This window comes from Shimia abyssi (genome assembly GCF_003014475.1).
Taxonomy (GTDB): Bacteria; Pseudomonadota; Alphaproteobacteria; order Rhodobacterales; family Rhodobacteraceae; genus Shimia; species Shimia abyssi.
Window position 1 is genome coordinate 1 of the sequence record NZ_PYGJ01000014.1, and the last position, 55,321, is coordinate 55,321.

Sequence of the window (55,321 nt, forward strand, 5' to 3'; positions counted from 1 at the left end):
GGTGGGCAGTCTCAGCGTTTTGAGGTGATGGGCCAGGAGCAGTTCCGGAGCGCTCGTCATGCTCGACCTCCGCCCAGCAGGCTCATGTAGGATGCCCCTCGCTCATCAAAGCAAACACAGGAGATGAGCGATGATGGATTTTGTAACGAATGTCTTAAAGATTTTTGGAATCGTGTTTCTGCGGTTTCGTCCGGTGCCTCGGATCTGGAATGTTTGGTTAGTGGGGGTCAACCTGATGTGCCTGTACTTCATCGGGCATCTTGAGGCGCAGGTGGTTCTGGGCACGACGCTTTTGTCGGTCGTCGTTCAGGCGATGATATATGGCCAGTTCGGCTTCACGCGGGTCCTGGGTATCGGCCACTTGCTTTGGATTCCAATGTTCGCCTGGTTAGCGACGCGCTGGGATAGCATAGCCGCACACCCCGACTTGTTTGTTTGGATCGCTGTGCTGGCCGTTACCAACACTGTGTCGTTCGTAATCGACATCGCCGATGTGACACGCTTCGTTAATGGCGAGCGCACACCCCATTACAGCTGGGCTCGCGACTCCGCTGCCTGACCCCGCACGCTGTAGCCGCGTTCTCAGAATTCCAGCGGCCCGTTTAACTTAGGAGATGTCCATTGTCTGAATTAGTACACGCTTCCCGCTTCGGGTCATCCGGCACGCCGGTTTCGCCGATCGTCGAGTTCTGGAACAACACTCTCGCCCCCAAGTTCCTGACCTATCGCCACATCCTCGAGGGCGGCCTATCGCGCCACGGCGACCAGGTTTTTCCGCTCATTGATATCCGAAAGGGCGAACGGTTGCTCGATGTCGGCTGCGGTTTCGGTGACATGACACTAGCTCTTGCTCGGAAGGTTGGACAATGCGGACATGTGACCGGGGTCGACTGTTGCCCTGATTTCCTCAATGTTGCGCAATCGGATCTCGATGTCTCGGGCCTCGGCAATGTGACATATCACGTTGCTGATGCAGAAAGCGGGCTGCCGAAACAACGATTTGACAGCATCTTTGCTCGCTTCGGCACGATGTTTTTCGTGAATCCGGTCGCGGGTCTCCACAGCATGTGTACGGCACTCCGACCCGGAGGACGTATGACCCATATCGTCTGGCGCGATCGTTCGGAAAATCCTTGGCTTGATGCAGCAAGGTCGGTTCTTCTTGAGCATCTTCCCCAACCGGAAACAGATGCGCCCAGTTGCGGTCCGGGCCCGTTTTCAATGGCTGATCCCAAGTTGGTCTGCACGCAGATGAAAGCGGCGGGTTTCATGGATATCTCGTTCCAGAAGATTGACGCCATGGTTCTGGTCGGACGGACCATAGACGAGGCCATCGCATTTCAACTTGCACTCGGGCCTGCAGGCGAGATCTTCCGGACCGCCGGCGATGAGGCGATGCGCAAGCAGCGAGCCATCGAAGCAGACCTGCGCGATCTGTTTACTACCGCAGATCGTCACAATGACGGCATTTGGATGGAAAGTGCTTCGTGGATGATTACCGCCACGTCGCCGCAAGATCGCGATAGGGGACGTCATGACTAGCCCTTCCGAAGTATGGCCAGAAAATCTCGAGACCCATGCTGCGTTTGAAGGTGGATGTACTTGCGGCCAAGTTAGGTATCGATTGTCTTCGCGGCCTCTAATCGTGCATGGCTGCCATTGCACCCTTTGCCAAAGGCAATCAGGTGGAGCATATGCGGTCAATGCTCTCATTGAACAAGACCGCGTAGAAGTCCTTTCCGGATCGATGAGAGTTGTCCGCGTTTCCACGCCGAGTGGGGCAGGGCAGTCCATTACCCGCTGCGAGACTTGCGGTGTGGCGGTCTGGAGTAAGTATCATGCCCTGCCGAAGATCGGAAACGAGGTGCTGTTCATTCGCGTCGGGACGCTGGACGATCCCGCGACAATGCCGCCCGATGTGCATATCCACACCTCATCCAAGCAGCCTTATGTCACCCTTTCCGAACACACGCGGAGGTTTGAAGAATTCTACACCCCCCAAAGCGTCTGGTCGCAAGGAAGCATCAAGCGATATTCGGAAGTGGTCAAAACTCATGGTTTGGGATGAACACCTGTTCTGGTTGGACCGCGATGTGTTGCTTTCCAACCTCGTAGCCGATCCGGATCTTTCGATCGTTTGAAGGTCGCTGACTAGAGCTACCGGCCCTGTCCGGCAGCCGCCTAACAACAAATCTATTCCATCGCGTTTTCTTGGATTCAGCCTTTGCGGGAAGACCCACTTTCAATCACGACAAAGAAGACGCGCATTTGCAACCAAACGTCAGATGTGTCGAGTGACGTATGGGGTGTTCAACCGAAATCGATGCTCCTAGACGCTAGTTCAAAGAAGCGCAGCGCACCTCGAAACGATCAGCGACCCGATCAAGGACGGCTCTGCAATGCGCGATGTCTTCATTAGCCGTTGCCTTCATTTGATAAAGCGCCGCCATTCTTCTGGGAAACGGATACCACCTGTCCAAATCAAGGCCACACCTATCAAGGAGCATCATCGGCAGTGTCTGAACTGCAATCACTTGGTTCATATATGCCTGTGCCGCAGATGCGCCGACCCAAGCATTTCGATCTTTGCGAAACAACGCCTCTAGATCCAGTGTATAAAAACCTCTCCCCCTAAGCTCTCCCCGATATAGGAGGTGCATCAAAAAGAAACCTGCGACGCTTGTCAGAAAATGGAACGCGTCCCTCGCATTGATGGAGACAATTGTTCCATGTGGCGAAATGCAGGACATCGGTTCAGCCATTTCATCCGCCCTGAAGAAGCTACCTGTACAGTTGACGAAAATGCTACCTGGCTCGACCTCTAGTGGTTCACCATTCCGAAGTAGTATCTCGAGTCCTTCTTGCGTCCCTGCAACATCAACAAGGTAATCGCCGATAGTCTGCTGCAGTCCCGAAGCGATCCTATGATGCTCTTCTTCTGACTGCAGGCCATAGAGGAACACGCCGTTGGGACTTTGCGTATCGGTCGCGTGATGACGCCTGAAGTGATCAATGGTCTGCGTTTCATTGTCGCCGTCAAACTTTAGCGCCAAGTCGCGGAACAACCGAGAAACGGGCAGGCCAGATGTCCAACGTTTCAATCCGTTGGGAATATATTTTGTCCGATTGAGGAAATTCGTTCCACGACCGTTTATCAACGATACCTTGCGACCATCACCCTTCGCTAATACTGCCAAGACAGTGTCCATACCGGTCTTTCCACCACCAACGACATAGACTGGAGTGCTGGGATGAGACTTGAGCGTTTCAAGAAGGTCTTGTGGGATGATCGAAGCTACCGCATCAGTACTGAATGCTAGTGGTTGCGTTTCCTTGTAGTTCAATCCCGGCGCATACACTGCCTGTCGAGCTTCAATCGTCGCTTTCTGGTCGGGATGGTCGTTGCGGTGAAAGACAATTCTAGCTCGATATCCTTCCGATGTTCCGACCTCATTACTCGAGACAACCTTCGTCTCGAAACAACAGTCCAGGTTAACGAGTTTTGCAACAGATTCGAGCGAGCTGGAAAGATGGTCTCGCACCTCATCACGTCTCGCCAGATAATCCCTCGGCTTCCTCCAATCCCACCGCAAATCTCCAACAGTGAACATAGGGTGCGGCTGATGCAATCGAACGAAATCATAAGCGGTATTCCACATACCACCAGCCATCGCCTTCTCATCGAGCAAAAGAACACTAGAGCCCTTAGGTAAGTACCGGGTGGCGGCGTAAAGCGCGTTCAATCCGGCGACTCCCGCCCCAATGACCACAAGGTCGTAAACTTTGGTGACATCAACTTGGTTTTGAAAGGTATCTTTGGAAATTTGATCCAGCACTACAGCCTCCAGAACAATATGGCGCAGAATAACACAGCGTCTCGAAAACACCGAATCTGCGTCTGCCTTGTCGTTGCAATTGAATGTCTGCGTCGCGCACCCATATCCGCCAAGATCCACCACAGCGCCAACAGGTCGTTGGCAATCCCAGGTAACACTCTCTGGTGCAATCGCGGAGAAAGGCAGGTACGAGCTCTTTTTGTGCTTCGGCCCAACCTGCGGCACCGGTCAAAAGGGCCAATTCTGTTGAAAAACTCTTGCTTGATGGGGTGCCTATTCGCTGATTCAATTGCCGTATTGATTGGGGGATTTCGCGATGATGGGAACGAAGCAGGAAGCGCAAGCAGCTTTGTTTTATGAGTTCTCGTTGGAGGGTCATATCCCGCAGGATCATCTGCTGCGGTTGATCGACCGGTTCGTTGATCTGGACGACACTCGGCAGTATCTGGCCGAGTTTTACAGCCACACAGGACGTCCTTCCATCGACCCTGAACTGCTGATCCGCATGCTGTTGGTGGGCTATTGCTTCGACATCCGATCTGAGCGGCGGCTGTGTGAAGAGGTGCATTTGAACCTCGCGTATCGTTGGTTCTGCCGCCTCAAATTGTCTGACCCAGTGCCGAACCATTCGACCTTTTCCAAGAACCGACACGGGCGTTTCCGTGAGAGCGCACTGTTGCGTCATTTGTTTGAGAAGACTGTAGCGCGGTGCATTGCGGATGGCTTGGTAAGCGGGCAACGCCTTGCAGCAGACGCTAACCTGATCGAAGCAGATGCGAACAAACAGAACTCCACACCAAAGGAAGACTGGGATCACAGTGCCGTCGATCCAAACGATGCGCCGCGTGCTGTGAAGGAATATCTGGATGTTTTGGACGACGCAGCTTTTGGCGCTGCATCTGAGGTTGAACCCAAGTTCACATCACATTCTGATTCATCAAGCCAATGCCTCTCGTGACATTGCTGCGCAATGCACTGCCGGTAATAGACGGCGGCGCGCAAAGTTCCAGCATTCTTTGTGTATTCAACCAACTATTTGATCGACGCTGATCACAGCGTCATCGTGGATGTGGAAGGCACAAGATCGATCCGACAGGCAGAAGTTGTCTCTTTGCGCACCATGTTGGACCGGATCAAAGTGCAGCATGATATTGATCCTGAGAGATTGATCGCAGACAGCGCCTATGGATCAGGGCCGATGTCGGGATGGCTCGTTGATCGCGACATCAAACCCCATATTCCTGTGCTGGACAAAGCAGGGCGGACAGACGGCACATGCTCTCGCACCGACTTTGAATGGGACCCGGAGAACAATCAGTACATCTGCCCCGAAGGTGAACCGCTCAAGCAGTTCCGGCGCAACTACTCTGATCCTAACCGGGGTCCGGACGGCAAAGGTGTCGCCAAATACCGTGCATTGAAACTGACGTGCAAAGCATGTCCGTCAAAAGCTAAATGCTGCCCAAATGCCGACTTCCGCTCCATCACTCGAGAAGACTATGAAGACGCCCGCCAGATCGCTCGCGATATAGCCAAGACCAAGCAATACAAAATCTCAATGCGGCCCGAAAGAAGGTGGAAATGCTCTTCGCTCACCTCAAACGCATCCTCGGCCTGGGACGGCTCAGATTGCGTGGCCCATGTGGCGCAAATGACGAATTCCTGCTCGCCGCAACCGCCCAAAACCTCCGCAAACTCGCCAAGATCTTTCCTGCACCGCAGCAATTGCGCAAAGCCTGACAGGTAATGCGCTCACGCTCCGCCTGGATCGCTACTTTCTGCGCCAGCAACACCTTGTTTTTCACGGAATCGGCGGGCACCAGACCTTCGCTGCGCTTTGAACCAAAGTCTGCTCAGCGGACAAAGTGAGCTTTCGCTGCGGCTGTGCCAAGGTCCGCTTTGTGCCAGGCTGTTATCCATTCCCTGTTTGATGGGAATACGCATCTGCGTCAAACCATCCTCGTGAAGCCTGAACTTCCATCTCGTGGTTCAAATCCCATTCCTCCCAACCATGGATTTTGAGTGGATTGCCACTGGCTGCGTCATGCCCCGTGAAAGTCCACAGAAAGAGCGCGTGCTGCCCGGAAATGCGCACGTCATCGCAGGTGAGCGTCAGGTCTGGCACATCTCTGAAAAAACCATCTGCCATATCCTGCACCCGGTCCTGACCGGACCACGGCTCACCCCGATTGATCACGATCTCGCCGTCCTGTGCATAAAATGATGCAACGGCCTCAGCGGATTTCGAGTTCCAAGCATTTGTGTAATCCTGTGCCATTTGCGCGATTTTCATGGTGTCCATCTTAACTTCCTTTGTGACTTCTATTGTCTCAGGAATGTCGCCGAACCAATACGTTTGCGCTTGAGGAAAGCCTTGGGAAACTATTAGGATTTTCCTGTGATTGACCCAATTGTGAAAGAAGACTCGGTGCGAGCTATGCAAAAATACAAGTTTGGCGGTTTTGTTCTCGACCCAGAGCAGCACAGTCTGATGCATTCAGGAGCACCGGTTTCGATTGAACCGAAAGTGTTCGATCTTTTGTTGCTTTTGGTGAAAAACGCAGGTGAATTGATCAGCCGCGACACATTGATCGAACGCATCTGGCAAGGGCGTATCGTCTCAGACTCTGCGATCAGCGCCTGCGTTGCCGCAGCGCGACGGGCGGTCGGCGATGACGGGCAATCTCAGGCAGTTATCCGTACCGTAGCGCGGCGCGGCTTTTTATGTTGTGCCGAGGTGGAGGTTGTTGAAACCGCAGATGAAGCCCAATCCAGAGAGCTTTCGCCACGGCTCCAGTTTACGAAGAACCGCGAAGACAAATCTCTCGCCTTTACCGTGACAGGCGAAGGGCCACCGATCATCTACAAGACCTTTGGCGGAACCAGTATCGAAGCCGACTGGAATTCCCCGTTTTTCCGCCCGTTGCTCGACGCAATCCGTGCGAAAAACACGCTGGTGCGCTTCGACGAAATGGGCAGCGGCCATTCTGATCTTGAAATGAATCCCGATAGGGTCGAGGCCGTAGCCTATGATTTATTGAGTGTTGCAGATGCCATCGGGCTGGACCGGTTCAGCTTGTTCAGCCAATCGGGCTCGGCCCTTTCCGCTGTATTTCTGGCAGCGCACTATCCAGACCGGGTTCAATCCATGGTATTGAATGGTGGTTATGTTGAAGGTCGGAATGTACGGCAGAACACCACTGGCACCCCAGAAATGCTGGGCATGATATCCGAAGGGTGGGACAAGCCGGACAGTAGCTTCCTATTGGCCTATTCGTTGCTTTACTTCCCAGAAGGCCCGTTAGATTTGGCCAAGGATATCGTCGAGATTATGCACAAGTCCTGCCCGGCAGAAAACATGTTGCGCATGCGGAAATCGCATAGCGACGCGTCAGTGGCTGACTTCTTGCCCATGGTGCAATGCCCAACGTTTATCGTTCATGCCCGCAACGATTCAATCCACCCGCTTTCCCAGGCCAGAAAATTGGCCGCAGGCATCGCAGGTTCTGAACTATTGGTTCTGGATTCGGCAAATCACGTTCCCATGCCCAAAAGCCCGGATTGGAACGCATTTCTGGAGGCCACGCTGAGCTTCTTAAATGGGAATATGGATCACTTTAGATAGCCAAATACTCAGTAGCGATCAGTGCTACTTCTACCCAATCTAAGCACAGCTACTTAACAACTTCAGACATTCATCCAACGCGCGGCATCAGTTGCTTTGGGCTCATCGCAGCCATTCGCCGCGTTTGGTTTCAAGGTCTGCAATGCAGGACGAAGCACCTTTTCGCTGCAGTTGCTCCAAAGTCCGCTTCAACGTGTGAACGGCGGAGCAATACTCGTCCACGGTAGCGTCGGCGTTGTGCCGTCGCGGGCGGCGTAAAAGTCGTCCACTTTGGCCCTTTCGATATTCGGGAGGGCTTGGGGATTTTCACCGTGGAATTATATTTGAGGGTGCGCCGGGCTCATTTTCAGGATGGTCTGAGTGGTCGGCAGATTGCCCGCGATTTTGGCATCAGCCGGGATAGCGTCGCGAAGATGTTGGCCTATTCAGAGCCGCCTGGGTATCGACGGACGGCGCCGATCAAGCGGCCCAAGCTGGACCCGTAGCCCTACAGGTTAAGCCGGCGCTGCTGCATCCGATCCTAACGGATCGTCCTCAGACGCGCTGCCGGCTTAAGGCGCCCTTCGGGCGCTATCCTATGATTTGGTTTGATTAGCTGCCTGAGTGTCTGTCATTAGACAATAGGAAACAATTACCATCTCGCGATGGTGTCTGCTCGCACAATACCAGAAGTTGGTTTACCCTTAGCGTCGCACCAGGTTCCAGAATTCTGTATTAGATTTCGAAGTACTCTCGAAACATCACAAAGTCTTCGAAGTTGGGTTCATGACCAAGCGATTTTGTCACATAGTCAAAAACGCGTTTCTTGTCTTGGCGGTTGGCTGCAATCCGTTGAACATCGACCGTTCCGCTCGGCACCAGCTTTTTCCAAGCCACAGTAAGCGACTCCTCGAACGGGCACTGTTCATGTGTCTCGATATCTGCAAGCACTTCTAGTTGCTCAGGAAGGAGTTGCATCAATAGATGCCAATGAGGATTCACCCCTGATTTCTCCGGAAAGGCAATCCAGTGCATGCGTTCGTCAATCCGCTTGTGCCATTTAGGGCCGACGAGTGCATGGTTGACTCTCGCGTCCCACGCTCGAAGTTTGTCCTTCATATTGTCTTGAGACATCATTTGACTGTTGGAAGACAGCGTGACGAAGTGTGTGAAATGCATATCGACCATCCAACTGCGAGTGGCCTCTCGTTCACAGCCCTTCCAAGATACTCCGAACTGTCTGGGGGAAGTTTTCATGGGAATCATTATAGCATATGCCCGCGACGGAATTAAGTAATATCCCATTTTTTCAATTGTTTATCCTAGAACACAGGGAAGTCAGAACTAGCCATCAACAGATTTGACGAGAGCATCATCATTTTGCGTTGCTACAACAGAAACAAATTACAACGGCAGCATGTAGCCTGCGCAAAAGATTGAGATAACCGACAATTACCAATCGTAACCGGCGGGCCAAATCTACGGACATTGATACAGATGCCGCGACAGCACGGAACTGCTCACGCAAAGCGATTACTGCAATCTTGCTTGAAGTGGTGCCCGGGGGCGGAATCGAACCACCGACACGAGGATTTTCAATCCACTGCTCTACCCCTGAGCTACCCGGGCACGGGTGAACTTCTTACGTTCGGGTGCAGGCGTTCTATGTCAGGTCGGTAGGGCTGTCCAGAGGGATTCGTCAAAAATATTTAGTGTCGTAGCTGGGACTTGCTAACATCTTTTGTTAGCACATCTTCAAGGCCTTCTTGGTCATCGGAAACCACAGAATAGCCTCCTTTTAGCCATTTGCTGAGATCAACTTCGGCGCATCTCTTGGAGCAGAACGGTCGGTATTTTGGTGACACCGGCTTGGCGCAAATTGGGCAGCTCATTTCAGCAAAGTATACGTGGCTATACGTGCGTTCTTGCGTTGCAGTTCAAAATGTCCCAACGAGGTCCAGCCGACCAGGTTTGTGTCAATTGCGTCACGTCGAAACGCAGCGCGCAACGCGCTCTCAAAAACGCGACGGTCTTTCTTTGGCATGGGAGCCAAATCCAGAACGATTTGTCCCCCAAGGCCACGCACACGCAATGCGCGAGGCAGGGACTGGGCCAGAGCCATGTTGGCCTTTAACCCGGCTGCAGGGGATGTGTCACGCCCGGTGTTTACATCTACGGCAACCAGGGCGCGCGTCGGCTCGACATACATATTCGCGCCGCTACCAAGTGGTACTTCAGGCTGCAAAACGCAGTCGATTGCGTCCAAAGCACCCAATGCGTCAAGACAGCCCGGTTCGGTGTTCACTTCCGCAGCCTCTGACCAGTCGCGCCATGCCGAAACATGTGGACCGTCGCCATCAATCAGTTTTTCTGCGGCGCCTTCGGGGGCCTCCGTAACGCTGTGTGCGAGATCCAGCATTGCCTGAATATCTTCGGCAATATCCTCGGCATCCGCGTCTTCACAAGCCGAACGCAGTATCAAACCCATATTCGCCTCGCCCGCCACGTCATGGGCGATTGCCATCAATGAGTCGCGCACATCATCGTCGCGAATAGAACGGCTGATGTTGAGCCCCGGTGCACCTGGTGTGATGATGGCATATCTGCTTTTGAACAAGAGCTTTTGCGTTACCGGGATTGCTTTGCCTGGCTCTGCATAACCAGTTACTTGCACCAAAAGTGCCTGCCCTGGAGCAAGCCCTTTGACCTGTCGCAAAAAGGCAGGACCATCAGGCGTTTTTAGGAACAAGCCACCTTGCCCCTTTACCGGGCGATCTGCGATGGCGCGATAGACCGTTCCTGGGCGTGGGGCGTCAGTATCGATCAACAGGTCGTCCAATTGCCCGTCGACCATCAGCGCCGCTACTTCGCGTTCGCCGATATGGTCCAAAATGATCTGACGACCCTTCATGATCTCTCCTTAAAAAGCGGATATCCCGCCGCCTGTAACAGACCAGCAGTTTCCGAAACTGGTAGACCGACGATGCCTGTAAAGGAACCGCTGATCCATGGGATGAAGGCTCCCGCGGGGCCTTGGATGGCATAGCCGCCCGCCTTGCCTTGCCAGTCATCTGTCGCCAAATAGCTGTTAAGCTCTTCGTTCGAAAGGCGCTTCATCTTGACTGCGCTGACAACGTCACGCTCCCATACCCGATCGCCGCGCCGCACGACAACTGCGGTGATCACCTGATGGCGACGCCCTGATAATGTCATAAGGAACTCGGCCGCTTCGCCGGAATTCTTGGGTTTGCCCATGATGCGACGTCCAAGCGCCACAGTGGTGTCTGCGCATAGGACGATATCGTCTGCATCCGCCACCACAGCGCGCGCTTTTTCGCGTGCGATACGCTGGCAATAGGGGCGCGGCAGTTCGTTTTTTGTTGGGTCTTCATCGATGTCGGGTGGACGGATTTCATCCGCCACCACACCGATCTGTGCCAGCAATTCCCGGCGGCGCGGGCTACCCGAGCCAAGGATAAGTTTCATCCCGGACCTCGTTTCTGCCCGCGCAAAGTGCTTACTTGAAGCGATAGTTGATCCGACCCTTGGTCAGATCATATGGTGTCATTTCCACCTGAACTTTGTCGCCAGCCAGAACGCGGATGCGGTTCTTGCGCATCTTGCCTGCCGTGTGTGCGATGATCTCATGGCCGTTTTCCAGCTCGACCCGAAACGTCGCATTGGGCAGGAGTTCCTTCACGACACCGGGAAATTCGAGCAGTTCTTCCTTGGCCATGGTTTCTCCTTCACATAATACCCACCATATCGCGGGCTGCCCCTAAATGGGCCTATATGATCAGGTTTTCAAGGGCTATCTCAGCTCAGATGCTGATATGTGACCTGTGAATCACGAGGGGACTGATTGACCCAATCCCACCGGTTGCGAACAACCCCGTTTGCACGCACTTCGGCAATGGTTTGCGGGTCGACCTCGGCATAAACCCAGCCGGATTGGTTCAAGGTGCCTTCATTGATTACACCAGTTGGTGGAAAGCCGGTATCAGGCGGGCCAAAAATGCCACCCATACCGGTATTCATGTCTACAGCCTGGGACCAGTCCGCCGGCCCGACAAGTGATGCCATGGCGGTTACGCATTGGTTTTCCAACGCTCGCGCCATCGAACCGATTCGCACCCTCCAGTACCCGGTCAGCGTTTCGGTGCAACTTGGTGTCAGGACTATATCACAGTCTACCAGCGCATGACCTAGCAAGGGAAACTCGCAATCGTAACAGATCAGCACACCAATTTTACCCAACGCAGTGTCAAACACTTTGAGCTCGCTGCCGGGCACGACATCCCACGGGCTTGTTTCGAACCGGGTCATAATCTGTTTGTCTTGGAACCCACTATTCCCGTTTGGTGAGAATAGCCGGGCTCGGTTAACTGGACGTGTCCCGCCATCAAAAACCGGAGCAGAAGCGCCAAGAATATAGACGTCAAACTCCTTTGCGAGCTGGGAATAAAGCGAGTCTGCCTCTGGCATCCGGTCGGAAACCGCATAAAGCGACTGTTCCAGATCCCGTGCGGTTTTCTCGCCTGCCAGTGTCGCCAATTCCATCGCGCCGTATTCGGGAAACACCAATAGATCGGCACCTTGCCCGGCGGCTGTCGACACCCACTTGTGCAGCTTGTCTTCATATGCCGCCCAGCTGTCGAGGAAATCGAGCGGATAGCCCGCGGTTGCGATCTTCATCATGGGTCCCCGTTATAATTTCCGCATCCAGAATTGCAGTGGCTTTTGTGTTTCAGCTGGCTGATCAATGTCTTTCCAGCCAAATTCGGCAATAACCCCCGCCAGCGGTGCATAACCTCGTTTGCGCCAAAACGCATCAAGCGGAACATAGTTCTTTGGTCTCAGGGCATGATCTTGTGGGCGTATTACGCTGCAAAACGCCGAACGAATAAACCCCAGATCACGCCCGTGTGCTTCGCGTTTGTCAAAGAAAAGATGTCCGATCCCGCGTCCCCGATAATCTGGCAGCAGAACTGATTCTGCACAGTAAAAAACACTGTCCTGTTCGAAATCAGCCCCACCAAAGGCAGCGGCAAAATCGTCTGCATGATCAGACAGCGGCGTGCCAGTCGCCGCGCCTACCAGCGTCTTTCCGTCAAAGGCCCCCACCAAGATCGCGGCGTCACTTTCGGCATAGGTGTTCAAATAATCGAGTTCATAAGCTAGATCACCGTCATATAGATACGGAAAGGCCCGAAACACGCAGATCCTCAAACGCGCCACATCGTCAAGCGCCGCTTCCAGCGCCGCACCTGTGAGTTTGCGAACCTCCATCACGACACCTGTTTGATCCAATCCTGAAGGTTGTAATAGGTCGTCACCCGCGTGATTTTGCTGCCTTCGAGGGAAAAGAACCCGCCCGCTGGCAGCACGTATGTCTGGCCTCTGGCCTCGGGAAGCCCGGCATCCGTCTCCAGATAGGCGCCGTTCACCAAAAATTCGGCTGCCGCTCGGGTGCCGTCTTCGCTGACCATGATCACCATGTCGGTCAGTGTTTCTTTGTAGCAGCGGTTCATGTGCGTGCAGAACGCGGCAAACGCCGCCTTGCCATCACGGCGCGCACCCTCGTTGGCGTCATGCACAAAATCATCCGAAAGACAGTCTAGCATAGCGTCCAGATCACCGGCATTGAAGCCGTCATAATACGCGCGAATAGTCTCTATGCTCATGTCTTGTGTCCTGAGTTGGCCATATTGAAACATATTAGGCAACACGCCAGGCAGCAGTTGACCAGAACCGACATTTCGTTCGCGAAACCGGACGATCAGCTTGTCGAAGGTTCGCCCCAACGCGCCGTCAGCTGCCTGACAATCTCATCACGAGACCCGCGATATGCCTCCAACCGAGTATCCCGTGTTTCGCCTGACCCCGATGGATCTGTGATCGGCCAGTACTCCAGGGGCAAATGGTAATAACGGGTAAGGTCTTCGGCTTTGGCCCGGCTGGCCGGGGTCAGCGCAACAACAAGATCAAAAGACGAAAGCTGATCGCCCAATTTCTCCATTTCCTCGAAGCTGCGCGACCGATGACGCGATAGCTCAACGCCCAACTCGTCGCACACCGCAATGGCAAAGCCGTCGATTTCCAGATCGTTGCGGATGCCCGCAGATTGGACATAGACGTCTATACCGTAGAATTTCTTCATTATGCCTTCTGCCATTGGCGAACGCACAGCATTATGGTCACAGCAAAAAAGAACCGACTGAGGAAGCTCTTCAGCCACGCGTCTCAGCCTCCAAATTGCAGAACGCATATCAAGGTAAATAGCCGCCGCGCGGTATCGTTGTCCACTTCCGCCTTGCCCTCCAAGCGCTCTTGCAACACACGAGCGCCCTCATTGTGGATGCCGCGGCGCGCCATGTCGATAGTTTCGATCTGGCTTGGTGGAAGATTTTTGACCGCGTCAAAATAGCTTTCGCAGATGGCCCAGTAATCTTTGACCACTTGCCGGAACGGCGACAGGCTCAAGTGAAACTCTGCCGCCTTCTGACCGGCGTCACTGTTCAGATCAAAAACCAACCGTTTATCCCGGATCGACAGGTCCAGAGAATACGGGCCTTGAGGCACCACGCGATCATCCCGTTTGGGCAGGTCAAACGAGTTATCCTCCAACAGATCGAACATCGCAACTTTACGCTCCTGCTCGATTTCGGGCGTCGGAGGAGGCATGTTGCTGTCATCGATCGCTATGTGACTGATGTGGGACATTTCCAAAGCTCCAGCATGTGGCTAGCTATTGCCTAGCGCAGCCGCGCCTGACGGGCAATGCGTCGCGCGCGATATGCGACGCTGTGTGCTTTTCCGGTGCTTGACTTACCGGACAGTGCGTCCTCATTTTGTCTCACTCAACCAAGAGGCGCAAAAATGAATCCAAGCAATACGTTTTCCCTGACAGGCCAAAATGCGCTGATCACTGGTAGCTCGGATGGGCTGGGTTTTGCGGCGGCCCGGGCGTTGGCGCTTGCGGGTGCGCGCGTATGGATCAACGGGCGTAGTGAGGCGCGATGCCAGTCGTCGATAGATCAGATCCGCGATGAAGGTGGGAACGCAAAGCTATTGGCATTTGACGTTGCAAACGAAGACGCCGCCGATATGGCGTTTCAGACACTTGCGCAGGCGGGTGGGCTACACATTCTGGTTAACGACGTTGGTCAACGTGACCGCCGCTCATTGCCTGAGTTTTCGCGCGATGATCTTAGTGCCATGCTGGATGTCGACCTTATCGCGCCATTCAGATTGGCACAGCGCGCCAGCGAACAGATGATCGGCCATGGTTACGGGCGCATTGTAAATGTGAGCTCTATCGCCGGCCTAGTCGCACAATCCGGGGATGCGGCGTATACGACAGCAAAGTCCGGAATGCTCGGGCTGACCCGCGCATTGGCAGCCAAGCTTGGGCCTAAAGGAATTAACGTCAACGCCGTGGCACCCGGTTTTTTTAAAACTGCTCCAAACGCGGACGCCGCCAGAAGCCCAGTTATCGCAGAAAGGCTCCGCGCTGCCACGTCACTCGGGCGTTGGGGAGATCCCGACGAGCTTGCGCCAGCCATCTTATTTCTTGCCTCACCCGCAGCCAGCTATGTTACCGGACAGGTCCTTGCCGTTGATGGTGGATACACAGCCCACTACTGATCCGGCGACACGACTTGGCCCTTGGTCCTATTGCCACCGCTGGCTGGAGTGATAACCATTTCCACAATTACGTAACCAACCCATTAGGAGCACACATGTCACACATGATGAAAGCCGTTGAAATAACACAACCTGGCGGTCCCAATGTGCTGGCATTAACCGAGCGTCCAGTTCCACAACCTGGTCCGGGTGAAGTCCTGATCAAGATTGCATATGCTGGTGTAAACCGCCCAGACGCATTGCAACGTGCCGGCAAATACGCGCCTCCGTCCAACGCCTCTGATCTCCCGGGGCTAGAAGGTGCTGGTACGATTGCCGCAGTTGGGGCAGGGGTCAGTGACTGGGCCGAGGGCGATCAGGTTTGCGCTCTTTTACCAGGTGGTGGTTATGCTGAATACGCCTTGACCCCCGCTGCGCACTGCCTGCCAGTGCCGGACGGAATGGGGCTGAAAGAGGCCGCATGCCTGCCAGAAACGTTTTTCACTGTTTGGTCGAATGTTTTTCAACGGGGGGCGTTGAATGCAGGCGAATTGTTCTTGCTGCATGGCGGGTCCAGCGGGATTGGTACGACTGCAATTCAACTGGCTAAAATCTATGGCGCACGTGTGTTTGCCACCGCCGGTTCGGATGAGAAATGCCAAGCCTGCCTTGACCTTGGTGCCGAGCGCGCCATCAACTACCGTGCCGAAGACTTTGTTGATGTTGTCCGCGCCGAAGGTGGCGCCAACCTGATTCTTGACATGGTGGGAGGGGATTATATCCCGCGTAATATCAAATCCCTCGCTGATGATGGTCGTTTGGTGCAGATCGCATTCTTGCAAGGCCCTAAAGTTGAGCTGAACTTTGCCCAGATGATGACCCGGCGTCTGACGATCACAGGATCAACGTTGCGTCCGCAAAGTGATCTGGCCAAGTCGCGCATTGCCAATTCCTTGCGCGAACACGTTTGGCCCTTACTAAATGCGGGTCGCATTGGGCCTGTCATGGATAGTGAATTTCCATTTTCAGACGCTGCCGGGGCTCATGCGCGTATGGAAACCAGCGCGCATGTCGGCAAGATCGTATTGAACGTATCAGGCTAACGATTCAACTCGTGAACATAGCGCTGTTTGGCAATCTCTTCGTTCTTTTGGAACTTTTGATGGTCGGACAGCGATTGCTCCACATAGTTCAGATGGTGCTCAACTGCTGCGCGCGCAGCGACTGGATCGCGCGCTTGCAACGCGCTGTTGATCGCGCGGTGTTGCTCCAAAAGTTCAGAACGCGTTGTGCGTTGTTTGAACATTATGGTGCGGTTATAAAACACGCCTTCGCGTAGCAATTGATACATTGAGCGCATCATGTGCAGCATAACGACGTTATGGCTTGCCTCGATAATCGCCAGGTGGAAATCGGCATCCAAAAGGGCTTCGTCCGCCGGGTTTCGTTTGGGATGCGCGGCTTCCATTTTCTCAAAAACCGCTTGAATGACATGCAAATCCGTATCTGACGCCAATGTGGCGGCACGCTCCGCCGCGAGCCCCTCCATGTCGCGACGGAATGAGATATAGTCAAAGACAGCTTCGTCATGGGCGGCAAAAAGTTGCACCAAAGCTTCTGAAAAAGCGCTGCCCAAAACGTCCGCCACAAAGATCCCGGCACCCGCTTTTGATGTTAGTAACCCTTTGTCTTGCAAAGAAGAAACCGCCTCTCGCAATGACGGACGCGACACTCCCAATTGCTCGCTTAACTCCCGCTCCGCCGGCAGCCGTTCGCCCGGGCGCAAAATACCGCGCAGGATTAACAATTCGATCTGGCGTACGACGGAGGTGGAGAGTTTTTCGGGTTGGACCTTTTGGAATGGCATTTGAGAGCTCGCGTAATTGGTCAAGATATTTGACCACGTTTTCGACTTAAGAGCAAGCGGGCAGTGTGATCACGTTTCATGTCAATGGGTCAATGTTATTGACTTAGTTTGGTGGCTGGATAGTCTCCGTCCAACTGCACAGGGAGGATTCTGTTATGACACTGGAAAACTTGTTCGCCAGCCGCACTCAACACATGCGGGCCTCGGAAATTCGCGAGCTACTTAAGCTGCTTGAGCAGCCGGGTATTTTGTCTTTTGCGGGCGGCATTCCTGATCCCGCGCTCTTCCCCTCAGACGCCTTTGCCAAAGCTTATGCCAGCGCGCTGACACCCGAACGCCAAGCCGGGTCACTGCAATACTCGGTCAGCGAAGGGTATCTGCCGCTTCGCAAATGGATCGCTGACCGAATGGCGCTGTTCGGGGTAGCGTGCTCTGTCGAAAATGTCCTCATTACCTCCGGGTCTCAGCAAGCTCTGGACTACTTGGGCAAGCTCTTTCTGTCTCCCAATGACACCGCATTGGTACGCTGGCCCACGTACATGGGCGCGCTGGGCGCGTTTCGCGCGTATGAGCCGCGTTTCGACCGGTTGAGCCTTGGCGCAAATCGTCCGGTTCAAGACTTGAAAGATGCCGCACAGGCTTCGGGTGGATCGGTCAAATTTGCGTATCTTTCCTCAGATTTTTCCAACCCAACTGGCGAAACGGTGGACCGGCAAGGGCGTGAACAACTGCTTGATTTGGCCGAGGCATTGAATAGCGCAGTGATCGAGGATGCAGCCTATCAGGAGTTGCGATTTGACGGCGATTTTGTGCCGCCAATCCTAGCAATTGAGTTGGAACGAAAAGGGCATATTGATGCCTGTCGCACGATCTATTGCGGAAGCTTCTCAAAGACGCTTTCACCGGGCCTCAGGGTGGGTTGGGTGGTTGCAGCGCAGCCGGTTATTCAGCAATTGGTGCTGACGAAACAGGCCAGCGACCTACACTCTCCAACCATCAATCAGATCGTGATACACGATGTCGCAGCACGGATGTTTGAGACGCATCTTGCCAAGCTGCGAGAGCATTACGGTTCACGTCGCGACGCGATGTTGTCTGCGTTGGAACGGCACATGCCAAACGGTGTCGCGTGGACCAAACCCGAGGGGGGTATGTTTGTCTGGCTCACGTTACCTGAGGGCATGAATGGGGCTGATCTATTGGCGGATGCCCTGCGGACAGAGCAGGTTGCCTTTGTTCCGGGGGCCGCATTTTTCCCGGATGGATCGGGTGAAAATACACTGCGCTTGAACTTTTCCAGCCCCAATATAGAACAGATCAATGAGGGTATGCTGCGGCTAGGCCGGGTGCTGCGTGGTTCGATGAACTGACCAATTTGGTATTTCGGTGTCACGTCGGTATAACGTCGGTATTGCGTCGGCATCATTTTCTAAAAACCGCGTGTGGCCCGACGCGTTTAAGAGCGCGTTAACCAATCTCATGCAAATCTGGCGCCATGCGATGGCTGGCGATGTGTGTGGGTCTGGTACTGGCGGGGTGCAATGCACCCACGCCCTATTTTCGTGGAACTGAGGTAACGCGCATTTCTGTCGGCGGCAGCACTTTTGACATTCGTCAACGCGGGCGGCTTGCCGAGGCGGTGCGCGTGAACACGGAATATGCGCCCCGGTTGGGACCCATCGGGCGGCGTGCAGAAGTTGCCATTGAAACCGTGACGGGCTGTGACGTGGTTGAAATCCGCGGTGATGCGGCGTTGGTATTGGGCATCATGGATTGCGGAGATGACTACCGTCCACCCATGGCCAGCTATGCTCCACGCTATCAGGATTGCGAGGTTGTGGACGTGTTTGTACCCAGTGGCGGCGATATCGCGTATCTGGAGGCCGAGTGTTGATCAATCAGCCCAGAGTGCGTGTCATGAAAATCGAGCTGCTGTTGGCCTCGTAGTCGCCAAATGGTGCACATTCCGTGAAACCATGGGCGCGATATAGGCTGTGGGCCTGTTCCAGTTTGTCGCCTGTTTCCAATTTCAGCTCAGTAAATCCTTGGGCCGTGGCCTCGGCGGCAAGCCGATGCAACAACTTGTGCGCAATGCCTTTGCCGCGGGCGCCGGGATCGACAAACATCGATTTCACTTCGCCATAACTGCCTTTGTTGGCCAACGCGGCGCAGCCTAATGTCTTGTCGCCCTCAAGCGCGACAAAGAACCGGATGTCAGGCACACACAGCGCGTCTATCGACAGGAAATGGTTGTCTTCGGCGTTAAAGAGGGACCGCATGAGCGCATGGCTTGCCTGCAAGAGCGCGGTTGCCTGTCGGTCTCGCGGGTTTCCCGGCACGATACGGATGTCTGACATGGTCTCAACCATTTCTTTATGCTCCCGACTGCTAAGTGAGGTACTTGTGTCGCATTGCATCGCCCATTAGTCCAGAATTAACGAAACCCGAGGCGGCTATGAACCATATCATATTTGTATGTGACACATGTTGTGCAAATGGTGAAAAACCGGGTGGCGAGGGGTTTGCCGCAGCACTGCGCGAGGCCGCACCTGACGATGTTGAGGTGCGCTCGGTGAGTTGTCTGAACATGTGCGATGAGCCGCTTGCGTTGGCGCTGCGCGCGTCGGACAAGGTTGCGTATTTGTTTGCCGGAGTGAACCCAGAGACAGATGTCGCCGACGCCTTGGAGCTGATACGGCTTTATCGAACTGCGCCTGGAGGTGTGATTGAAGACGCCCGTTCGGTTGGGCGTCTTCGGTTTTGTCTAAAAGGGCGCATTCCCGCGCTTTGATTTTAGCTTTCTTCGCCTCGGGCGAAAAAGAAGGCGCAGAAATACCCGAGCACAGACCAGCCAATAGCAGCAAAGCCAAGGCTGATTGTGGCAAATTCTGCCGACAGTTCAGGTGGCGCGATGCCGAAATATGTGTCCAGATGCGGTGCGCCGTAAAACTGTGGCGCAAGAATTAGGACAAGCCCGAGAGCGTGCATCACCAGCGAACGACCAAAGGCGATGAGCGCAAGGCCAGCAGCCGTGAACAGGATAGTCGCAATCCACCAGACCTGTCGCGGTGCAAGCTCTGCGGCAGGGGTGCCCGGCAGTTCGGGCGGCAGGCCGACAGCAGGTGCAAGCAGCACGGCGATAAAGCCCGCAAGTCCCCAGATCAGACCGTTTTGCGGTGTGATCTGTGTGCCGTTGCGTTCGCGCGCAAAACCCATTGCCGCGATCAACAACAGGGCATAGCCGGTGTATGTCACAACGTTAAAGCCAATGGTCATCAAGTGACGCGCCCATTCCGTGCCCAAACCGGGAGAGCCCTTGTCAGACTGGGTCATGCCATCAACGAGGAAGTGCACTCGTTCGCCGGATTCATACAATTCGCCCTCCAGCAAAAGCGGGATGACAAAAACGAGCTGAAGCAGGGCGGCAATCAGTCCTGCTATCAGGCCAGCGAACACAGCGCTGGATAACAAATTTTTGGTCATGTGGCCGATTGGCCCCTGCTTAGTGGCAGGGGAACGCCATCGCGTGACGCTGATCGTGCGCTGCGTCGTGCAGGACGGTTGCCTGCGCCATGCCCGAAACGGTCAGCAGTGCAACGCCAACTGTCATTGCCAGTACAAAAGCCAGGCCATGTGTGCGGACAGCTGTGATATTTGCGGTCGTGTTCATTCTTTTTCTCCTTATCCCGTCACACCCGACGGGCAGATTCCGGTCCTATTTGCATACGGCTGGTCTCCTGGCTTGCGGGTCAACGCGGTGCATTCCCTTCCCGGGGCGAACCCCAGTGGTTTTGAACGCGCGCTCGCCGCTTACAGTCGCGGGGGCGGCTGTGGACTTGGGGCAGGCCCCGTACCACATTCCCATTTGATCCTCGGGCTTGTTGGCCTCTGAATACCGTATGCTTCCTGTTTGGCCTGAGAGAGCCTTGCCGGTCAAGGCCGATTCCGACATGCGAGTCACTTGAAACGGCATTGCAATCAGTGTGCTTTGGGTGTTGTTGCTCCAATATCTTGTGGATAACTGGCCAATACCTGCCACATTCAGTGGTTTGGCGTTGACTCGGGGCCAAACGGCTTTGCAAACTCGTTAAACGCGGACGGAATCAGGAGACCCCAAACCCATTGCGCTTTTCCAAACTTAGACTGAACGGCTTCAAAAGCTTTGTCGATCCGACCGACCTGATCATCGCTGATGGTCTGACCGGGGTTGTCGGACCGAATGGCTGTGGCAAGTCGAACCTGCTGGAAGCGTTGCGCTGGGTTATGGGCGAAAACCGACCCACTGCGATGCGCGGTGGTGGTATGGAAGATGTGATCTTTGCCGGTGCGGCAACCCGACCGGCGCGCAACTTTGCCGAAGTGAACCTGCTGCTCGACAACTCAGAGCGCCTCGCGCCGGCAGGATTCAACGAAGACGACTCGCTTGAGATCGTGCGGCGTATCACCCGTGACGTGGGCAGCGCCTATAAGGTTAACACCAAGGATGTGCGGGCGCGGGATGTTCAGATGCTGTTTGCCGATGCCTCTACCGGAGCGCATTCGCCGGCACTTGTACGGCAGGGGCAGATTTCCGAGTTGATTAACTCCAAGCCCAAGGCCCGCCGCCGTATTCTTGAGGAAGCAGCGGGGATTTCGGGGCTGTATCAACGGCGTCACGAGGCAGAGTTGAAGCTCAGAGGTGCGGAAACCAATCTGGCCCGCGTCGACGACGTGATCGAGCAGCTGGCGACTCAACTGGCGCAACTGGCGCGGCAGGCCAGACAGGCCGCGCGCTATCGTGCGATTGGCGAGGAATTGCGCCAGTCAGAGGGGATGCTGCTATATCGCCGTTGGCGCGAGGCGGATGACGGCCGGTTGAAAGCCGAAAACGAGTTGCGCGAGCGCACCACCGCCGCCGCGCAGGCCGAAACGACGTCTCGAACGGCGGCCAAAGACCGCACTGCGCGCGACGACGCACTGCCAGCGTTGCGCGAAGAAGAGGCGATAGCCGCCGCCATTCTGCAACGCCTTCAGGTGCAGCGCGACGCGCTCAACGATCAGGAATCGCACGCGCTTCAGATCATCGAGACGTTAAAGAACCGGATTGTGCAGCTTGCCCACGATATGGAGCGAGAAGCGGGATTGAACCGGGACGCCGGGGAAACCATCGATCGGTTAGAGTGGGAGCAGCGAGAGCTGGCTAAGGCGGGCGAGGGGCACACGGATCGACTTGAAGCCGCTGCCGATGAATCGCGCGAGGCTGCGAGTGTTTTGCAGGAACGCGAATCCGAGCTATCGGAAATGACCGAAGATGTCGCCCGCCTTGCGGCGCGCCACCAATCCGCGCATCGGTTGTTGGACGACAGCCGCAAGACATTGGCCAAAAGCGAGGGCGAGGCGGTTAAGGCGCGTGATGCCGTGGCCACTTCGCAAGAAGCGCTTGAACGCGCTGCTGGCGATCTGGAGCTTGCGCGGGAGGCTGAGGAAGAGGCTATCGAGGCCGCCGAAGCAGCTGAAGAACGGCTGGCCGAGACCGAAGAAGAACGCGCCGAAACGCAATCACGCGAGGCAGACGCTCGTGCCGAACGGTCAGAGGCCGAGGGCGAGTTGAACGCGCTGCGCGCGGAAACGACGGCGCTGGCGAAATTGGTCGAGCGTGACACGGCTGAGGGGGGACAGATCCTTGACCGCCTTCAAGTTCAGCAAGGATTTGAGAAGGCGCTGGGCGCGGCGATGGCGGATGATCTGCGCGCGCCCGAAGTGGAAGAGGACGGCCCGTCGGGCTGGTTTGTTCTGCCTCCGTATGACCAAGATCAGCCCTTGCCTGATGGTGTCACGTCACTGGTGCAGCACGTGTCTGTGCCCGAGGTTTTGGAACGCCGGATGAGCCAGATTGGCCTGGTCTCTGCCGAAGATGCGCTGCGGCTGCAACCTTTGTTGAAACCAGGGCAACGCTTGGTATCGCTTGAGGGCGATTTGTGGCGTTGGGATGGATATCGTGCATGGGCCGAAGATGCGCCGAGCGCGGCAGCGTTGCGTCTGCAACAGCTGAACCGATTGGAAGAATTAAAGCAGGCAATGGCTCAGGCCACAGCCCGCACCGACGGGGCGGTTCAGGCCCACGAAACCTTGCAGATGCGGCTGCGGGATCTGTCGGAGATCGACAAGGCCGCGCGGATCGCAAGGCGTGACGCGGACCGCGCCGTGGCCGATGCAAATCGTGCCCTGTCGCGCGCCGAGGCAGACCGAAATCTGGCCGAAGGGCGACTGGATTCTCTGGGTCTTGCCGTGACTCGCCACGAGGAAGAAGCCCTGTCCGCGCGGGCGCAGGTACAAGAAGCAGAGGCGGCGTTGACTGACCTTGGCGATCTGGATGCAGCGCGCCAAAAGGTTGAAGACGTAAAAATGACGGTTGAGGCCGCGCGTATCATGATGATGTCGCGCCGTTCGGCCCATGACGAGGTGCGCCGCGAGGGCGAGGCGCGTTTGAAGCGCGCGCAGGAAGTGACCAAGGAAATCAGCGGTTGGCGTCACCGATTGGAAACCGCTGAAAAGCGCATCAATGAGTTGGCTGAACGCAAGGAAACCTCGGAAGAGGAATTGTTCGACGCGGGGAGTGCACCCGAAGAGATTGCGGCCAAGCGCGAAGAGTTAACCGACGCCATTGCCGAAGCCGAAGAACGGCGGCGGACGGCTGCGGATGCGTTGGCCGAGGCCGAAACAGCCTCTCGCGAGGCGGAACACGCGGCGCGTGATGCAGAGCGGTTGGCCGGTGAGGCCCGCGAGGCGCGCGCACGGGCCGAGGCGCGATCAGACGCGGCGCGCGAAACGGTTGCCTATGCCGCCGAGCGCATCATGGAAGATCAGGAAGTTTCGCCTGCAGATTTGCTGGAGCGGCTGGCGGTTGATCCAGATGACATGCCGGATGCGCAGGTGATCGAGGCGGATGTTAACCGTTTGAAACGTCAGCGTGATTCGCTGGGCGCGGTAAATCTGCGGGCAGAAGAGGACGCTAAGGAAGTTCAGGAAGAGCACGATACGCTGGTTAATGAAAAGGCCGATTTGGAAGAGGCAATCCGCACCTTGCGCAATGGGATTGCCAGCCTGAATCGCGAAGGGCGCGAGCGGCTTTTGACCGCGTTTGAGCAGGTCAATTCGAACTTTTCTATGTTGTTCCGCCATCTGTTTGGCGGAGGTGAGGCCAATTTGGTGCTGGTGGAAAGCGATGATCCGTTGGATGCGGGTCTTGAGATTATGTGCCAGCCGCCGGGCAAAAAGTTGTCGACCTTGTCGTTGCTATCGGGGGGGGAGCAAACCCTGACAGCGATGGCGTTGATTTTTGCGGTGTTCCTGGCCAACCCGGCGCCGATCTGTGTGTTGGACGAGGTCGACGCGCCGCTGGATGATGCCAACGTCACGCGGTTTTGTGATTTGCTCGACGAGATGTGCCGCCGCACCAACACCCGGTTCCTGATCATAACCCACCACGCGGTGACCATGGCACGCATGGATCGGCTATTTGGCGTGACGATGGCCGAGCAGGGTGTTTCGCAGCTGGTCTCAGTTGACCTAAAAGCAGCGGAGACGCTGGTGGCGTAAGGGGGCTCTGCCCCGTCGCCTGCGGCGACTCCCCGGGATATTTCTGGCGAAAGGAAGCATCTGCATCACCCTATTGTGAGGGCCGTTTACGGGGCTGGCGGGCTAGGGTAACGCAGGAGGTGCGCGAATGAAGGCATGGGTTTTAACAGCTGCCATACTGGCGACGCCGGTGGCGGCGCAGGAATGGACAACGCGGGAGGGCGATACGGTTTTTGACGCCGAAGCACTTAGCGCGCGGCTGTCTGGTCAAACATTGGTGTTTTATGATGATGGCCGATCGGTTTACGAGGCAGATGGCAAATACAACTACACCTATGGCGGCGGCGGAACGTGGTTTGGCCATTGGGAGACCAAGGGCGATAGCGTGGTTTGCGTGACTTTTGTCACCGGGGTTGAGCGTTGTGACCGAATTGTTGAAAACGCGGGCAAACTGATTGTGTTAACCGCTGACGGGCAGCGGTTTCCGGTGCGTCCGCAAGAAGGGTAGCCCGAGCAAGGTCGGATTCAGGATGCGCGCGACAGGATCTGCTCTGCTTGGGAATAGTCCAACACGGCTTGGGCCGTTGTGTCGTCCACAACCAGCGTGCTGATGTGCCCACCGTTCAGGGCAGCGCAGGCAGGTTCGACCTTGTCCGCGCCTGTGGCGACGCCGATGCGCACGGGGATATTGAGCGCGTCTTGCAGGGGTAGGCTGACCAGTCGCGAATTGAGATCGCTGTCACACAACGCGCCCCGCGCATCTACAAGATGGCCCAGTAATTCGGCGCGAACACCGTCGTTATAGAGTTGTTCGCGATCTGCGGACGAGATTGGGTGGGCGGTGTAGTAAGTCGCGCTTTCACCTGCGACGGCCCCCAGACCGAGCAGCGAGACATCGGCGCGGCGCGCCTGATCCAGAACATCGCGCACCGAGCGGACCGATAGCACCATGTCGCGTTCCTGTTGTGTGTCCGTGTGTAGCGGTGCATGGATCAGTGTTGCCGTGCCACCAAGCCCATCGGCAATTCGGGTCGCGATGTGGTTTACATCGGTATAATGCTGCCCTTGAACGCCACCAGTCATGGGGACGACCACGTTTGAGGTCTGGGCCCTTGCGTTTAGGTGGTTTGCCACAGCGCTTAGGGTTTTGCCGCCCGAAATCGCCAGAACACTGTCGTCATCCAGCAGGTTCGCCAAATGCTGCGCCGTTGCTTTGCCGACAAGGTCGAGCGTGGTTTCAGCATTATCTGTCACTGTGTCTACCACCAGACATTCGGCCAGCGGCCAGCGCGCCTTCATCTGGCGCTCCAGTTCGAACAATCGCTGGAACGGGCTGTGGATTTTAAACTCGACCATCCCCAGTTCCCGCCCTTGCTTGATCAGGCGGTTCACCTTGGCCGTGGACAGCCGCAAGGCGCTGGCAATTTCTGCTTGCAGCATGCCTTCTTGGAAATGCAGGGTCAGCACCCGTGCGATCAACCTTAATGTTTCGGTGGCAGGTTCACTCGTACTCACTCTAGTCATCCTTTCTGCTTACCAAATGATTTGATGCCGCGGCCAGCAGCAATGCGGCGCCGACGACCAGTGTTTGGAAATAGGCAGGTACCAAGGTCAACATTCCTACTGTCAGCGACATGATGATCAGCGCACCTATAAAGGATTTCAAGACGCGCCCTTCGCCACCGCTGAAGGCTGTACCACCCAAAAGAACCACAAGTATAGCGGTCAATTCCATGCCATCCCCGGACAGTGGATCACCCAGCGACATAAAGCTGGAACGGGCAATCCCGGCCAGCGCGGCACAGATGCCAACAAGGATGTAAAGGGTGATAACCGTGCGCTTGGTGTTGATACCGGAAAGCTCGGCTGCGGTAGGATTGCCACCTGTGGCAGCCGCGTATTTGCCCAGCTTCATCCGGTCCTGAACAACGATCATCGCAAGTGTCACCAACACCGCCACCCAAAACGCCCAAGGCAGGCCGAGCAATACGCCGTCGCGCCCGTAATCGTTGAACCATCCCGGCATTTTCAAACCGCCGCCGGATTTTATCGCGGAAACCCCATCTTCAACCAGCAATAGGGCAATGCCTTTGTATAGGCTGAGTGTAATCAACGTCGCGATCACCGGCGTGATCTTGAGCCTTATGACCAGAAATCCGTTAATTGCGCCAAGAATGACCCCGACAACAACTGTCGCAGCAAAGGCAGGCACAAAGGGCACGCCATTGATGACAAGCATGGCATAAACCACGGCACTCAGGCTCATGGCGCTGCCGACAGAGAGGTCAATATAGCCCGAGATCATCAGGAGCGTGAACGCACCGGCCAGAGTTAATATCGGTGCAGAGATTCGCAGGATGTTGATGATATTGCGCTCGCTTAAAAAATTGCCACGCTCAAAGAGCGGGAATTTATCAAGGTTGGCCGTGCTCAGCACGACCACCACAGCGATGAGTACCAGATAGATGTAGTAGTCTTTGAGAAAGGTCTTGAGCCGTTGGCCAAAGCCGCGTTCGACGCCCGTTTGCGCGGTTGCATGTGTCATGAAGAATGTCTCCGGGCCAATGCCCATGTCTGCGCCATGATGGCTATGAACACGGCGATGGCCTTGAGCGTGAATTGCCAGTCCGGGGACAGGACCAAACCCGTCGCCGCAGAAGTGACCGTGGCGAGCACGATCGCGCCAAAAAACATACCGATAACTGACCCGAAACCGCCCGCAATGGCGACGCCGCCCAACAGGGAAATCACCAGCGCATCAAACTCCATCAACGTGCCCCGGTTGGAAAAGCCGGATTTGAATTCCGACGCCAGCAAGATGCCAACACCGCCAGCGACCAAGGAGCTAAAGAGGTAAAGATTGACCACGTGCCGCGCATTGTCCACGCCGGACAGGCGCGAGGCGACGGGATTTGCGCCAATAAGGTATGTCAGACGACCAAACACTGTTTTGCGCTCGACAAACACCGCAATCAAAATCAGAGCGGCCATCAGCACCACGGGCAGTTTGATTGAGGTGCCAAACATTGTCATATTGCCCAATGCGCCAAAATCCGATGGCAGATTTGTGTTGCGCTGCGAGCCTTGCGTGACCACTTGGGCAATGCCTCGGGCCAGCATCATTGTGCCCAACGTTACAATGATTGACGGTACGCGCAGCACCACGACAAACAGTGCGTTCAACGCCCCTATCATTACTGCACACAGCAACGCGCCCATCATTGCCAGCCAGGCTGGCAACCCCCAGCCTGTCGAGAGCGGGTTGGTCCCATCGCTGGCCTGTGCAAACCAAACGGCCATAACGCCGGACAGCGCGACGATGCCGCCCACGGACAGGTCAAAATTCCCTGACACCAACAGGAAAGTGACGCCGACACCCAGCGCGATCACCGACCAGTTATTTGTGACAAGGTTCACAACATTTTGAAACTGAAAGAAATTTGGCACCAGCATTGAGGCCAGCAAGAACAGAACAATTGCTGCGCCCGCAACCAGAGCGGTTATGAACATCTCGTCGCTGAGCTTGTTGTCGCGGGCCTGTAGCCGGCGACCGGCGATTGCCTGATCGGTCATGTGCCTGCTTTACCCCCACCTGTTACGATATTCAGAATTTTGGGAATATCGACCGTTGCGCCATTCCGGATTTCTGCTTCGACCCGGCCGTCATACATCAGGAATATGCGGTCGCAGAGGCCCAGCACTTCTTCTAATTCAGACGAAAACACACAGACCGCCCGACCAGTATTGGCAAAGTCGCGGATCAGATCATAGATTTCAGATTTCGCGCCCACATCTACACCGCGTGTCGGTTCGTCCAACAAAAGCAAATCGGCGTCGGCAAACAGGCATTTGGCCAAGACCACCTTTTGCTGGTTTCCTCCGGATAGTTTTTCCGCATATTTTTCGACAGAATTGGTCGCGATACCCAGCTTGCTCACGTATTCCTTGGCAACGGACTTTTCCTGGTCATCCTGAAAAATGCCGAACTTTGCCAGTTTGTTGATATTCATGATTGGTATGTTGCGCCGAATAGTCAGCGCCGTGAACAGGCCCTCTGTGCGCCGTTCCTCCGGCACCAGCGCGATGCCAGAGGCGATTGCCTCTTTCGGGGATCGTGCGCGGGGCCGTCCTTTGAATGTGACCTGCCCATGAGCCTTGTCCGCACCATAGATTGCACGGGCAACTTCTGTCTTGCCCGCACCGACAAGGCCATAAAAGCCAATAATCTCGCCCGCGTTGACCTGAAACGAAACATCTTTGAGCAGGTGCGAGTTCAAGCCTTTGACAGTTAGAACCGGGTTATCGGCAATGTCGCCTCGCGGTCGATAGTCGTGTGTGATGGAACGTCCCACCATCATTTCGATCAACTCGGGGCGACCGTTTACCTGCGCAAGCGGTTTGGTTGCGATGTGTTTGCCGTCACGCATCACCGTGACATTGTCGCCCAGCTCAAATATCTCGTCTAGCTTGTGTGAGATGTAGATCACGGTCACGTCGCTGTCGCGCAATCGCCGGATCACGCCAAACAAGCGCTCCACTTCGCGCTCTGACAGGGCGGCGGTCGGTTCGTCCATGATGATAATATTCGCCCCGGAAGAGGCGGCACGGGCAATCTCGACGATCTGTTTTTGCGCCACGCTCAGCGACGATACACGCGCATTTGGGTCAATGCCTGGTTCAATGGCGGCGAGGGTTTTTGTGACCCGATCCTCCAGATCAGACTTGATCAGGAACCCAAATCTGCTGACTTCCATCCCCATCGTGAGGTTTTCCAGTACCGTCAACTGGTCCACAACGTGCAGCTCCTGAAACAACGTGCCGATGCCGCCATTGCGCGCATCCTGTGTGCTGTTGGGCTGATAGGGTTTTCCCAGAACGGCCATTGTCCCGCTGGTTGGTTCTAAAGCCCCCGTCAGCATCTTGACGATGGTTGATTTGCCGGCGCCGTTTTCGCCAACAAGGCAGTGCACTGTATTCGGCTCGATATCGAATGACACGGTATCCACGGCGCGCACGCCAGGATAATCCTTGGTCAAATCCTTGATGGACAGAGCTTTTTCTGCAAGTGCGGTCTGCACCATCTTCCCCTTGTTTCTATTCAATTCACTCTCATGACGTTTTCAGTACGGCCATTAAAGAGAGCTTAGCGGAGTTTTGGCGAACGTTCACCAGCCCGTCCCAACACGGGAGTGATTGGGCCGAAGGGCTGGTGACGTTGCTGTTGCTGCTCGATTAACCGCCGAACTGGTCTTTTAGCCACTGTTCCGCGTCAGATTGAGGCATGCTCCAATATGATACGGTGTAAGCTTTGTAGAAGAACTCTTCCGCTGTGTCGGACTTTGCGGCGACTTTGCCGTCCAGAACATCCATGATCAGGTCAATCCGCCCATGTGCCGTTTCGACAGGCGGCAGACCCATTGACACCTTGAGGCTGGAATTTGGGTCATAGACCTGTTCAAACTCGACCGAGTCAAAGTCGACGCTGGCAACGATTTCAGTCAGCGGCTTTCCGTTGTCGAACTTGCCGCGACCCAGTTGTGCCAATCCGGCCATCGTACCAACTGTCAGGTTTGAGGCCTCTGAGTAGATCAGGTTCACCTCGGGGCGCTGCGTTAGCAGGTCGACGATGATCTGCTTGGCCGCTTCCTGGCCTTTGCTGCTATCCAACGCGCCAAGGTTCTCGGCACTTGGGTCAATCGACAAAACGCCTTCGGCGAATGGTGCTGTGCGGCCAGAGTTCACCTCGGTGTGGTTTGGCCATCCCAGTTGTACCATGACAATTGGCGTGTCTGGATGTGCCTCTTTCCAGGCTTTGGCCATCTCTGCGCCCATCTCGAACGACACGGCGGCCTCGTCGCTGCGTGCGGTCGGGATACCTGTATCTGTAATCGGGCTGAAAAATGACGTCATCACGATGTCATCCGCCAACGCATCCTCGACACCCGGCGTCGCGGCCTCTGCGTCCCAGATGTGCAGTGTCGCGGCATCAAAGCCACCTGCAACAACCTGATCGACGTTTTGGGTCATGACTGCCGAATCCGCACGTCCGTCAAAAACCACAACCTCTGCACCATACTTCTCCTTGGCATATCGCTGGGCCTCGGCGGCCTGAGATTGGTGAAATACGTTTGAAAGATCCGAGACAAAGAAAGCGATACGCTTTCCGTCTGCTGCAATTGCGCCGGTGCCCCCGGCAATGATCAAAGTCGTCGCCATCAGGCCCGCTTTGATAAGTGTCCTCCGCTGCATTTTTCTCGCTTCCCTTTTCATTTTTTCCTCCTAAAGCGTGGCGCGCTGACGTGGGTCAGATCGCCGGACCGCCATCCCATAATCCATCTCAAATTGGCGAAATGAAATTTATTGCAGTCTATGTTATTTTTGCCAATAGAAGGTTATGTGTCAATTGTTTTCTGGAAATTTGCGCGCGCAATTATTACTATCTAGAATGAGGCAATATCTTTTCTAACTAATTGAAAATAAATGTATAAAATTGACACATCCGTGGCTTGATCGCCCGGTATTTTGAAGACACAAAAACAACCAGAAAATCGTGTCCGTCACGATTTCTGTTAGCGCCCAAACAAACGGTTAGAAACGAATCTCTTTTTGGCGTCAGATGGTTTGAAGTTTCTGAACTGCGACCTCGGCGCGACCACTGATTTCGGTCTTGAATCGGGCGATGTGATCTGTTGACCCGTGCGCCAAAAGCGACTCTTGATCGGCCCAAATTTCGTGGATCAACGTCAATCCGAATTGCGTTTCAGACACAAATATTTCGTAGGCAAGACACCCATTTTCGGAGCGGGTTGCAGCGGCCAAACGTTCGATTGCCTCAGAGACAATTTCAGCTTCCTTTTCCCGTGCCATAATCCGGGCGAGGACTGTGATTTCGGTCATTTCACGCGCCCTTCCGGATCATGTCAGCAGCCTTTTCTGCAATCATGATCACAGGTGAAGCGGTATTGCCAGACACGATTTTCGGCATGATTGACGCGTCGATCACCCGCAATCCGTTCAGCCCGTGCACCCTAAGGTCTGGACCCACGACGGCACTTGGATCAGAGCCCATTTTGCAGGTTCCGACCGGGTGGAAAATTGTCGTGCCAATGTCGCCTGCTGCGCGCACCAAATCGGCCTGATCTGCGACGGTTGGACCAGGCAAAATCTCTTCTGGTGCATGTGGCACGAGGGCCTTAGCCGACATGATTTCTCGCGCCTGACGCACCGATTCCGCCGCGACGTGTTTGTCGCGCTCCGCTGAGAGATAGTTCAGACGAATTTCTGGTTGCACGTGGCGGTCATTCGACTGGATATGGCAATTTCCTACGCTTTCAGGACGCAAATTGCATACCGACATCGTGATGGCGGGGAAGGGATGCAGCGGGTCGCCCAGTTTATCGGTCGACAAAGGCTGAACGTGGTATTCCAAGTCTGGTGTTTCCAGCGAGGGATCAGACTTGGTGAACATACCAAACTGGCTGGGTGCCATAGACATTGGCCCCTTTTGGGTCAGTGCATACTGCAAGCCGATCTTCATCTTGCCAATTGGGCTATTGGCCAGAGTATTCAGAGTTCTGGCGTTTTGAACCTTGTAAACAGTCCGAATTTGCAAGTGATCCTGAAGGTTCTCGCCAACCCCTTCACTTTGATGCCGCGTATCTATACCGAATTGGGACAGCACTTCATGTGGTCCAATGCCCGACAATTGCAGGATTTTGGGCGAATTGATCGCACCCGCCGCCAGCAAGACTTCGGCCTTAACCTGGGCTGAGTAGGTCGTTCCACGGCGGTCATACCGCACCCCAGTGACTTGCCTTCCCTCAAGTTCCAGCGTCTCAACTTCGGCTTCGGTCACAACTCTCAGATTTTTGCGCTTGAGTGCCGGGCGCAGGAACGCCTTGGATGTGTTCCACCGCACGCCGTTCTTTTGGTTTACTTCAAAAAAACCGCTGCCCTCGTTGTTTCCGTCGTTGAAATCGCTCCTTGGCAACACGCCAAATTCTTTTGCGCCCTCTTGCACGGCTTTGAGGATATCCCACTCCAGCCGTTGCTTGGACACTTTCCATTCACCGCCCTGCTGGTGCAGATCGCTGCTTTCAGAATGGTGATCTTCGGATTTCAGGAAATAGGGCAACACATCGTCCCAGCCCCAACCCGTATTGCCCATCTGTCTCCATTGATCGTAGTCCGCCGCCTGACCTCGCATATAGATCATGCCATTGATCGAGCTGCACCCGCCCAAAACCTTGCCACGCGGATAGACAAGGCTGCGCCCGTTCAGGCCCGGTTCGGGGGCGGTTTTCATCATCCAATCAGTGCGGGGATTACCGATGCAATAGAGATACCCGACCGGGATATGAACCCAGTGGTAATTGTCGGACTTGCCCGCCTCGAGCAGCAAAACACGCGTCTTTGGGTTTTCGCTCAGCCGATTGGCCAAAACGCAGCCGGCTGTTCCCGCGCCAACAATGATATAATCGTAATCCCCATCCAGACGGGGCGGAGTCTTGGTGTTCATTCGTTTTTCGGTCTTGTTCAGCTAGCGTAATCGACCACAAGTTTGCCGACCATAGCACCGGTTTCGATGATCTCATGCGCGTTTTTGAGTGTCTGTGCGCTCAGCCCGTGTAACACACGGGTTTCAGTTGTGGAGATCACACCGTCATCCACCAATCGCGCCATTCGGTTCAGGATTTGCCCCTGCTTGGCCATATCCGGCGTGCCAAAGAGCGAGCGGGTGAACATCAATTCCCACATCAGAGCAGCAGATTTGCCCTGCAACGCCGAGATGTCCAACGTGTCGTCGGTTTCGACTATTGTGCCGATCCGCCCCTGTGGCGCAACGAGTTCACACATCGCGTCCCAATGCATGGATGTGTCCGCGTATTGCGCGATATATTGAATAAACTCCGGCCCCAGTGCGCGGGTTTCTGCAATCAATTCGCGGTGGTTCACCACATGATGCGCGCCCATTTTGCGGCACCATGCCGCCGTTTCCGGGCGAGAGGCCGTGGAAATCACGTTCAGCCCTGTCAGTTTGCGGGCCAACTGTGTGGTGATTGAGCCAACTCCGCCCGCGCCACCAATGATCAACAGGCTGGCTGGTGTCTCATCCACCGGGACTTGCAAGCGTTCAAACAGCATTTCCCACGCGGTCAGCGATACAAGGGGCAGGGCGGCTGCGGCGGGCTTAGAAACCGACTTTGGCGCATGCGCGACGATCCGGTGATCCACCGCCTGAAGCTCAGCATAAGAACCGGCGCGATTGGCGTCGCCTGCGTACCAAACCAGATCGCCAGCCTTGAAACCCGTTACATCCTTGCCAAGCGCCTCGACCGTGCCAACTGCGTCATAACCAAGGATAAACGGCTCTGCGTGGGGCGTATCAACGGCGGTGCGGATGCGTCGTTTGGCGTCGGCGGGGTTGATCGAAATCGCCTCAACCTTAACCAAAAGATCCGCATCACGCAGGTCAGGCGTGGGCAGGGTGACATCGGTAAGGCTGTCTTCGGCCTCAATTGGCAATGATTTCAAAAATCCAACGGCTTTCATGGCGCATCTCCTCAGGTGCTGGCGCGCGCCCAAAAGCTGCGCATGGTGTCAATCAGATCCAGATACGTGCTGTAGCGGTCCGAATAGTGCGCGCCCATTGACGCGTCTGGTTCAAAATGTTGCTTGGCGCGGGTCATGCGCGCGATGCCGTCGTCGTAGTCACTGACTTCGCCAACAGCCACAGCCGCGCCGATTGCGGCACCAAGCGCGCCTGTTTCGCGGGCTTCGGCCACCGTGATCGGTACGTCGAGGCAATCGGCAAACATCTGAGGCCAATGCGGGCTGCGCGAACCGCCGCCTGACAGCACCGCCCGATCAAAGCTGACACCTGCCGATTGCAGCACCTCGATGTGGCGACGATGCTCAAACATCACACCCTCAAAGAGCGCGCGCAGCATGTGACCTTCGCCATGCCACCCGGCCAGCCCGTAAAACCCGGCGCGAAATTCGGCACCTTGCCCGGATCCATATAGGAATGGGTGAAAGAACGGATCGTTCTTGGATGGCGAAACTTTACCAAGCAGATCGTTGCAGAATCCGAAGGGATCGTCGTGATGCGCGCCGCGCTCAACGAACTCGCGCACGTACCACTCCAGGTTTGCAGCTGATGTCGCGCTGGCCTCGATATTCACAAAACGGTTTGCCCCAAATCCAGACACCATAAAGACAGACGGATCTGTTACCGGGGCACTGGAGAACACCTGATTGATGCTCCACGTCCCGGCGATGATCGACGCTTCTCCGGCTTTCACCACGCCCGATCCCATCGCGCTCGACACTACGTCAAAATAGCCCCCAATAACTGGTGTGCCTTGCGCCAGCCCGGTGACTGCCGCTGCCTCGGCGGTGACAGTGCCAGCCACCTCGGCCGGATCAATCAGACGCGGCAACAGCCCGCGCGCGTCTGCAAGCCCGTAAAGCGCCAGCAATTCGTCATCATACCCACAGGCGGGCATCCGGGTCAGCCCACACCCGGACATGTCCGACAACTCGCTGACCCGTTCCCCGGTCAGCTGATATGTGATGAAATCTTTGCACAACAGCACTGTGCCGGCCTTGGCGTAGACCTCTGGTCGATGGCGTTTGATCCACGCCAACAGGGTCGGTGTCTGTGAAGGCCAAGGTTTTTGCAGGCAGATTTCGTGGAAACGGTCCCCGTGCGCCGCGCTCAGCTCAGCCGCGATATCGGCAGCGCGTGTGTCCAAAGATTGGATTCCAACCAACGGTGCGCCCGCCTGATCCAGCAAATACAACCCGTTGCCATGCCCAGCACAGCCAATGGCGGCAATTTGGTCCGCCGCCACACCTGCTTTGGTAAGGCATCCACGGATAGCTTCGCCTGAATTTAACCAAAGTTCGTTCAGATCGCGTTCCACATGTCCCGGTTCGGGGGTTGTGGACTGACCGTCAAGCGTGTGCATGGCGATCTGGCGCCCCTCAAGATCAAAGAGCACCGCCTTGATCACGGTATTGCCGGCGTCCAGCCCCAACAGGTATTTGCTGTTCTTAGCCACGGTTATAGATATCCCATGCTTTTTCGCCGTCCGCGTTGTTGTGGATCATTGCCATCAACGCGGCGACAACGGCTTTTGGGTTGTTATGCTGATAGATATTGCGCCCATAAACCATGCCCTTTGCGCCCTGAGCGATCATTGCGGCGGATTTCATCAACACAGTTTTGAGGTCTTCTTTGCCCCCGCCCCGCACCAGAACCGGCACGCGGGCGGCCTCGACCACACGATGGAAATCTTCGGGGTTTTCAGTGGGGTCGGCCTTTATTATGTCCGCGCCCATTTCCGAGGCGAGCCGCGTCAAAGTTACGATTTTTTCGGCGTTACCATCCACCTGATACCCACCGCGCACGTCATTGGGCAGCATCACCAACGGTTCGATCATCAGCGGCATTCCGTATTTGCGACATGCCTCGCGCACACGGCTGATATTGTCGACACATTGGCGGAACAACTCCGGTTCGTCCGGCAACATGAACAAGTTCACAACCACCGCCGCCGCATCCATTTCCAGCGCGCCAATGATCGGCTCGTCAGCGTTTTGCAACATCGACCACATAATGCGATGGCGCTGGTCGTTATAAGGGTTGCCCATGTCGATACGCATCACCAGCGCTGGTTTGTCTTTCTCCGGGCGGTTTTGCAGCAGATCCGCCTGACCATAGGCGCATTGTATCGCGTCCGGTTTGGCCCTGATCAGCGTATCCATCACGCCGGGCATGTCCTCCAGACCAACCATAAAGCTGGGTTCGTTGCAGACGCCGTGATCAATTGCGACGTCCAGACAGCCGCCATTGGTAAACATCCGATTCATGCGGGCTTTGGTGCTTACGCGCATTCTGTTCTCCGTTCATTGTGTCCTGTGGTCAGGGCATCGGGGCTTACGCCGTAATACTCTGTCAGTTCGTGGATGAGCGCCTCTTGCTGTTGCTTGATGCTTTCGGCGCTCAGGTCGCGCTCTTGGGCAAGGATCGCACTCAGGGCGTCCAGTACGCCCGATGTCATCTGTCCGGTGATTGCCAGTGCGGTACGACGCAGCGCGATATCCGAAAGCGTTTCAATATATTCCGTGCGCAACAGCCAGCTAATTTCGGCTTGTGAGTAAGGGCTTCCCGAGATCAGTGGGGCGTCATTTTGCGTCAGGCAGAACCGCGCCACGTCGTGTGCGTTGCTGCCATAGTGATCGATCAAATGGGCCGCGCGGTTAGGAGAGAGGGCAAAGGCGTCGCTCAGTTTGCGGGCCAGAACTTCTGGTGTTTCGCGAAACCCCGCGCCGCCGCCAATGGGTAAATTCAGTGTCGAGAGACGGCGCTCGCGCCCGATTTCGGCCAGCACCATCTCGCCTGTCTGCTCGGCAAAGGCGCGAAATGTGGTCCATTTGCCCCCAACCATGCAGAATTGCACAGGCGCGCCAGCGAGTCGGCGCGTGTCGTGGCCGCGTGAAATCCGCCCGGTGAAATCATGGTCGCTTTTGGGTAGTGGGCGAATGCCGGAATAACTGAACACAACTTGATCCGGCGTGACGTCGATTTCCGGGAACACCAATCTAAGCGAGCCAAGAATATAGTCCCGCTCGTCCGGTTCACAGCGCACGCGTGTTGCCTTGTCGACGCGAATATCGGTCGATCCGGCCAAAACCTTTCCCTGATAGGGAAAGACAATGCACACCCTGCCGTCGGTGTTTTCAAAATACACCATGTGCTCGCCAAGCGCATTAAGCAGCGCGGCGTTGTCGATGATCAGGTGTGACCCTTTGGTGCCTGACACCATCGTTTCATTTGCTCCGCCGCCCAGGCTTTGGACCGTGTCGTCCAGCCATGCTCCAGTCGCGTTCACAATTACCTTGGGATTGACGCTAAGGGTCTCGTCACTGCGGCGGTCGGTGACGTGGTACGCCGCGCCGTCTTTGTGCATCTCCGCATAGTTGAAGGCCGCACATTCCGGTGCCGTCGCAGCAATATCGCGGATCATTTCCACGCAAAGCCGTTCTGGATGTGTGATTTGCGCGTCGTGATACACGGCGGAACGGGTCGCCTTGTCTGTTAGTGCGGGCCAGAACCGGCGGGTTTGCGCACCTGTGTTGAAATGATGTTTGGGCAGTACACGGCGTTTGCGTGTAACCCAGTCATAAAGTGACAGCCCCAGCTTGATCGGTACGGCGCCACGGCTGGATGGCTTTCCAGTGCCGCCGAAAAAACTAGCGGCGGCGTTGAACACCCCGGAAAATGTTGAGGTGATTGGAATGACTGTCGGCAGTGGATGAACCATATGCGGCGCATTTCGCAAAAGCGCGTCACGCTCTTGCAACGACTCGCGCACCAGATCGAATTCACCATTCTCAAGATAGCGCAGCCCACCGTGGATCATCCGTGATGGCGCTGCGCTACAACCTGATGCAAAGTCGTTGCGCTCAACCAACAATACCCGCAGCCCTTGCAAGGCAAGCTCGCGATAAACGCCTATCCCATTGACGCCGCCGCCTATCACGACAACGTCGAAATCCGCGTTGCTGCGCAGCTGTGTCAGGGTCTGTTGTCGTTGGTCTGACATGGCGTGTCCGTATTGTTAATGGGCTTGGGTAATGTGGGTGGAGCTGGCAATCAGCTGTCCAGATCGCTCAAATGCGCGCGCGCCTGCGCCTCGATCTCGGCGATCTGATCAGCGCTCAGCCGCAGCATCCCCGCCTTGGCATTCTCGGTCGCCTGCGATGCATCGCGTGCGCCGCAGAGCGAAAAGGTGATGCCCGGCTGTTGAACAGTCCAGGCAATCACTGTCTGGGCCAGCGTGGCGCCGTGCGCTTGTGCAATGGGTGTTATGGCTTGCATCAGGTCAGCCACCTTTTGGCGGTTGGCCATGGAAAACCGCGGGTTGTCCTTGCGCTGATCATCGCCTTCAAACACGCGGTCCGGGCCGATTTTGCCGCTGAGCAACCCGAGTGCCAGAGACGAGTAGCTGAGAACCGACACGCCATTGTCGCGACACACCGGCAGTAGCGTGCCCTCGATGTCGCGTTTGACCATCGAATATTCTTCCTGAATGGCATCCAGCTGACCCGCAGCGATGTAGGCCTGTGTTTCTTCGACCGAGGTGTTGCTGGCCCCGATAGAGCGGATCTTGCCCTGAGATTTCAGCGCCTCAAGCGCTTCCATCGTTTCGTCAATCGGGGTGGTCGGATCCTGCCAATGGGTGATGTAGTGATCGATATAGTCAGTCCGCAGCCTCTTAAGGCTTTGTTCCACCTCATAGATTATCGCATCTTTGCCTAGATAACGGTGCACCGGCGCACCATCGAAGTCAAAGAAGTGGTTGCCCTTTTGCGTATGCCAGACCAGTCCGCATTTGGTGGCCAAGACCACTTTGTCGCGCCGCTCTTGCAGGGCCTTGCCAACAATGTCTTCGGCTACACCCTGGCCATAGGCCGGGGCAGTGTCGATCAAGGTCACGCCAGCATCGACCGATGCTTGAATTGCTGCGATGGACTTGGCCTCGTCGGTGCCGCCCCACATCCAGCCGCCAATAGCCCATGTGCCCAGCCCGATCACCGAGGCCTGAATGCCCGAATTGCCAATCTCCCGTGTCAGCATGTCACCGGTCATTGCTCTGTTCCTTCCTTGTCCTGTGGTGCGGCCGTTGCAGCATATTTGTTGTTGGGCTGGTGAGCGGCATTGCGCACTCACGCCCGCCTTTTGTTGAGGTAATGATCTATCGTAACTGCGGCGAGCAGGATCGAGCCGCGAATAATATCCTGCCAGTAGACGGACACATCCAGCAACGCCAAGGAGCTGGAGACCAGAGACAACAGAATCACACCCAGAATGGCCCCAAGGATCGACCCCGAGCCGCCGTTCAGGCTCGCCCCGCCAATGACCGCTGCCGCGATGATAGTCAGCTCTAATCCCAATCCGAATGTCGGTTGGGCCGATCCAAACCGCGCCATGTAGATAATGCCGGCAACACCACACAGAGTTGAACACAGCGTGGTTGTCAGAAAGATCACCTTTTTGGTGCGAATACCGGAATAGGCCGCGGCCTTTTCGTTGCTGCCGGTATAGAAAACTTTGCGAAACATCGTCGTGCGGCGCAGCATAAAGTCAAAAGCGATCACAAAGACGAGGAAGATCACGATCACAATCGGGATCGGGCCGATTGTGCCCTGGCCGATGAACTTGAACTCTGGTGGCAGTGTATAAAGCCCCAGCGGACGGCCACCGGTGAACAACAGGCAGGCACCCCGTGCAATCACCATGACCGCCAGCGAAACGATGAAATGATGAAGCCCGATGCGGGTGACGAAAAACCCCATAAACGCCCCGATCCCGGTGCATAGTGCGATGGAAATGCCCGATGCGACCCATGGGTCAATGCCGCTCAGAAACAGCCACCCCGCGATCACCATCGCCAACGCCGTGACCGACCCGACCGACAAGTCAATTCCGCCGGAAATCAGCAGGATCGTCATCCCAACGACAAGAATGCCATCGACGGCAAACGCCATTGACATCGCCCGCATGTTTGCCCAAGTCAGAAAGTAAGGCGAGGCGAAGGACATGATGAAAAACAGTCCAAGAATGATCACGATCAGCCCGGTTTCCCGCATCCGCAGCAGCCGTTTGTAAAATGGTGCGGCCTCTGCTGAAACGGTGCCTTCACCTGCCAGGTTAGCTGTGCTGTCCATTGTCTTCTCAGCCCTTATGCAACTGCTGCGTCCGCATCCATGACCGAGGCCAGATGCATTATGTTTTCTTCTGTCATCGCGTCACCAGCGACCTGCCCGCTGATGCGCCCTTCACGGACCACCAGCACCCGGTCGCAAACCCCGATCAGTTCAGGAAGTTCGGATGAGATCACGACAATCCCCACACCGTCATGCGCCAGGTCCCGCAAAATACGGTGAATTTCCGATTTGGCGCCGACGTCGACACCGCGTGTCGGCTCATCCAGAAAGATCAGGCGCGGGTTCACCGATAACAGTTTGGCCAGCGCCACCTTTTGCTGGTTACCACCAGAGAGCGACGATACCGGGTCACTTAGGGAGCCGCATTTCAGGTTCAGCTTGCGTCCTAATGCGTCCGCCTGAGCCATTTCTGCGCCCGATTGGATCAGGCCCATGCCATTGGCCACCTGTTCCAGCTTTAATGCAGAAATATTGGCGGCAATCGGCAAGTCCAAAAACACGCCATCTCCTTTGCGATCCTCTGAAAGATAGACAATCCCGTTGGCGATGCTGTCTTGATAATTCTTCAGCTTGAGCGGCGTACCATTGAGTAAAACGTCACCACTGACGCTGCCCTCTAACTGGCAGATACCTTTGACAATCTCGCTACGCCCCGCGCCAATCAATCCGGCAATCCCGAGGATTTCGCCACGCTTGAGGGCAAAAGAGACATCGTGAAACCGCTTCGCGTCGCTCAGGTTACGCACTTCGAGTATGGCCTCGTCACTTCGTGCTTCTGCGCGTTGTTTTTCCGGGTAAAGCTCATCGATCACGCGCCCGACCATGGCGTTGACCACGTCGCTGGGCCCAACGTCTTTTACGTTTTGGGTGACAATATGCTGCCCGTCACGAAACACCGAAACCCGGTCGCAATTGTCAAAAATCTCAACCATCCGGTGCGAGATATAGATGATGGAAATGCCCTGATCGGCCAGTCGACGCATGATTGCGAACAGCGTTTGTGCCTCGGCTTCGGTCAGGGCGGCGGTTGGTTCGTCCAGAATGAGGATGCGGCAATCCAGTGTTAGCGCCTTGGCGATCTCGACCAGCTGCTGGTTCGAAATTGACAGGCTTTTGACCAGAACCGAAGGATCAATGTCGCTGAGCTGCTTGAAGACATCGATGGCTTCGCGCTCAAGCTTGCGGTAATCCATCAGCCACGACCGGCTGACATTGGTTTTGGCCATAAAGATATTTTCGGCCACGGACACATCCGGGCACAGGGCGATTTCCTGATGTACAAACCCAATGCCAAGCCGCTGCGCCTTTGTTGGCGAAGTGATCTTGACCGAAGCGCCATCCAAAATGATCTGGCCGCTATCGGGTTGCAGGATGCCGTCGATCACATTCATCAGCGTCGACTTACCCGCACCATTTTCCCCGGCGATCGCGTGGATCTCTCCTTTTCGGAGCTCAAAATCGATCCCACGCAATGCTTTGACCGGGCCAAAGGACTTGCTGAGGTTCGAGATGTTGAGGATCACATCGTCTTGCATTGCGCTACCTGTTCAGGGGCATGGTGAAAAGAGGGTTGGCCGCCCGCAGCGCTGGGCACGGGCGGCCAGTTGGGTCAGGACGCGTCGCGGCCATCCATGTACACATTCAAGTCAAAGCTGTCGGCGTTGTCCTGGGTGATCACGGCAAACCCGTTGTCCACAAATGGGATCTGCACGGGGTTGAAACCGCTGGTTTTCCAATCGTTGAACGGATCAAAGATCTCGGAACGGTTGGCCATATGCACCGCCATAAAGCCCATGAACCCTTGAACACCTTGGTTGGGGTTCAGCGACATATGGATATTGCCGGCGCGGATATGTTCCAACGTGGTTGGTGTCACGTCGGCGTGCATGATCAAGATGTCAGAACCTGCTTCCAACTTGGCAGCTACGGCTCCTTCTGCTGAACCGGCTTCCGGTATCCAGATAGCTGCGACTTCTGGATTGGCCTGAATGATCGATGAAGTGGCGCGATAGGCTGCGTTGCTGTCCTGATTTGTTGCCTGACGTCCGACCAGTTTCATGTTCGGATAGTTCGCTTCCATATAGGCGATCAGGGACGTGACGCGCAGGTCGTGATTGGATTGCCCCGGGTTTTCCAGAACCGCATATTCGGCGCTGTCGCCGACCTGTTTGACGATCTCTTCCGCTGCAAATTTTGCCTCGGCGTGGTTGTCAGACGTGATGTAGGCGGTGCGGTTCGATTTGGGTGAATCCGCCGCGAATGTCACGATCTCGGTTCCATTACCAATCGCGCGATTAATCGGTTCAATGAACGGGTCCGACTGCATCGGATGCAACAACACGCCGGCGGGCGATTTCACCATGTCCTGCTCGAACGAAGCAATCTGCTTGGTGATGTCGTAATCCGGTGTGCCTGAGAATACTGTCTCACACCCAAACGCCTCTGCGGCTTGTTTGAACCCTTGATAGACTGGCACCCAATAAGGATGGCCGGACACCATGACGTTCATGATATAGGTTTCGCCCGGCTCGCACATGATGCCCTCTGCGGATGCAGGTGCACTGGTCATTCCTGCGGCTGCAATGACGGCGGGCGCAATTAATCCGTTTACTTTCAGATGTTTCATAGAACTCCTCCCAAGAGCTTGCCCTTGCGGTGTCTTGACATTCTTCCTCCAAGAACATCACGATTGCAAGAAATTTCACAAAGCGCTTATTTTTGCACTGCCTAATGCATAATGGGAGAGCTGTAGAATCGTCAACCAGAATTTGAATAAATTTTACCATGTGAAATTTATTACACACCATCTGAACAAAAACCCCGGCGCACTTTCAAAGAGGCCGGGGTGTCTGGTTCAATCGCGGCTGACTTAGAGAGGTCAGAGCCGGTTCAGTAACGCCGGGGTTGGCCACGCATCTGCTGGCATACCCAGTCGCGCCTGTTCTTTTTGCACGGCCGCACGGGTCAGCTTCCCAAGGATACCATCCACTTTGCCCACGTCATGCCCGCGCGCCTTGAGTTTGGTTTGCAGCTGTTTCATCTGCCCGCTCGACAATCCTTGGTCGGGTTTGCCCGCATCATAACGCGGCGCGCCTTCCAGCCGGGTTGCGAAATAGGCTGCGGTGGTCACATAGACAAAGCTCTTGTTCCACTCGAAATACACGCGATAGTTCGGGTAAGCGAGGAACGCAGGGCCATTGCGCCCTTGCGGCAGAAGCAACGACGCCGGCAAGTTCGCCAGTTGTCCAGCACGCGGTTTGACACCCATACGCGCCCATTCGCTGGTTTTCATCTGGTGATCCAGTCCGGACTTCGTCCAGTCAATATTCTGCGGAACAACCACTTCCTGCAACCAAGGCTCGCCCTTGCGCCAACCCAGATGGTTTAGCATCTTACCGCCCGACATCAGCGCATCTGGCGCTGAGGTTTTCAGGCTGACCTTGCCATCACCATCACCATCCACACCGTTTTTAATGATGTCCGCAGGCAGCATTTGCACCATGCCAATTTCACCGGCCCATGCGCCGGTGGTTTTGGTCGGGCTGAAATTACCGCTTTCATAAAGCTCTAGTGCAGCGAAAACCTGAGGTCGGAACAGGGCAGGGCGGCGGCAGTCATGCGATAGCGTCACCAGCGAGTTTAACGTGTTGAAATTCCCTTGAAACGCGCCGAAATCCGTCTCAAACGCCCAGAACGCCAATAATACGCCGCGCGACACGCCGTATTTTCGTTCGATCTGGTCGAACACGGCACGATACTGCGCCTCTTTCTTGCGCCCGTTGTCGATGCGGTTCTGGCTGATCAGACGTTGCGAAAAATCAAGGAACGGCATCTGGAACACACCCTGTGATCGGTCCGCGTTCAGCGTTTTCTGATCTTGGCGTACATTGGCAAAAAAGCGATCCACCGACGCCTTGGAATGGCCTTTCTGGACGGCCTCTTTCTTGAGTCCGTTGACAAAACTATTGAACGATCCACCACAGGGAACCGACGCCAACGCGGTGCCCGCGCTGAGCGTAAGGGCGGCAAGAACAGTGAAAAAGCGCATTTTGAAACCTCTTAACGAATTTTCAGGAACGTTAACAGGAAGCAGGCGTAGAGCAAGGCCCGGACAGGGTTCAGAACAGTGAAATCACAATCACAATTGCGAGGAATGCGCCCCAGCTGCGCCAAAGCGCGGTGCAGCAGGCGTCGATGTCTTGCGGCCCCAAATCCCGGCGTCCGTGCGGATTTACGAAAGGAAAGTCCCGCATTTTGCCGTCATAGGCGCGTGGTCCGGCGATGGCCGCATTGATCGCTCGCGCCATCGCGGACTCGGGCCAGCCCGCGTTTGGTGAGCGGTGCAATTTGGCGTCCGCCCGAATGGCGCGCCAACCATGCAGCCCGGAATGGGTCGCGGCTATCAGCAGCGCGGTCAGCCGTGCAGGGATCAGGTTGAGCACATCATCCAGCCGGGCAGCGGCCCAGCCAAAGGCGGCATAGCGCTCGTTTTTGTATCCAATCATGCTGTCGCCGGTGTTGACGATCTTGTAGATCAACACCCCCGGCAATCCGCCGATCAAGTACCAAAACGCAGGCGCAATGATCCCGTCCGACAGGTTTTCTGCGCCAGACTCGATGGCGGACCGTGCCACTGCACTTTGGTCCATTGCCTTTGTGTCCCGGCTGACGATCCGCGCAACCATCATGCGACCATCCCCTAGCGAAAGGCGCAACGCGTCACCCACAGCGCGGACATGATCTACCAGCGCGCGCTGTGCGAGCAAAGCTGCAACCAACAGCATTTCCGGCAACCATCCCAAGGCGGACACGAACCGCCCCAACCCCCACGCGCCCAGCACCAGCGCCAGTATTAGAAACACACCGCTCGCACGGCGCCTGCCGCCCTTGTTGAGCCGTTTCTCCGCCCAGCCAATCGCGCGACCCATCAGGACCGCCGGGTGGGGCACACGTTTCCATGCCCAGTTCGGCTCTCCCAAGGCGGCATCCAAAAGCATTGCCCAGATCAGAATACACGCCGTGTTCATAGCGCTGCCTCAAGCTGGTTCCAGCGTCCCGGTGCGGGCAGGCCAAGCCGGAGAAATGTCTTTGAATACGGAAAGATGCGGCTCCAGACATGGTGCTGGGCCAATCGGTTCTGCCATTGTGTAGCGTCATCCACGTCGTAGAGACGGAACAAGGATGTCCCCCCAGCCAATGTGCCGCCTGCGTTTGTCATCAGCGCATCCAGCCGGTCGCCATCCGATTGCAGCCGCGCCCGCGTAGTTTGCGCCCACGACGGATCAGTCAAGGCCGCCGCCCCAATCTGCAATGCAGGTCCGGATACCGCCCATGGCCCCGTCATGTCGGCCATCCGCGCAATCAATTCGGGATCGCCCAGCAGAAATCCCAGCCGCAACCCCGCCAGCCCCCAGAATTTGCCAAAGCTTTTGAGGATCAAACGTCCCGGTACAACTCCGTCACTGACAAAGCTCTCGTTTGGACAAACATCGCAAAAGCTTTCATCAATCACCGTTAAAGGGGCGTTCAGATCGTCGCGCGCCCATAGCCGACCAGTGGGGTTGTTCGGATGCACCAGCACTCGCGCATTTGCCGGGTCGCCCACGGTCCAGCCTTGCGCCAGAAAGGCCGCAGTGTGTTCGTTGTAGGTGGGTTTGGGGATATCCACCGTTCCGCGCTTGGTTAACGCTGGGATGCGCGCAATCAATGCTGACGCGCCGGGGGCAGCCAAGACACCCATGTCTTCGGGCACATTCCAAAAGGCGCGTGCCGCGTCCACCAAAACCGCTTGTGCGCCCTTGTCGGGCAGCTCGGCCCAAACGGTAGTTGGCACGTGGCGCACTGGATAAGGTACAGGGTTTATCCCGGTCGAAAGATCAAGCCAAGCGTCGCGCGATCCACCCCATCTGGCAACGGCCGCGTCCACACCACCGCCATGATCACGCGTGTTCTGGTTAATCAGTGACGCGATTGTCATTTGCGCTCTCCCAAGGTTCACGGCGTTGAAGCCGAAATTCACGTTCTTGGCAAGACACCGCCGGAATCCCCAACCGTTAATGGCATGTTAACCTTTCGTTAGGAAACTCGTGACATCAGCAATTTCTTATGAATTTAGCGCAATTTGCCAAGACCACGGCAGGGGGGATCATGCGCGCGTTGATCGTGGAAAATCAAGCGGAGCTCGGCGGCTTGTGGCAACGTCACATGCAGCGTTTGGGTGTAGACGCCGATCTGGTCTTGTCAGAGGCCGACGCACTCGCAGCTCTTGAGGCAGCGGATTATAATGTGATGGTTTTGGATTTGGTGTTGGAAAAGGGCGCGGCACTCGCGCTTTCGGATTACGCCAGCTATCGCCACCCGTCGGTCAAGGTGATCTTTGTCACCAATACCGGTTTCTTTTCCGACGGCTCGATCTTCAACCATTGTGCTAACGCTTGCGCATTTGTGCCAACTGGTACGCCGCCAGATGATCTGGCGGCGATGGTCGAACATTACGGCACAGGTTAAAGTGCTTATCCGCGTCCGTGCGGGGCGTCGTAGTCCAGCACTGGGTTGATCGGAATAATCCGGTTTGGATTGATGCTCTCGTGGCTATAGTGATAGTGGCGTACGATATGATCCAGGTTCACCGTCTCGCGCACGCCTGGTATCTGATACAGTTCGCGCGTAAGGCCCCATAGATTGGGATAATCCACGATCCGACGTCGATTGCATTTGAAATGCAAATGATACACCGGATCAAACCGGATCAGCGTTGTAAATAGCCTCCAATCTGCCTCTGTCAGAATATCACCCATCAGGTAGCGATTGGTCGACAATCGCGCCTCCAGCCAGTCTAAAGTGTCAAACAGCGGATAGACCGCGTCTTCATACGCTTCCTGCGTTGACGAGAACCCGCTTTTGTACACCCCGTTGTTCAACGTGTGATAAATGCGTTCATTCACCTCTTCGATAGCGTCGCGCATCGCTTCCGGCCAGTAATCGAGTATATTTCCTGTGATCCCGTCAAAGGCACTGTTGAACATGCGGATAATCTCGGAACTCTCGTTCGACACGATGGTCTCGTTCTGTTTGTCCCACAAGATCGGCACCGTCACCCGGCCGGAATAGTCGGGGTCCGCGTGGGAATAGAGTTTGTACGCAAACTCGTGCCCATAAAGTGTATCTCCTGATGCGCCTTTGTCAGCGGTTTTGAATGTCCAGCCGTCATCCATCATGTCCGGATGTACGACCGACACGCTGACGTGCTGCTCCAGCCCTTTAAGTGCGCGGAAAATCATCGTGCGGTGGGCCCATGGGCAGGCGTTAGAAACATAGAGGTGATAGCGGCCGCTTTCCGCTTTAAATCCATCGCGCCCACTGGGGCCGGCGCTACCGTCTGCAGTGATCCAATTGCGAAACTGCGCCGCCGAGCGCACGAATTTACCGCCCGTTTCCTTGGTGTCGATCGGGTGTTTCACCCAGTTGCCGTCCAGCATATGTCCCATTGTCACGCTCCCGCTTGTTACCCACCCTATTTAGGTCTCCCTGACTGGGGAGAAAACGCAACACTGCGCAAAGGAGTTGCGCGCTGATGCACATGGTGGACTGTTTCATGAAATGTTGACTTGACCGAATCCATAATGAGCGGAACCCTACGGTCAGGAATGGAGCGCCGCATGTCCACGTATATCCCACCAGAAGTTCAGGCAGGCCTGGATGCCGCACGCAAGAAAGATCGCCGTCGTCGCAACAAGATTCGCGTCGAAGCCGACGGGCAAAGCTTTCGCGTTATCCGCTTTCAGGAGGATGGCTTTACGCTCGATGTCGAAGACGCGCCGCATCTGCGCGGGCTGGTGGACCTGTATGATGGTGGGCGGCATTTTCTGCAATGCCTGATCGTTGCATCCGAAGAGGAAAGCGGTGAAATGCGCTATGAATTCAAGCGGGCGACACCAGCCACGGATCATGCTCCGGTGGATTTTGAGCTGGATGAGTTCGTGCCTGCTGGGCTGATTCCTCAATCCTGATAATCGCCCGGCGCGACAAAAAGACAGAACCGCGCGCCAACGGCGCGCCACGCCCAACCCGCAGGGGCATGGCTTTGCCATGCGCCATAGGGGCGGGAGCATTTCCTTATTGGAGATCCGAAAACGCCGCCTTGAGCCTTTCTGCGGCTTCGGCCACCCGTGACCGCTGTGTCGCCAGATTTACACGCTGGCACAATTCACCGCCAGCGCCAAATCCCGGACCGGACGATGCCGCGATCCGCGCACCGTCCCTAAAGCGGGCGTTGATCTCGTCATAACTCATACCAGTGCCCGCAAAATCCACCCACGCCAGGTAGGTCGACTGCAATGGCATCGACCAAACACCAGGAATGGAGTTCATCGCCTCGTCAAACAGCCGTCGATTGCCGTCCAGATGCGCCATTTGCGCATCCACCCAAGCCGCGCCGGCGGGGGAATATGCCGCTGTAATCATGTCGATCCCAAGCGATGAGGGGCTATAATCCAGCGACTGCTGGGTTTGTTTCATTGTTGCTCGCAACGCGTTGTCGGGAATAATCATCGCGCCCGTGCGCTGCCCGGCGATATTAAACGTCTTGGACGCCGCCACCAGCGTTACGGTGCGATGGCGGTATTCGGGGGCGGCCACATCCATGGGCACAAACGTATTGCCGGCATAGACCAGATCGTGATGCACCTCATCCGACACCAGAATAAGATCATTGCGCTCGGCAAACTCCGCCACAGCGCGCAGCTCCTCTGATGTCCAAACCCGGCCTGACGGGTTCTGCGGCGAGCACCAGAGCAGGACCCGCTCGTCTCCCGACAGGCGTCTCTGAGCGTCGTCAAAATCTATCACATAGGTCTCGCCATCGCGCACCAGTGGTATCTCGACCAACCGCCGCCCGCACTTTTTGGTCTTGTGGGCAAACTCGTGATATACGGGCGAGAAAATCACGACCCCTTCGCCCGGTGCCGCCCATGTCGTAATTGACATGGCAATTGCATTGCCAAGGCCCTGTGAGGTCAAAATCCAATCTGTATCAATGTCCCAGTTGTGCCGGTTGGCCATCCACCATTGCACGGCTGCCTTATACTCCGGGTGATCCCAGCTATAGCCAAAAACGCCCCGCTCTGCCGCCTGCTTGACGGCGTCAATGACACAAGGCGCGGTCTGGTAATCCGAGTCGGCTGTCCACATCGCCAACCCGTCTTCGGCGGGCACACCATAGAGCCGCTGCATCTTATCCCATTTGGTTGAGTTGGTGCCGCGGCGTTCGATGATGGTGTCAAAGTCAAAGGTGGTCATGCAGGTCTCCGTCATGGGCCGAAAGTGGGTCCAAAACGCACGTTACCGCGCTTGCGCGTGGGTGCAACCCTAACTGAACGTGATTTGCCCAACAGGATATCCAACCGCCCCGGTTGCACCAAACGCGCGCTTGTCCTAGATGAAGCGCATGATCAAACCTATTCTTATTCACCCCGATCCCCGGCTCAAGAAAATCTGCGACGCTGTTGATGATTTGACAGATGAACGCCGTGCTTTGGCCAAGGATATGCTAGCGACCATGTATGACGCGCCGGGCATCGGCCTTGCCGCGCCTCAGGTCGGCGTATTAGAGCGCCTGATCGTGCTGGATTGCGTCAAAGACGGCGATCCGGAACCTACTGTGATGTTCAATCCCGAGGTTCTGAGTCACGCGGACGAGACCAATGTTTACGAGGAAGGTTGCCTGTCGATCCCCGATCAATTTGCCGAAGTCACCCGCCCGGCCGAGGTACGCGTCGGCTGGATCGATATCGACGGCAACCCACGGGAAAAAGACTTCGATGGCCTTTGGGCGACTTGTGCGCAGCACGAGATTGATCACCTCAACGGCAAGCTGTTCATTGACTATCTCGGACCAATGAAACGCCAGATGATGACCCGAAAATCCCAAAAGCTAAAGCGCGAGCTGGCTCGCGGATGAGCGTTCTGCCGCTTGTGTTCTGGCCAGACCCACGCCTGTCGCAGCCTTGCGCCCCAGTTGGTGAAGCGGATCACGAAGCGCTGGTCGCCGACATGTTTGACACGCTTTATGCCGCCAAGGGACGCGGCCTTGCTGCACCACAAGTCGGTGTGCTGAGGCGCATTTTTGTCATGGATGTCGGCTGGAAAAGTGGCGATCCCACCCCAGAGGCGTTTCTTGACCCGGTCATCACGGTACGTGAGCAACGTGTCGACGTGCTCGAAGAAGGGTGCCTGTCGATCCCCGGCCTGATGGTGCCAGTCGAACGCCCTGTCGCGATCACACTTGCGTGGCGTGATGCACGTGGCGACATGCATATGCGTGATTTTGACGGGTTCGAGGCGCGATGTATCCAACACGAGATCGACCATCTTGATGGGCGCATAACGCTCGATCATCTTTCATCACAAGACAAGGCCGCCCTGCTGGCCGAATATAAAGGGCCACAATGACCGTTCGCAAATGCCTGCAATGGCCTGATAAACGCCTGCGCACACCCGCTGCGCCAATTTCGGAAATCACCGACGATGTGCGCCGTATCTGGGACGATCTGGTCGACACAATGGAGGCGATGCCCGGTGTCGGCATGGGCGCCAATCAGATTGGCGAGATGCACCGCCTGATCGTGGTTGATGCCTCGGATACGCGCGGCGCGGCGGTGCGGATGGCCAATCCCGAAATTCTGCACGCTTCGATCGAGGATCGCGAGCATGAAGAAGCCAGCCCGAACCTGCCCGGTGTGTCGGCCAAGATCAAACGCCCCCGTGCTGTGACCGTGCGCTTTCTGAACGAAGATGGCATGATTGACCGCAGGGATTACGTGGGCCTCTGGGCCACTTCGGTGCAGCATCAGATTGACCATATCAACGGTAAAATGTTCTTTGATCATCTGTCCAAAACCAAACGCGACATGCTGATCAAAAAGGCGCGCAAGCTCCGTTAACCGGCAAAGGATCTGCCTTATGCGCATTGTCTTTATGGGAACCCCGGATTTTTCCGTTCCAGTGCTCGACGCGCTGGTGGATGCGGGGCATGACATTGTGGCCGTCTATTGTCAGCCGCCACGGCCAGCCGGGCGTGGCAAGAAAGACCGGCCAACACCGGTGCACGCCCGCGCCGAGGCGCTGGGCCTGACCGTACGCCATCCCACGTCTCTCAAGACACCTGATGCGCAAGGCGACTTCTCTGCGTTGGGTTCAGATGTCGCCGTGGTCGTCGCTTACGGTCTGATCCTGCCCCAAGTCGTACTTGATGCGCCCAAGCAAGGGTGCCTCAATATCCATGCCAGCCTGTTGCCACGTTGGCGCGGGGCGGCGCCAATCCATCGCGCCATCATGGCGGGCGATCCTGATACGGGTATCTGCATCATGCAGATGGAGGCCGGGCTCGATACTGGCCCGGTGTTAATGCGATCAAAGACACCCATCCGGGCGGAGGAGACCACCGCCCAGCTGCACGACCGCCTCTCGGATATGGGTGCATCACTCATCGTTGAAACGTTGAACCAGCTCGAAACGCTTGTCCCCGAACCACAGCCCGGCGAGGGTGTTACCTATGCGCACAAGATCGACAAATCTGAGGCGCATATCGACTGGTCCGCGCCTGCGGTTGAGGTTGATCGAAAAATTCGCGGCCTTTCGCCGTTCCCCGGTGCCTGGACCGAGATCGACGGCCAGCGTGTGAAACTGCTTTCCTCACGTCTTGTTGACAGGGGCGGGGCGCCTGGGACAGTGCTGGATGATACGCTCACCATCGCTTGCGGTTCCGGGGCGGTTCAGCTTCTGACCTTGCAACGCGCGGGCAAAGGCGCGCAGGATGCAGAGACCTTTCTGCGGGGCTTTCCTTTGCTCCCCGGTCGCCAGCTTCAGGAGTAGCGGCATGTTCTTTGCATTCTTTGGTACGGTCATCATTGCCGGTATCATCGGTTACGCATCCGAGCGAACCGGGTTTACCCACAACGGCTATATCCCTTCGATCATCATCTGCATCGGCGGAGCATTTCTATTTTTCATGATTTCGCGATTGTTCCACATCGGCTTTGGCAGTCCGGGCATGAACGCGATCATCTCTGCCATTGGTGCCTTGATCATCGTGCCAACGCATTATCGCAAGTGAATGCGAACCGAGTCCTGTGGGGCACACCCCTGAAAAATTGACTAAATTTGTAGACGAACTACCCCACCTCTTGCTAAGCTGACCTCACAATCGCGGCCGTCAAATGAGCCGCACTATATATATGAGGCAGCAGACCAGTGGCATTGTTCGGATTTGGAGGCGACTCCGCCGCGCCAAAAGTGACCGTTGTGACCACCATGAAAGACGAGGGGCCTTACATCCTCGACTGGGTGGCGCATTATCGGGCACTAGGAGCGACGGATATCGTTGTTTACACAAACGACTGTAGCGATCAGACAGACATGATCCTGCGCAATCTCAACCGCATGGGCGAAGTCCATCACCGCTTTAACCGCGTGATGCGACGAGGGCCGCACAAAAGCGCGCTCATGTGGGCGGAACAGGAACCTGTCGTGCGCGAGGCCGATTGGATCCTGGTGGTCGATGTGGACGAGTATCTTCAAATCAATGTGGGCGACGGAACGTTCGGCGCGCTGATCAACGCCTTCCCGGATGTCGACGCGATTTCGCTGGTTTGGCGCATCTTTGGCAATGACGGTGTGCAGGACATGGTCGACACTCCCGTTCCATTGCAGTTCACCCGCACCCAGCCTGCCGAAGGTGCCGAAAACGAGCATCGTTTCTTCAAGACACTGTTTAAAAACGACAAGACCAAATTCAACCGCATGGGCGTTCACCGCCCGTTTATTCAGCAGGACCACGAGCCGATCAATTGGGTCACACCCGATGGCACGCGTTTGGATGATCGTCACGTCAAAGGCGGCCTGCATGTGCGCACAGGCTATGGCTATGATGTGGCCCAGCTAAATCACTATGCGCTACGCTCGATGGACAGCTTTCTCAATAAGCAACGCCGCGGAAGGGCCAACCACGTCAAAGGCAAGATTGATCTCGGTTACTGGCGCAAATTTGACAAGAATGATGTCGAAGATACCACCCTTGCGCAACAGTTTGGCAAAGCTCTCAAGATCAAGGAATTGCTCCTGCGGGACGAGGCGGTCGCCAAGAACCACTTCAAGGCTGTGGAATGGGCTCAGGATCGCGCCCAACGCGCCCGCCGCCAGCCATTGGCTAAGAATTTTCTGGCCAATCTGGCCAAGCGTTACGAACTGGATCAGGCCGCCTGACGGCCCGATCATTCACTTTGTAAAAGGTTTGGGGGAAAGAAATGGCAATTTCCGACACGCTCGCCGTGCGCATCATGGATGTGGTCAAGGAACATGAACTGAGTGGCAACTTTGTTATGCTCGGTCGCCAACGCTGGATTGGCAAACGTCGCAAACGCTCTTCGGCATTGTTCGACGAAACGCTGGCTGAATATTATCCGGGCCTGACCGAAGCCGATCTCAAAAACGCAGAGGACATCTACTCCGAAACGTTTTTTGAAAAAATCGGCTTTGACAAAGTGGACAGCATGGATGTGTCGGAATTTGAAAACGCCACCATTGTTCAAGACCTCGCCGGAGAATTGCCAGAAGACCTTATGAACCGGTTCGATGTTGTCTATGATGGCGGTACTTGTGAGCATGTTTTTGACCTGCCCACGGCCTATCGCAACATCAACAAGATGCTAAAGCCGGGCGGCGTGTTGATTGGTCATTCGCCTTGTAACAACTGGATAAACCACGGGTTTTATCAAATCACCCCGGAAATGGTTTACGGTTTTTGGGAGAAAACACTCGGTTACGAAGTGCTGCAATGTGCGCTGCAACCGATGCTGCCAATGTTTGCTCGCCGTGTCGTGACCACCTCAAACCCCAATGAAACCGGGGTACGTCCGCGTCTGAAGGGCAAGCTGCCCGAAGGGCCGGTGATCCTGACCTACGCTGTGCGAAAACCGCTCAGCGGGGCAGGCGAAGGCGAAAAGGTGTACCAGAGCGACTATACTCAGCGCTGGGCCGAGAGCGACACGTCAATCGCGGCAGAGTAAAGTGCTAAAGAGTTTGCTATCGCTGGCTCAAATGCCGGCGGTGGCACAAACGCTTCCAGGCCACGGCGCAGCCCAGCTATTTCTTTTTGAACGGTGCCATACCCGCGCGGGCCAATTCGTCGGCACGCTCGTTTTCGGGGTGCCCGGCGTGGCCCTTGACCCATTCCCAAGTGACGATGTGCCGTGCCTGAGCCGCGTCCAATCGCTTCCACAGCTCTTCATTCTTGACCGGCTTCTTAGAGGCTGATTTCCAGCCGTTACGTTTCCAGCCATGCACCCATTTGGTGATGCCGTCTTTGACATAGGCGCTGTCGGTCACCACGGTAATGGTCGTCGCCCGCTCCAACGTTTCCAATGCCATGATGGCGGCCATCAGTTCCATCTGGTTATTGGTCGTTCCCGCCGCTCCTCCAGAGAGCTCGCGTTCCTTTAATATGGCGTCCCCGTCCATTGCGCGCATCAGCACACCCCAGCCCCCGGGGCCGGGATTTCCAGAGCAGGCACCATCGGTATAAGCAAACAAATCAGGCATGTGCGGTGACTATGACATATGTCTCCTCGCCACCAGCCAAACCTTTGCCATTTCCGCGTCTTGAGCGCGTAACTTTGAAACCAGCTTCACCCAGCAGCGACTTCAACTCGTCTTCGCCGTAATAGGCGTAAAACCGACCCAGCGAATCCCGCCCTTCGGCCTCGCCCAGCTTCATACCGATATGGAAAACCCCACCGGGTTTCAAAGCGGTGTAAACGCGGGCCAGATACCCTGGAAAAGCTGCTCGCGGGGCGTGCAACAGGCTGAAATTTGCCCAGATCCCATCATAAACGCCTTTTGCCACCAGATCATCAAATGTCGCGACGGTCGCATCTATCCCAAAATCGTCCTTTGCCAGTGCAGCCATTTCAGGGGATGCATCCGTTGCGCTGACCAGAAACCCGTGATTGGCAAATCGCGCCGCCCAATGTCCGGGGCCGCATCCCAGATCAAGTACATGCCCACCCTCAGGCAGCGCACTGACAAAGGCGTCGAAGT

General features: G+C 55.9%; 58 protein-coding genes, 1 tRNA gene, 2 pseudogenes and 1 riboswitch (1 of these 62 cut by a window edge). Of the genes and pseudogenes, 22 read left to right on the plus strand and 39 right to left on the minus strand.

Annotated elements, in window-relative coordinates; genetic code table 11:
• Positions 1-130: 130 nt before the first annotated feature.
• The 3 genes from CLV88_RS17250 to CLV88_RS17260 all read left to right on the plus strand — a co-directional run bounded on the left by CLV88_RS17250 (position 131) and on the right by CLV88_RS17260 (position 2,068).
• The gene (locus tag CLV88_RS17250; RefSeq protein ID WP_106609665.1) at positions 131-559 is read left to right on the plus strand and encodes a hypothetical protein; all 429 of its coding nucleotides are present in this window, start codon (positions 131-133) and stop codon (positions 557-559) included.
• Positions 560-621: 62 nt separating this feature from the next.
• The gene (locus CLV88_RS17255) at positions 622-1,542 is read left to right on the plus strand and encodes a class I SAM-dependent methyltransferase (RefSeq protein WP_106609666.1); all 921 of its coding nucleotides are present in this window, start codon (positions 622-624) and stop codon (positions 1,540-1,542) included.
• A complete protein-coding gene (locus CLV88_RS17260; protein ID WP_106609667.1) occupies positions 1,535-2,068 on the plus strand; it encodes a GFA family protein in 534 nt (177 codons plus the stop codon). The genes CLV88_RS17255 and CLV88_RS17260 overlap by 8 nt, the downstream gene beginning before the upstream one ends.
• Positions 2,069-2,336: 268 nt before the next feature.
• On the opposite strand, the gene CLV88_RS17265 is transcribed toward CLV88_RS17260, so the two are convergent.
• Positions 2,337-3,836, minus strand: a complete 1,500-nt coding sequence (locus CLV88_RS17265; protein ID WP_165798922.1) for an FAD-dependent oxidoreductase — start codon at positions 3,834-3,836, stop codon at positions 2,337-2,339.
• Positions 3,837-4,152: 316 nt separating this feature from the next.
• On the opposite strand from CLV88_RS17265, the pseudogene CLV88_RS17270 reads away from it, so the two are divergent.
• A pseudogene (locus CLV88_RS17270) lies at positions 4,153-5,576 on the plus strand (transposase).
• A 172-nt stretch (positions 5,577-5,748) separates the two neighbouring features.
• Here CLV88_RS17270 and CLV88_RS17275 read toward each other — a convergent pair.
• Positions 5,749-6,138 carry a nuclear transport factor 2 family protein gene (locus tag CLV88_RS17275; protein WP_207797094.1) on the minus strand — a complete coding sequence of 130 codons (390 nt, stop codon included), beginning with the start codon at positions 6,136-6,138 and terminating at the stop codon, positions 5,749-5,751.
• 96 nt (positions 6,139-6,234) lie between these two features.
• On the opposite strand from CLV88_RS17275, the gene CLV88_RS17280 reads away from it, so the two are divergent.
• Together CLV88_RS17280 and CLV88_RS17285 are read left to right on the plus strand one after the other, a co-directional pair.
• On the plus strand, positions 6,235-7,461 hold the full coding sequence (locus CLV88_RS17280) for an alpha/beta hydrolase (protein WP_106609669.1): 1,227 nt from the start codon (positions 6,235-6,237) through the stop codon (positions 7,459-7,461).
• Positions 7,462-7,772: 311 nt separating this feature from the next.
• Positions 7,773-7,943: pseudogene (locus tag CLV88_RS17285) on the plus strand (IS21 family transposase); the annotation flags it as partial.
• Positions 7,944-8,175: 232 nt separating this feature from the next.
• Here the strand turns inward: CLV88_RS17285 and CLV88_RS17290 are convergent.
• The 11 genes from CLV88_RS17290 to CLV88_RS17340 form a co-directional block, all read right to left on the minus strand.
• Entirely contained in the window at positions 8,176-8,619 is a 444-nt protein-coding gene (locus tag CLV88_RS17290; protein WP_165798923.1) for a hypothetical protein, read from the minus strand.
• Positions 8,620-8,994: 375 nt separating this feature from the next.
• Positions 8,995-9,069: transfer RNA gene (locus CLV88_RS17295), tRNA-Phe, on the minus strand.
• An 80-nt stretch (positions 9,070-9,149) separates the two neighbouring features.
• The gene (locus tag CLV88_RS17300) at positions 9,150-9,332 is read right to left on the minus strand and encodes a DNA gyrase inhibitor YacG (protein ID WP_106609671.1); all 183 of its coding nucleotides are present in this window, start codon (positions 9,330-9,332) and stop codon (positions 9,150-9,152) included.
• On the minus strand, positions 9,329-10,351 hold the full coding sequence (locus CLV88_RS17305; protein WP_106609672.1) for a ribonuclease E/G: 1,023 nt from the start codon (positions 10,349-10,351) through the stop codon (positions 9,329-9,331). Before CLV88_RS17305 ends, CLV88_RS17300 begins: the two co-directional genes overlap by 4 nt.
• Complete coding sequence (locus CLV88_RS17310; RefSeq protein ID WP_106609673.1) at positions 10,348-10,926, minus strand: Maf family protein; 579 nt, start codon at positions 10,924-10,926, stop codon at positions 10,348-10,350. The genes CLV88_RS17305 and CLV88_RS17310 overlap by 4 nt, the downstream gene beginning before the upstream one ends.
• 31 nt (positions 10,927-10,957) lie before the next feature.
• The gene (infA, locus tag CLV88_RS17315; protein WP_007205486.1) at positions 10,958-11,176 is read right to left on the minus strand and encodes a translation initiation factor IF-1; all 219 of its coding nucleotides are present in this window, start codon (positions 11,174-11,176) and stop codon (positions 10,958-10,960) included.
• An 80-nt stretch (positions 11,177-11,256) separates the two neighbouring features.
• The gene (locus tag CLV88_RS17320) at positions 11,257-12,135 is read right to left on the minus strand and encodes a carbon-nitrogen hydrolase family protein (RefSeq protein ID WP_106609767.1); all 879 of its coding nucleotides are present in this window, start codon (positions 12,133-12,135) and stop codon (positions 11,257-11,259) included.
• Positions 12,136-12,147: 12 nt separating this feature from the next.
• On the minus strand, positions 12,148-12,729 hold the full coding sequence (locus tag CLV88_RS17325; protein ID WP_106609674.1) for a GNAT family N-acetyltransferase: 582 nt from the start codon (positions 12,727-12,729) through the stop codon (positions 12,148-12,150).
• Positions 12,729-13,124: a ketosteroid isomerase-related protein gene (locus CLV88_RS17330; protein WP_106609768.1), complete on the minus strand. Its 396-nt coding sequence runs from the start codon at positions 13,122-13,124 to the stop codon at positions 12,729-12,731. Before CLV88_RS17330 ends, CLV88_RS17325 begins: the two co-directional genes overlap by 1 nt.
• 95 nt (positions 13,125-13,219) lie before the next feature.
• Positions 13,220-13,708: an arsenate-mycothiol transferase ArsC gene (locus CLV88_RS17335; protein ID WP_106609675.1), complete on the minus strand. Its 489-nt coding sequence runs from the start codon at positions 13,706-13,708 to the stop codon at positions 13,220-13,222.
• The gene (locus tag CLV88_RS17340) at positions 13,684-14,163 is read right to left on the minus strand and encodes a UPF0262 family protein (RefSeq protein ID WP_106609676.1); all 480 of its coding nucleotides are present in this window, start codon (positions 14,161-14,163) and stop codon (positions 13,684-13,686) included. Before CLV88_RS17340 ends, CLV88_RS17335 begins: the two co-directional genes overlap by 25 nt.
• Positions 14,164-14,319: 156 nt before the next feature.
• Between CLV88_RS17340 and CLV88_RS17345 the strand changes: the two genes are divergently transcribed.
• Together CLV88_RS17345 and CLV88_RS17350 are read left to right on the plus strand one after the other, a co-directional pair.
• A complete protein-coding gene (locus CLV88_RS17345; protein ID WP_106609677.1) occupies positions 14,320-15,087 on the plus strand; it encodes an SDR family oxidoreductase in 768 nt (255 codons plus the stop codon).
• A gap of 95 nt (positions 15,088-15,182) precedes the next feature.
• Positions 15,183-16,169 (plus strand): NAD(P)H-quinone oxidoreductase, encoded by a 987-nt coding sequence (locus CLV88_RS17350; RefSeq protein WP_106609678.1) that lies wholly within the window; start codon positions 15,183-15,185, stop codon positions 16,167-16,169.
• Here the strand turns inward: CLV88_RS17350 and CLV88_RS17355 are convergent.
• A complete protein-coding gene (locus tag CLV88_RS17355) occupies positions 16,166-16,933 on the minus strand; it encodes a FadR/GntR family transcriptional regulator (RefSeq protein WP_106609679.1) in 768 nt (255 codons plus the stop codon). The genes CLV88_RS17350 and CLV88_RS17355 overlap by 4 nt on opposite strands.
• Positions 16,934-17,088: 155 nt before the next feature.
• Between CLV88_RS17355 and CLV88_RS17360 the strand changes: the two genes are divergently transcribed.
• The gene (locus CLV88_RS17360; RefSeq protein ID WP_106609680.1) at positions 17,089-18,303 is read left to right on the plus strand and encodes an aminotransferase-like domain-containing protein; all 1,215 of its coding nucleotides are present in this window, start codon (positions 17,089-17,091) and stop codon (positions 18,301-18,303) included.
• 146 nt (positions 18,304-18,449) lie between these two features.
• Complete coding sequence (locus CLV88_RS17365) at positions 18,450-18,827, plus strand: hypothetical protein (protein WP_423827741.1); 378 nt, start codon at positions 18,450-18,452, stop codon at positions 18,825-18,827.
• A gap of 4 nt (positions 18,828-18,831) precedes the next feature.
• Here CLV88_RS17365 and CLV88_RS17370 read toward each other — a convergent pair whose 3' ends face one another.
• Positions 18,832-19,302, minus strand: coding sequence for a GNAT family N-acetyltransferase (locus CLV88_RS17370; RefSeq protein WP_243403707.1), 471 nt, complete (start codon positions 19,300-19,302; stop codon positions 18,832-18,834).
• An 86-nt stretch (positions 19,303-19,388) separates the two neighbouring features.
• On the opposite strand from CLV88_RS17370, the gene CLV88_RS17375 reads away from it, so the two are divergent.
• The gene (locus CLV88_RS17375; RefSeq protein ID WP_106609682.1) at positions 19,389-19,724 is read left to right on the plus strand and encodes a DUF1636 family protein; all 336 of its coding nucleotides are present in this window, start codon (positions 19,389-19,391) and stop codon (positions 19,722-19,724) included.
• Positions 19,725-19,726: 2 nt separating this feature from the next.
• Here CLV88_RS17375 and CLV88_RS17380 read toward each other — a convergent pair whose 3' ends face one another.
• Together CLV88_RS17380 and CLV88_RS17385 are read right to left on the minus strand one after the other, a co-directional pair.
• On the minus strand, positions 19,727-20,416 hold the full coding sequence (locus tag CLV88_RS17380; protein ID WP_106609683.1) for a CbtA family protein: 690 nt from the start codon (positions 20,414-20,416) through the stop codon (positions 19,727-19,729).
• 19 nt (positions 20,417-20,435) lie between these two features.
• Positions 20,436-20,603 (minus strand): CbtB domain-containing protein, encoded by a 168-nt coding sequence (locus tag CLV88_RS17385; protein WP_106609684.1) that lies wholly within the window; start codon positions 20,601-20,603, stop codon positions 20,436-20,438.
• A gap of 40 nt (positions 20,604-20,643) precedes the next feature.
• Positions 20,644-20,848: riboswitch (cobalamin riboswitch) on the minus strand.
• A 207-nt stretch (positions 20,849-21,055) separates the two neighbouring features.
• On the opposite strand from CLV88_RS17385, the gene smc reads away from it, so the two are divergent.
• Positions 21,056-24,511, plus strand: a complete 3,456-nt coding sequence (smc, locus tag CLV88_RS17390; RefSeq protein ID WP_106609685.1) for a chromosome segregation protein SMC — start codon at positions 21,056-21,058, stop codon at positions 24,509-24,511.
• Between the two features lie 127 nt (positions 24,512-24,638).
• Complete coding sequence (locus CLV88_RS17395) at positions 24,639-24,998, plus strand: hypothetical protein (protein WP_106609686.1); 360 nt, start codon at positions 24,639-24,641, stop codon at positions 24,996-24,998.
• 17 nt (positions 24,999-25,015) lie between these two features.
• On the opposite strand, the gene CLV88_RS17400 is transcribed toward CLV88_RS17395, so the two are convergent.
• From CLV88_RS17400 to CLV88_RS17485, 18 genes are all read right to left on the minus strand, one after another.
• On the minus strand, positions 25,016-26,005 hold the full coding sequence (locus CLV88_RS17400) for a sugar-binding transcriptional regulator (protein ID WP_165798924.1): 990 nt from the start codon (positions 26,003-26,005) through the stop codon (positions 25,016-25,018).
• Position 26,006: 1 nt separating this feature from the next.
• Positions 26,007-27,035: an ABC transporter permease gene (locus CLV88_RS17405; protein ID WP_106609688.1), complete on the minus strand. Its 1,029-nt coding sequence runs from the start codon at positions 27,033-27,035 to the stop codon at positions 26,007-26,009.
• On the minus strand, positions 27,032-28,063 hold the full coding sequence (locus CLV88_RS17410; RefSeq protein WP_106609689.1) for an ABC transporter permease: 1,032 nt from the start codon (positions 28,061-28,063) through the stop codon (positions 27,032-27,034). The genes CLV88_RS17405 and CLV88_RS17410 overlap by 4 nt, the downstream gene beginning before the upstream one ends.
• On the minus strand, positions 28,060-29,568 hold the full coding sequence (locus CLV88_RS17415; protein ID WP_207797095.1) for a sugar ABC transporter ATP-binding protein: 1,509 nt from the start codon (positions 29,566-29,568) through the stop codon (positions 28,060-28,062). Before CLV88_RS17415 ends, CLV88_RS17410 begins: the two co-directional genes overlap by 4 nt.
• Positions 29,569-29,722: 154 nt before the next feature.
• Complete coding sequence (locus CLV88_RS17420) at positions 29,723-30,739, minus strand: sugar ABC transporter substrate-binding protein (protein WP_106609691.1); 1,017 nt, start codon at positions 30,737-30,739, stop codon at positions 29,723-29,725.
• 363 nt (positions 30,740-31,102) lie between these two features.
• Complete coding sequence (locus CLV88_RS17425; RefSeq protein WP_106609692.1) at positions 31,103-31,387, minus strand: putative quinol monooxygenase; 285 nt, start codon at positions 31,385-31,387, stop codon at positions 31,103-31,105.
• 1 nt (position 31,388) lies between these two features.
• Complete coding sequence (locus tag CLV88_RS17430; RefSeq protein WP_106609693.1) at positions 31,389-33,008, minus strand: GMC family oxidoreductase; 1,620 nt, start codon at positions 33,006-33,008, stop codon at positions 31,389-31,391.
• A 17-nt stretch (positions 33,009-33,025) separates the two neighbouring features.
• The gene (locus CLV88_RS17435) at positions 33,026-34,042 is read right to left on the minus strand and encodes a zinc-binding alcohol dehydrogenase family protein (protein WP_106609694.1); all 1,017 of its coding nucleotides are present in this window, start codon (positions 34,040-34,042) and stop codon (positions 33,026-33,028) included.
• Positions 34,043-34,053: 11 nt separating this feature from the next.
• Positions 34,054-35,556: an FGGY-family carbohydrate kinase gene (locus CLV88_RS17440; protein WP_243403708.1), complete on the minus strand. Its 1,503-nt coding sequence runs from the start codon at positions 35,554-35,556 to the stop codon at positions 34,054-34,056.
• On the minus strand, positions 35,549-36,391 hold the full coding sequence (locus CLV88_RS17445) for a class I fructose-bisphosphate aldolase (protein ID WP_106609695.1): 843 nt from the start codon (positions 36,389-36,391) through the stop codon (positions 35,549-35,551). Before CLV88_RS17445 ends, CLV88_RS17440 begins: the two co-directional genes overlap by 8 nt.
• Positions 36,382-38,103, minus strand: coding sequence for a glycerol-3-phosphate dehydrogenase/oxidase (locus tag CLV88_RS17450; protein WP_106609696.1), 1,722 nt, complete (start codon positions 38,101-38,103; stop codon positions 36,382-36,384). The genes CLV88_RS17445 and CLV88_RS17450 overlap by 10 nt, the downstream gene beginning before the upstream one ends.
• Before the next feature lie 50 nt (positions 38,104-38,153).
• On the minus strand, positions 38,154-39,149 hold the full coding sequence (locus tag CLV88_RS17455) for an aldo/keto reductase (protein ID WP_106609697.1): 996 nt from the start codon (positions 39,147-39,149) through the stop codon (positions 38,154-38,156).
• Positions 39,150-39,226: 77 nt separating this feature from the next.
• Positions 39,227-40,228, minus strand: a complete 1,002-nt coding sequence (locus tag CLV88_RS17460; protein WP_106609698.1) for an ABC transporter permease — start codon at positions 40,226-40,228, stop codon at positions 39,227-39,229.
• Positions 40,229-40,242: 14 nt separating this feature from the next.
• On the minus strand, positions 40,243-41,763 hold the full coding sequence (locus CLV88_RS17465; protein ID WP_106609699.1) for a sugar ABC transporter ATP-binding protein: 1,521 nt from the start codon (positions 41,761-41,763) through the stop codon (positions 40,243-40,245).
• A 74-nt stretch (positions 41,764-41,837) separates the two neighbouring features.
• Positions 41,838-42,854, minus strand: a complete 1,017-nt coding sequence (locus tag CLV88_RS17470; RefSeq protein ID WP_106609700.1) for a substrate-binding domain-containing protein — start codon at positions 42,852-42,854, stop codon at positions 41,838-41,840.
• A gap of 252 nt (positions 42,855-43,106) precedes the next feature.
• Positions 43,107-44,276 carry a lytic murein transglycosylase gene (locus tag CLV88_RS17475; RefSeq protein WP_106609701.1) on the minus strand — a complete coding sequence of 390 codons (1,170 nt, stop codon included), beginning with the start codon at positions 44,274-44,276 and terminating at the stop codon, positions 43,107-43,109.
• Positions 44,277-44,346: 70 nt separating this feature from the next.
• A complete protein-coding gene (gene cbiB, locus CLV88_RS17480; protein WP_106609702.1) occupies positions 44,347-45,255 on the minus strand; it encodes an adenosylcobinamide-phosphate synthase CbiB in 909 nt (302 codons plus the stop codon).
• Complete coding sequence (locus CLV88_RS17485; RefSeq protein WP_106609703.1) at positions 45,252-46,205, minus strand: threonine-phosphate decarboxylase; 954 nt, start codon at positions 46,203-46,205, stop codon at positions 45,252-45,254. The genes cbiB and CLV88_RS17485 overlap by 4 nt, the downstream gene beginning before the upstream one ends.
• Before the next feature lie 128 nt (positions 46,206-46,333).
• Between CLV88_RS17485 and CLV88_RS17490 the strand changes: the two genes are divergently transcribed.
• Entirely contained in the window at positions 46,334-46,735 is a 402-nt protein-coding gene (locus CLV88_RS17490) for a hypothetical protein (protein ID WP_423827742.1), read from the plus strand.
• A 5-nt stretch (positions 46,736-46,740) separates the two neighbouring features.
• Here the strand turns inward: CLV88_RS17490 and CLV88_RS17495 are convergent, their stop codons facing one another.
• Positions 46,741-47,715 (minus strand): glutathione S-transferase family protein, encoded by a 975-nt coding sequence (locus CLV88_RS17495; protein WP_106609704.1) that lies wholly within the window; start codon positions 47,713-47,715, stop codon positions 46,741-46,743.
• Positions 47,716-47,886: 171 nt separating this feature from the next.
• Between CLV88_RS17495 and CLV88_RS17500 the strand changes: the two genes are divergently transcribed.
• Positions 47,887-48,237 carry a hypothetical protein gene (locus CLV88_RS17500; protein ID WP_106609772.1) on the plus strand — a complete coding sequence of 117 codons (351 nt, stop codon included), beginning with the start codon at positions 47,887-47,889 and terminating at the stop codon, positions 48,235-48,237.
• A gap of 106 nt (positions 48,238-48,343) precedes the next feature.
• Here CLV88_RS17500 and CLV88_RS17505 read toward each other — a convergent pair whose 3' ends face one another.
• Positions 48,344-49,525 (minus strand): MalY/PatB family protein, encoded by a 1,182-nt coding sequence (locus tag CLV88_RS17505; RefSeq protein WP_106609705.1) that lies wholly within the window; start codon positions 49,523-49,525, stop codon positions 48,344-48,346.
• A 148-nt stretch (positions 49,526-49,673) separates the two neighbouring features.
• Here CLV88_RS17505 and def (CLV88_RS17510) point away from each other — a divergent pair, with 148 nt between their 5' ends.
• From def (CLV88_RS17510) to CLV88_RS17540, 7 genes are all read left to right on the plus strand, one after another.
• A complete protein-coding gene (gene def, locus CLV88_RS17510) occupies positions 49,674-50,186 on the plus strand; it encodes a peptide deformylase (RefSeq protein ID WP_106609773.1) in 513 nt (170 codons plus the stop codon).
• Positions 50,183-50,677, plus strand: a complete 495-nt coding sequence (gene def, locus CLV88_RS17515) for a peptide deformylase (RefSeq protein WP_106609706.1) — start codon at positions 50,183-50,185, stop codon at positions 50,675-50,677. Before def (CLV88_RS17510) ends, def (CLV88_RS17515) begins: the two co-directional genes overlap by 4 nt.
• Complete coding sequence (gene def, locus CLV88_RS17520) at positions 50,674-51,168, plus strand: peptide deformylase (protein WP_106609707.1); 495 nt, start codon at positions 50,674-50,676, stop codon at positions 51,166-51,168. Before def (CLV88_RS17515) ends, def (CLV88_RS17520) begins: the two co-directional genes overlap by 4 nt.
• 19 nt (positions 51,169-51,187) lie before the next feature.
• Positions 51,188-52,099 carry a methionyl-tRNA formyltransferase gene (fmt, locus tag CLV88_RS17525; RefSeq protein ID WP_106609708.1) on the plus strand — a complete coding sequence of 304 codons (912 nt, stop codon included), beginning with the start codon at positions 51,188-51,190 and terminating at the stop codon, positions 52,097-52,099.
• Positions 52,100-52,103: 4 nt separating this feature from the next.
• Positions 52,104-52,340, plus strand: coding sequence for a hypothetical protein (locus tag CLV88_RS17530; protein ID WP_106609709.1), 237 nt, complete (start codon positions 52,104-52,106; stop codon positions 52,338-52,340).
• Positions 52,341-52,477: 137 nt separating this feature from the next.
• Complete coding sequence (locus CLV88_RS17535; RefSeq protein ID WP_106609710.1) at positions 52,478-53,488, plus strand: glycosyltransferase family 2 protein; 1,011 nt, start codon at positions 52,478-52,480, stop codon at positions 53,486-53,488.
• Positions 53,489-53,529: 41 nt separating this feature from the next.
• The gene (locus CLV88_RS17540; RefSeq protein ID WP_106609711.1) at positions 53,530-54,291 is read left to right on the plus strand and encodes a class I SAM-dependent methyltransferase; all 762 of its coding nucleotides are present in this window, start codon (positions 53,530-53,532) and stop codon (positions 54,289-54,291) included.
• Between the two features lie 76 nt (positions 54,292-54,367).
• On the opposite strand, the gene rnhA is transcribed toward CLV88_RS17540, so the two are convergent.
• Entirely contained in the window at positions 54,368-54,823 is a 456-nt protein-coding gene (rnhA, locus tag CLV88_RS17545) for a ribonuclease HI (protein ID WP_106609712.1), read from the minus strand.
• Positions 54,816-55,321, minus strand: partial view of a class I SAM-dependent methyltransferase gene (locus tag CLV88_RS17550; protein ID WP_106609713.1) — the 3' portion only. Its footprint extends 94 nt past the window's final position; 506 of the gene's 600 nt are visible here — the last part of the coding sequence; its start codon lies off the right edge, out of view; its stop codon occupies positions 54,816-54,818. Before CLV88_RS17550 ends, rnhA begins: the two co-directional genes overlap by 8 nt.

What these genes read in the sequence shown, in the direction of transcription:
- CLV88_RS17305 (WP_106609672.1), bottom strand. Translation starts at nt 10,351, where the DNA reads ATGAAGGGTCGTCAGATCATTTTGGACCATATCGGCGAACGCGAAGTA.
- CLV88_RS17475 (WP_106609701.1), bottom strand. Translation starts at nt 44,276, where the DNA reads ATGCGCTTTTTCACTGTTCTTGCCGCCCTTACGCTCAGCGCGGGCACC.
- CLV88_RS17405 (WP_106609688.1), bottom strand. Translation starts at nt 27,035, where the DNA reads ATGACACATGCAACCGCGCAAACGGGCGTCGAACGCGGCTTTGGCCAA.
- CLV88_RS17495 (WP_106609704.1), bottom strand. Translation starts at nt 47,715, where the DNA reads ATGGGACATATGCTGGACGGCAACTGGGTGAAACACCCGATCGACACC.
- CLV88_RS17260 (WP_106609667.1), top strand. Translation starts at nt 1,535, where the DNA reads ATGACTAGCCCTTCCGAAGTATGGCCAGAAAATCTCGAGACCCATGCT.
- CLV88_RS17450 (WP_106609696.1), bottom strand. Translation starts at nt 38,103, where the DNA reads ATGTCAGACCAACGACAACAGACCCTGACACAGCTGCGCAGCAACGCG.
- CLV88_RS17435 (WP_106609694.1), bottom strand. Translation starts at nt 34,042, where the DNA reads ATGAAAGCCGTTGGATTTTTGAAATCATTGCCAATTGAGGCCGAAGAC.
- CLV88_RS17290 (WP_165798923.1), bottom strand. Translation starts at nt 8,619, where the DNA reads ATGCATTTCACACACTTCGTCACGCTGTCTTCCAACAGTCAAATGATG.
- fmt (WP_106609708.1), top strand. Translation starts at nt 51,188, where the DNA reads ATGCGCATTGTCTTTATGGGAACCCCGGATTTTTCCGTTCCAGTGCTC.
- CLV88_RS17250 (WP_106609665.1), top strand. Translation starts at nt 131, where the DNA reads ATGATGGATTTTGTAACGAATGTCTTAAAGATTTTTGGAATCGTGTTT.
- CLV88_RS17385 (WP_106609684.1), bottom strand. Translation starts at nt 20,603, where the DNA reads ATGAACACGACCGCAAATATCACAGCTGTCCGCACACATGGCCTGGCT.
- CLV88_RS17470 (WP_106609700.1), bottom strand. Translation starts at nt 42,854, where the DNA reads ATGAAACATCTGAAAGTAAACGGATTAATTGCGCCCGCCGTCATTGCA.
- CLV88_RS17330 (WP_106609768.1), bottom strand. Translation starts at nt 13,124, where the DNA reads ATGAGCATAGAGACTATTCGCGCGTATTATGACGGCTTCAATGCCGGT.
- CLV88_RS17490 (WP_423827742.1), top strand. Translation starts at nt 46,334, where the DNA reads ATGAATTTAGCGCAATTTGCCAAGACCACGGCAGGGGGGATCATGCGC.
- CLV88_RS17370 (WP_243403707.1), bottom strand. Translation starts at nt 19,302, where the DNA reads ATGGTTGAGACCATGTCAGACATCCGTATCGTGCCGGGAAACCCGCGA.
- CLV88_RS17350 (WP_106609678.1), top strand. Translation starts at nt 15,183, where the DNA reads ATGTCACACATGATGAAAGCCGTTGAAATAACACAACCTGGCGGTCCC.
- CLV88_RS17355 (WP_106609679.1), bottom strand. Translation starts at nt 16,933, where the DNA reads ATGCCATTCCAAAAGGTCCAACCCGAAAAACTCTCCACCTCCGTCGTA.
- CLV88_RS17325 (WP_106609674.1), bottom strand. Translation starts at nt 12,729, where the DNA reads ATGGAGGTTCGCAAACTCACAGGTGCGGCGCTGGAAGCGGCGCTTGAC.
- CLV88_RS17380 (WP_106609683.1), bottom strand. Translation starts at nt 20,416, where the DNA reads ATGACCAAAAATTTGTTATCCAGCGCTGTGTTCGCTGGCCTGATAGCA.
- CLV88_RS17395 (WP_106609686.1), top strand. Translation starts at nt 24,639, where the DNA reads ATGAAGGCATGGGTTTTAACAGCTGCCATACTGGCGACGCCGGTGGCG.
- CLV88_RS17320 (WP_106609767.1), bottom strand. Translation starts at nt 12,135, where the DNA reads ATGAAGATCGCAACCGCGGGCTATCCGCTCGATTTCCTCGACAGCTGG.
- CLV88_RS17425 (WP_106609692.1), bottom strand. Translation starts at nt 31,387, where the DNA reads ATGACCGAAATCACAGTCCTCGCCCGGATTATGGCACGGGAAAAGGAA.
- CLV88_RS17430 (WP_106609693.1), bottom strand. Translation starts at nt 33,008, where the DNA reads ATGAACACCAAGACTCCGCCCCGTCTGGATGGGGATTACGATTATATC.
- CLV88_RS17485 (WP_106609703.1), bottom strand. Translation starts at nt 46,205, where the DNA reads ATGACAATCGCGTCACTGATTAACCAGAACACGCGTGATCATGGCGGT.
- CLV88_RS17275 (WP_207797094.1), bottom strand. Translation starts at nt 6,138, where the DNA reads ATGGACACCATGAAAATCGCGCAAATGGCACAGGATTACACAAATGCT.
- CLV88_RS17420 (WP_106609691.1), bottom strand. Translation starts at nt 30,739, where the DNA reads ATGCAGCGGAGGACACTTATCAAAGCGGGCCTGATGGCGACGACTTTG.
- CLV88_RS17300 (WP_106609671.1), bottom strand. Translation starts at nt 9,332, where the DNA reads ATGAGCTGCCCAATTTGCGCCAAGCCGGTGTCACCAAAATACCGACCG.
- CLV88_RS17540 (WP_106609711.1), top strand. Translation starts at nt 53,530, where the DNA reads ATGGCAATTTCCGACACGCTCGCCGTGCGCATCATGGATGTGGTCAAG.
- def (WP_106609706.1), top strand. Translation starts at nt 50,183, where the DNA reads ATGAGCGTTCTGCCGCTTGTGTTCTGGCCAGACCCACGCCTGTCGCAG.
- def (WP_106609773.1), top strand. Translation starts at nt 49,674, where the DNA reads ATGATCAAACCTATTCTTATTCACCCCGATCCCCGGCTCAAGAAAATC.
- CLV88_RS17410 (WP_106609689.1), bottom strand. Translation starts at nt 28,063, where the DNA reads ATGACCGATCAGGCAATCGCCGGTCGCCGGCTACAGGCCCGCGACAAC.
- infA (WP_007205486.1), bottom strand. Translation starts at nt 11,176, where the DNA reads ATGGCCAAGGAAGAACTGCTCGAATTTCCCGGTGTCGTGAAGGAACTC.
- CLV88_RS17455 (WP_106609697.1), bottom strand. Translation starts at nt 39,149, where the DNA reads ATGACCGGTGACATGCTGACACGGGAGATTGGCAATTCGGGCATTCAG.
- CLV88_RS17445 (WP_106609695.1), bottom strand. Translation starts at nt 36,391, where the DNA reads ATGCGCGTAAGCACCAAAGCCCGCATGAATCGGATGTTTACCAATGGC.
- CLV88_RS17500 (WP_106609772.1), top strand. Translation starts at nt 47,887, where the DNA reads ATGTCCACGTATATCCCACCAGAAGTTCAGGCAGGCCTGGATGCCGCA.
- rnhA (WP_106609712.1), bottom strand. Translation starts at nt 54,823, where the DNA reads ATGCCTGATTTGTTTGCTTATACCGATGGTGCCTGCTCTGGAAATCCC.
- CLV88_RS17310 (WP_106609673.1), bottom strand. Translation starts at nt 10,926, where the DNA reads ATGAAACTTATCCTTGGCTCGGGTAGCCCGCGCCGCCGGGAATTGCTG.
- cbiB (WP_106609702.1), bottom strand. Translation starts at nt 45,255, where the DNA reads ATGAACACGGCGTGTATTCTGATCTGGGCAATGCTTTTGGATGCCGCC.
- CLV88_RS17465 (WP_106609699.1), bottom strand. Translation starts at nt 41,763, where the DNA reads ATGCAAGACGATGTGATCCTCAACATCTCGAACCTCAGCAAGTCCTTT.
- def (WP_106609707.1), top strand. Translation starts at nt 50,674, where the DNA reads ATGACCGTTCGCAAATGCCTGCAATGGCCTGATAAACGCCTGCGCACA.
- CLV88_RS17345 (WP_106609677.1), top strand. Translation starts at nt 14,320, where the DNA reads ATGAATCCAAGCAATACGTTTTCCCTGACAGGCCAAAATGCGCTGATC.
- CLV88_RS17335 (WP_106609675.1), bottom strand. Translation starts at nt 13,708, where the DNA reads ATGCGTTCTGCAATTTGGAGGCTGAGACGCGTGGCTGAAGAGCTTCCT.
- CLV88_RS17530 (WP_106609709.1), top strand. Translation starts at nt 52,104, where the DNA reads ATGTTCTTTGCATTCTTTGGTACGGTCATCATTGCCGGTATCATCGGT.
- CLV88_RS17375 (WP_106609682.1), top strand. Translation starts at nt 19,389, where the DNA reads ATGAACCATATCATATTTGTATGTGACACATGTTGTGCAAATGGTGAA.
- CLV88_RS17340 (WP_106609676.1), bottom strand. Translation starts at nt 14,163, where the DNA reads ATGTCCCACATCAGTCACATAGCGATCGATGACAGCAACATGCCTCCT.
- CLV88_RS17460 (WP_106609698.1), bottom strand. Translation starts at nt 40,228, where the DNA reads ATGGACAGCACAGCTAACCTGGCAGGTGAAGGCACCGTTTCAGCAGAG.
- CLV88_RS17505 (WP_106609705.1), bottom strand. Translation starts at nt 49,525, where the DNA reads ATGACCACCTTTGACTTTGACACCATCATCGAACGCCGCGGCACCAAC.
- CLV88_RS17360 (WP_106609680.1), top strand. Translation starts at nt 17,089, where the DNA reads ATGACACTGGAAAACTTGTTCGCCAGCCGCACTCAACACATGCGGGCC.